Consider the following 42,608-nt stretch of genomic DNA (forward strand, 5'->3'; position numbering starts at 1 on the left):
GGGAGAGGGGCTCACAGCTCGGACACTTGATGGCAGCCGCATCGACGTCGACCGAGGTGCGTTTGGAGCTGCGGCGAGTCAAGACCCAACCCATGCACGCCCGGATGCGCTGCATGGAGCGAATCACCGCGAATGTCTGCGCGATCATGATCGCCCTCGTCAGTAGGTCAGGATCAGGTTGGCCAGCAGCGAGTGCGGGCGTCCCTGGTCGGGGTTCAGGGCGCGGTAGCCGCTGCCGGGCAGCAGGGCCGCGTAGGACAGCCGCAGCACCACGTTCTGGGTCATGAAGGGTCGCCAGATCACGGCCGCCGAGACATCGGTACCGATGCGGCGCGGAATGTCCGGCTGCTGGCGCGCGACTTCCAGCACCTCGGTGGCATCGAACCACAGGCCGTTGGCGTTGAAGGACAGCCGCAGTTCGGGCGTGAGATCCAGATCGACGCCGGCGCCGACCAGATGCAGGCCCGGATTCACGAAGTTGCTCTGGCCCTGCTCCTTGCTGGAGCGCAGCGAGTTCAGCAGGCCGTTGCGGCCGGACAGCGCGACGCGCCCGCCGCCGACCAGAGGCACCGACTGGCGGATCCAGTAGCTGGTGTCGGCGCCGGCGAACAGCGGGTTCTCGAAGATCGCATCGAAGCCTTCGGAGCGGTTGTCGAAGGGATCGGAATCCCCGCTGGCATACAGCAGGGACAGGCGCGGGCGGATCCAGGAGAAATCCATCGACAGCTCGGCCGCAGCAAAGGCCGCGCGGATGTCCGAGGGCGCGCTGCTGAAGGCGCCGTTCTTCTCGCGACCGGCGGCGTAGTAGGCGCTGCCGCTGAGGTTGAGCCGATCGATATGGCCATCGACGCTGTAGCCGAAGTAGCCGACGTCGTAGCGGCGCGGACGCTCATCACCAAAGCTCGCCGGCCGCGCGATGAAGCCATTGCGGTCGAAGTAGAACTCGCCGTCCTCGCGATTGCGGTTGTAGAGAAAGGCGAACTGCGAGGTCAGGCCGAGCTTGCCGAGGTCCTGCCAGTACAGGTTGGCGATGAACACGTCGTCCTTGCGCGGCGACTCGCCGAGGTCGTTCAGGCCGCTGTTGGTGTCCTTCTCCAGGCGCCGGAACAGGCCGAGGTTGTACTGCAGCACGTTGTTCTTGCGGGTGCCGAACAGGCGCACGCCCAGCGGCAGGTCGTTGAACAGGAAGCCGCGGAAATCGGCGGTGATCGGCTGGATGCCGACGCGCACGCTGTCGAAGTCGTAATTCTCCGACACGTCACGCAGGTGGTAGTCGTAGAACGCCGCCTGCAGGCCAAAGTGGCGATCGCTGCGGCGCGTGCCGCGGCGCGGATCGACGTTCAGCGCCAGCGTTTCCTCAAGATCGACGCGGTTGTACTGGAAGGCCGGGGTCAGCCTAAATTCGTAGTCGGGCGGACGGAACACCGTATTGCCCTTCAGGTACACCAGCTCGACCAGCAGGGTCTCGACGAAAACCTCCTGGCGCGACTGCCCGAACACGTCGTTCGAGCCGGGTCGATCGGTGCTCTGGAAGCCGACCGGCGTCGGCGAGCGCTGGGTCTGCAGCACGGTGTCGGAGATCGCGGTGACCGAGAAGAACTCGTCGCCGTTGCGGACCGGCTTGTCGCCCTTCAGCACGTTGCGGTTGTAGGGGTCCCACAGGTTCTCGCCGTAGAGCGCATCGACGATGCGCCAGCGGTCGGGCACCGGCACGATCTCGGGCGCCTGCGCGCCCAGCGGCGAGGGTAGGCCGTGATCGACGCGCGGCTCGATCTGCGATTCGTCGCGCAGGCGGGCGCGGGTTCGCGGGTCGGCGGCCTCGTCATAGGTCGGCACGCAGTCGAGGCCGGCATCGCCCGGGCGACGACGCGCGCGCACGCGCAGGTCTTCGGCCTTCAGCGGCTCGCAGTCGGGGACGCGGCTGCGGCTGAAGGCGGGCGGCGCGGATTCGATCGTGTCCTGAGCGCTTGGCTCGAAGCCGTCAGCCTTCGGCAGCTCGGCCTGCGCCTGCAGCCGCTGCGCGGCCAGCAGGCCAAGCAGAACGCCGAGTGCGATCAGGGAACGCTTCAGCACGGGATGGGCAGCGGCCATGGCGGTGCTCACAGTCCGGCGCAGACGTTCTGCGCGTTCGAGCCGAGGAAGGGCGCATAGGGGCACTGCACGTAACGAAGACGCGCGCCCTGCGGCGCCAGCTGGTCCGCACGTCGTGCAGGCGGCGCGTTGCCAAGGCTTGAACCTGAACGCGCGCTCGCGCGCTGCACCGACAGGAAGGCGATCATGTCGTCCTGGTCGATGCCGTCGCCGGACACGCCGACCGCGCCGACCAGACGATCACCGCGGTAGACCGGAACGCCGCCGGGGAAGATCTGCAGGCCGTTGGCGAGCTGACGCGATGCGACGGTGGATGCGCCGCTGCCCAGGGCGACGCCCGCGCAGTTGTCCGGCGTGTCGTTGGCGAAGCCCGGCAGGCCGGCGGTGTGGGCGACGTGCTGGACGATGCCGTTCAGCACGAGATCGAGCTGGAAGCCGGTGGCGAAGGGGCTCCACTGGCCGCGCGGCGCCGACAGCGGACCGGGCGCGGCGCTGAGGATGCCGTCCGGGTAGAAGGGCCGCGCCAGGTTGCCGATCGCCCGCGCCGAGAAGGCGATGCTGCCATCCAGCGCGGCGCGGCCAAGGAAAGCCTCGAAAGCTGAGGCGCTGGACCGCAGATCGATCGTGCGGCGCAGCGTGAGATCCGGATTCAGCAGCACGGTGGGCTCGGCCAGCGCGCGAATGAAGTCGCCCGCATCCGCTGCGCTGAAGAAGGCCGCCGAGCGCGCCTTCTGCAGCGAGACGTCGGCGCCGAACACGGGCGCGTCGCGCGAACGCACCATGCCGAGGATCTCGCCGCGGCTGTCGACCACGGCGATCGAGACCCGCGCGTTCGAGCCCAGCGGCCGGCGGATCTGGGCGCGGCTGGCGTCCGCGACCGCCAGGGCTTCGGACAGCAGCGCGCGCACGTCCGCCTCGCTCAGCGCTGCCGTCGCTTCGCTGCCGGCACGCGGAGGGTGACGCGGTGCATCCATTGCATCGACCCAGACGAAGGCCTCGCGGCCGTCGAAGTCCGCGGCGGGCGCCGCGCGCAGGCCGGACTCGGTCAGCCCGAAAGCGGTGCCGGGTCGCAGCAGGCCGCCGCCGTAGCCGGGCACGTCGAGCAGCACGCCGGCCCCCGCGCCGAGGCTGGCGAAACTGGCCGAACCCACGCCGCCGGCGAGCTCCGAGGCCTGCGTATCGCTGTAGCGCAGCACCTTGCCTTCGACCGTGATGCGACCGGCCTGGATGTCGCGCGGCGCCTCGAAGCCCAGCGTGGCGGCGAGTGCGATCCGCTCGTCCAGGTCCTGGTCGAAGTCGGCGACGCTGGCGTCCAGCGTGTAGGCCCCATCGGCACTCACACCGACGCCGCCGACCAGAACGCCCTGCTTGTAGAGAGGAAAGCCGCCCGGATCGGCCGACAGGCCCAGCGGCGAACGCTTCGGCCCGGTCATGCCCTGCATCAGGCTCGCGCGGCGCATGAAATCCGAGCAGGCCAGCTGGCTGAACTGCACGCCAAACAGCGGGCCGCCGGGCTGGTTGACCTCGCCCGGATTGAAATGCTGCTGCACGATCTGGCTGGCGGTACGGGTGCTGAACGCGTTGCCGCCGCTGGACAGATAGGCACCGGTCACGGCCTTGGCGATCGCCGCCAGCGCGGGGCCGCCCACGGCGGCGGGCAGGACAATGCCCTCAAGCCCACCATCGATCGTTGGCGCCCCGGCAGGCGTGCTTGCCACCCGCACATCCCGCGCAGAGCCGGACATCGCGTAGACGCCCAGCACATTGCCGACGCGGTCGACCACCGCAATGGTGGCAACGGCATTGCCGGCACGCGCCTGCGCCACGGCCTGGGCGATGACCTGACCCACGTCGGCGGCGCTCAGCGCCTGCGAGGCTTCGACGCCGGCGGTCTGCAGGCAGCTGGCGCAGCCCGGCGAGACAGGGGCGGCGCGCAGCTGCGGGGCGTCGCTCGCGAATCCCACGCCCTGTCCGCGCAGACGGCCCTCGCGTTCGGGCAAGGGGTCGGATGCGCAGGCGAGGCCGGCAAATCCAGCGAGCAGAGCGAACAGCCAAAGGCGCACATCGGGTGGGCGCTGGCCTACCGAGGTTTCGCGATACCCGGCGTTGTTCGGCAACGACCACATCGATGGCCGGGCGCAGCCGCCTGCAACCGAGTCCGCAGCCCGGGAAACACCGGATCGTGCGGGCGCGCCATCGAAGGCGGGGACCGCGGCGAGCGTCGAGCTGCGGTGGGCCAGGGCCCACCCTATGCGTCGCTTGAGTCGGGTCATCGAGGCGAGCATTGAGGTACTCGGCGCCGAGGCGTGGGCCACGCATTTGGTTGAAGCCATCGGCGCTGCGCATGCGTTGGGCTTGATGCCGTCATAGGGTGGGCCCTGGCCCACCGTGGCCTGCGCACTGACGCAGGCTGGATCCTGCCGATCGAAGTCCCGCGCACTGACGAGCGCTTGATGCTGCGGCTCGAAGAACCTTGGCGACGCGAAGCGCTTCATTCCCCACCTCCTGCCGCCGCGGGCGCGGTCGGGTGTGAATCGGGCAGCGCGGCCTGCATCGGCGTCGCTCCCGGCAAATGGAAGCCGTGGCAGCCGGTGCAGGCCAGCTGCACGTTCTGCTTGCCGCGCTCTTCGCTGTGGCAGTCGAGGCAGTTCTGCACGCCCGGCATGAGCACGTCGCTGCTGCTGCTGGATACGGCGGCCGCATGGCATCCCAGACAGGTGGCGTCGTCCTGCGCCAGGGTGTCGCGCCGGGTCAGGTGCGCGACGTGGTCGAAGCGCGCCATCGGATGGAAATCGGCAACCAGGCGCACCGGCAGGATCTGCCAGCGTTCGTAGACGCTGCGCTCGGGATGCACCGCGACTTCGTGGCAGGTGACGCAGCCGGAGCGGGTGAACTGGTTGTGCGCTTCTAGCTCGGCGCGCTCGCGCCCGCAGGCGAGGATGCCCTCGGGGCAGGGATCGCGCTCGGCCTGCGCGGGGCGCCGCCGATTGCGTTGGCCGACTTCGATGGTCTTGGCGGTATCCGCGAACTGGCGGATGTAGTGCTCCTCCAGCGCGAGCACGGCCGCGCGTACCGCCGCATGCGGCAGCTGGCGCTCGGGCTCGTCTTCGTCGAAGCCGAGGCCATGGCAGCTGCGGCAGCTGTTCTCCATGGTGATCGGCTCGAAATGCTCGCCGTCGACGTTCAGGGTGTGGCAGTCGACGCAGCCCAGCGCGCGGTCGCCCTCGCCGCGCACGTAGACGCGTTTGGCGTCGAGATGAACGTCGTGCGGGAACTTCAGGTTCGAGCTCTCGCGCGGCGGCGGAGCGGGCTCAGGGCGGATGCGCTCGGTCGACCAGAGCGACGAGCTCGCATCGAAACGCAGCAGGCTGAGGCGGAATGGCGGATGCGCATCGGCGGTGAAGCCGGTCACCGCCAGTGCGAAGGCTTGCTCCGCGCGGGCCATGCCGCGATGGGTGGCGACTTCGGGAAGCGCCCGATGGCAGTCGACGCACAGGGCCGTGTCCTCGCGCACCAGCATGGCCGGCTCGTTGTGCTCCTTGTGGCACCCGGCGCAATGCGCGTCCTCCAGCCTCGGCACCGTCAGCGCAGCCAGATCGACATGGCCGGGAAGGCCTTCGTGGCAGTCCAGGCAGCCGCGGTCGGGCGTGGTCTCGAACAGGCGCAGATGGCAGGCATTGCAGTCGACGTCGATCTCCAGCGTGTGGTGGGCATTGGCCAGCGGCCCGCTCGACCACACCGCATCCGACAGCAGCGGCGTGTGCGCACGCAGCCAGCCGCCGAGCGCAGGATTGAAGTAACCGGCCAGCGGCAGCGCCAGCAGCAGCAGCGCGAGCACCGCGCTGGCCCAAGCCAGCCGGCGCATTGGCAGGCGGGTCTGCTTCAGCTCGATCTGGAAATGCGTGGCCGGCCCGAAGGCCTGGTCCTGCTCGACCTGGGTGAGCTGCAGGGCGCCATTGAAGCCGGCGGGCGGCTCGATCACGCGCAGCTGCTGGGCACCGATGTCGATCGACTCGCCGGGACTGAGCACCACCCGCTGCAGGCTCTCACCCTCGCGCTGCAGCCGAGCGGCGCCCACGCAGCGCAGCGAGAAGCGGCCGCTGCCCAGCGGCTTGATCGTCAGGTGGCGGGCGGCGATCGAGGGGTCGTGCAGGGGCAGGGTCTGGTCGTTGCGGTGGCCGAGCGTGATCAGCCCGCCCTCATGGCTGGCCTCGACGAGGGTCTCGGCGCCCTTGCGATCGCGGTACACCCGGCGCAGCAGGATCAGCACGGCGGCCTACCAGTACAGGAACACGGTGAGGATGTGCACCAGCAGCGCTGCGATCAGGCCGATGGTGAGCGGGATATGCAGGTACAGCCACAGCTGCAGACGCGCCTGCAGAGACACACTGGCGCGCAGCACCGCGAGCGCGCGCGCGCGCTGCGCGGCGAGGCCCAGCAGGCCCTGCAGCGCTGCCGCCTCGTCGCGCTTGCGCGCCTGCGGCACGCGCGCGGCAAGGTAGTCCAGCAGCGGCTGCTGGAAGCGGTTGGAACAGGTGCGCGAGCCCGCCGGCTGGGCGGCTGGATCGAGCATGCGCGAGTGGTCGCGGCCCAGCACCTGGGCCAGCACGCCGCCACCGAGCGTGGTGCGGTCGATCGCGCTTTCAACCACGGCCAGCGTGGTGGCATCGGCCTGCTGGGCAGCGCGGCGCATCTCGTCGTCGATGCGGTTGAGCGCCGTCAGCCAGTCCTCGCGGCGACGGCCCGCATGCACGGCCGCCAAGCGACGCGGCAGGCGCAGGTAGACGTAGAGGCCGTAGACGCCGCTGGCGATCACGATGCACATCAACACATAGGCCAGGCTGTGAACATTCCAGCCGAGCTGGAACGCGCTGTGCAGCGTCGCCACCACCAGCAGGGCGAGGCCGAACATCACGTGCGCGGCGACCCAGCCCTGCACGGTGCCGAGCGTGCTGCGGTAGCGCCGCTTGCGCAGGCCGAGCAGGGCCAGCCACAGGATCAGCAGCGCGCCCAGCGTGCCCAGCACATAGCCCTGCCAGCTGCCACCGTTGGGCGGCAAGCTGGCCGGCTGTGAGACATACAGCGCGATCGAGGCGACGCACAGAACGCTCGCCCAGGCCGCGTAGCGCCACGCTTGAGGCCCAAGAAAGCTGGCGCCGGACTCAGCCATGCAGGCGCTTCTCGACCAGTGCGGCGAAACCCGCGGGTGAGGTGCGCACCGCGGCACCGGTCGGGCACGCCCGCACGCAGGCGGGGCCACCATCGATGCCCTGGCAGGCGTCGCATTTGACCGCCTTCTTGCCGGCCGCCTTCGCCGCCTTGTCGGGTAAGGCACTGGCGTCTTCGCCGGGCCCGTGGCCGGTCGCGAACAGCAGCCAGCTGAGCAGGCTGGGCTTCTTCGGCGCGGCGTACTCCATGCGGATCACGCCGTAGGGGCAGTGGGTCTGGCAGTTGCCGCAGCCGATGCAGCGGTCGTCGATGAACACCTCGCCGCCGATTGCGCGATGGATCGAATCGGTCGGGCAGTCCTTCATGCAGTGCGGGTGCTCGCAGTGCCGGCAGGAGATCGGCACCTGCACCGCCGCATGCGAGCGGCCACGGTGCCGGTCCAGTCGCGACAGTCCGCCGTGGGTGTCAGCGCAGGCCTTCTCGCAATTGTCGCAGCCCACGCACAGGGACTCGTCGATCAGCAGCGCGTTGGTCGCCTCACCCAGACCCTCGGCCATCAGGAAGGAGACCAGCTCGCCGCCCTCGGGCAGAGCTTCCAGCACCGAGAAGTTGCGCAGCTGCTGGCTGGTCGCCGACTGCAGGGCGCCGACCCGCTGCGGATCCTTCTTCAGCAGCTCCAGGAACTCGGCGCGGCCAAGCTGGATGGTCTCGGTACGCACCGCCGCGCGCGCGGTCTCGCGGCGCAGCGGATCGCCCATCAGCGCCATCTGCCCGCACAGCTGGCCGCTCTGCGCATGCCCGACCAGGGCACCGCCGCGGGTCAGGGCGATGGTGCCGCTGCGCACCAGGTGCAGGCAGTCGCCGCTCTCGCCTTCGCTGTAGAGCAGCTCGCCGGCGGCGAAGCTGCGCACCTTGGCGGCCTGCGCGATGCTCCTCAGATCAGCCACCGGCAGCGCGGGCGCGAACTGGCCCTGCAGGGCGCGCACGATGAAAATCCAGTCGACGCCGGCGCGGACTTCATCATTGGAGTTGAGCAGCTTCACCATCGTCCGCCGCGGCGTCTCGATCAGGATGGTGTCGGCGCCGATGAAGGCGTCGCCGCTGCGCGGCCGCCCCGAGATCAGGCTCATCTCGCCGAAGAACTGCCCGGGCTTCAGGACCAGCTCGCTGCTGCTGCCGCCGTGGCGCAGGCGCACCTCGCCTTCCAGCACGGTGTAGAAGCCGTTGCTGTAGTCACCCGTGCGGAACAGGACGCTGCCGGCCTCCAGCACCTCGGTGGCGCGCGGCTCGGGCGGCTCGGCGAGATCACTTTCGCTGGGCGTCTCGCCGGCACGGCGCATCTGCTCCAGCTGGGCCTCGCGCCGGGCGCGCTGCTCAGCGCGGCGCGCAGCGACGCCCTTGTCCACCTGAGCGCGCGCTGATTGCACGCTGTCGGCATCGCCGAAGCTGACGATCAGCCGGCTCTCGATCAGCAGCTCGCGGAAGGCCAGCGCATTCATGCGCCGGAACATCGGCACGCGCTGCTGGTACAGGGCGAGGATCTCCTCGACCTCGGCCACATAGGGCAGGCCCGCGAACTGCAGGGCCAGCAGCACATGGTCGACTGGACGCACAGCGCGGCCGAGGATGCTGTCGACCACATCCTGGCCCTGGTTCATGGCCTGCTTGATCAGCGGAAAGCCGGCCAGCGATCCGATCACGTACAGGCCCGGCACGCTGCTCTGGTACTGCGGGTCCAGCGTCGGCAGGGCGTCCGGGCGATCGCTGGGGAAGGCGATGCCGCAGGCTTCCAGGAACTTGCGTGGCGGCGTGCCGCCCAGCCGCGCCAGCACCTTGTGGCAGGCGATGCGGCGCTGGCCCTCGGGCGTGTTCAGCACGATCGCACCCAGGCCATCGCTGCCGGCCGGCTCGATGCGCTCGACGGTGGCGCGGTAGTGGCAGTGGAAATCCAGACCGCGGTCGTTGATCGCGCGCAGCACCGCGTTGAGGTTGCCCTCCTTGGCGCGCGAGAACTCCTCGCGGCGATTGACGATGTGCACGGCGTTGTGGCGCGACAGGCCCAGCGCGTTCTCGATCGCCGAATCGCCGGCGCCGACCACGACAATGGTCTCGCCGCGCCAGGCCTCGGGATCGTCGAGCTGGTAGTGGACCAGGCCACAGTCCTCGCCCGGCGCCCCGATACGGTTGGGCTGTCCTTCGAGGCCGATCGCCAGCACCACATGCTCCGCGCCGACCGTGCTGCCATCCTTCAAGCGGATCTCAAAGGCGCCGCGCTGGCCGCGAATGGACGCTGCTTCAGCGCGATAGCGGATGTTGACGCCGAGACTCTCGATGCCCTGCGCCCAGGCCGCCAGCACGGCTTCGCGCGTGCCGGCGCGAAAGCGCAGCGGGCTGCGCAGGTCGAGAAAGCCGGGCTCGGCCATCACGAACTTGCCCTTCTGGTAGCGCTGGATGGTGCGCGCGTGGGCGTCCGAGGCTTCGAGCAGGACGTGACTGGGCGGCTGCCCGGGCCGTTCGGCGGCGTCGATTTCAGCCGCGCGCGCGGCCGCGCTCAGGCCGGCGGGGCCGGAACCGATGATGGCGATGCGATAGCTGGCGTGCGGGTGGCCCGGTCCGGGTTCACCGTTCATCCGACACCCCCGTGACGGACGCGGCTTGCGTGAAGGCAAAGTAGGCGCGGCGTGGAATCCATGTCAACGAGTTCCGCGCCGCGGTCGGCTGCTCCACGTCTGCGCAGGAAGCTGACAGCGCAGGACAGGCCCTGCGCTCGCTACCATGCCGGCCATGACACGCTTTCCCGAACGCCCTGCTCCCGTACCCTCCGGTACCCATCTCGTCGGCGGCGCTGTCCGCGACCAGCTGCTCGACCTGCCCGTCGGCGAGTGCGACTGGGTCGTCGTCGGCAGCACCCAGGCAGCGATGGAGGATCTGGGCTTCCGCGCGGTCGGCACCGACTTCCCGGTGTTCCTGCATCCGGCCACCGGCGAGGAGTACGCGCTGGCACGCACCGAGCGCAAGTCCGGGCGCGGCTACCGCGGCTTCGTCGTTGACGCCGACCCTTCGGTGACGCTGGACGAGGACCTGCAGCGCCGCGATCTCACGATCAATGCCATCGCGCTGGCGCCCGATGGCCGCCTGATCGACCCCTGGGGCGGCCGCGCCGACCTCGAAGCGCGCCTGCTTCGACATGTGTCACCGGCGTTCGCGGAAGACCCGGTGCGGATCCTGCGCGTGGCGCGCTTCGCCGCGCGCTTCGCGCCACTGGGCTTCCGCGTCGCCGACGAAACGCTGGCGCTGATGCGGCAAATGGTGGCGGACGGCGAGGTCGACCATCTGGTGCCCGAGCGGGTGTGGAAGGAGCTGTCGCGCGGTCTGGCAGAACCCGCCCCGCAGGCCCTGCTGCGCGTGCTGCGCGAGTGCGGTGCGCTGGCCCGACTGCTGCCCGAAGTCGATGCGCTCTACGGCGTACCGCAGCGGCCGGAATACCACCCCGAGGTCGACACCGGCCTGCATATCGAGCTGTGCCTTGAACAATCCGCGCGGCTGCAGCCCGCCGATGCGCAGATCGCCTTCGCGGCGCTGGTGCACGACCTCGGCAAGGCGCTGACGCCCACAGATGAGCTGCCCAAACACATCGCCCACGAGCAGCGCGGGCTGGAGCCGATCCGCGCCGTCTGCGAGCGGCTGCGTGTGCCCGTCGACGCCCGCGATCTGGCCCTGCACGCTTGCCGCGAACATCTCAACGTTCATCGCCTGCACGAGATGCGCGCGACCAGCATCGAGTCACTCATCCAGCGCTGTGACGGCTACCGCCGGCCCGAGCGCATCGCCCAGATCGGCTGGGTCTGCGAGATCGACAAGCGCGGCCGCGCCGGCCTTGCCGATGCGCCCTACCCCAACCGCACCCTGCTCGACCGCTGCCACCGCGCCGCGCTGGCCGTGCAGGCCCGTGACCTCGACCTGACGGGGCTCAAGGGTCCGGCGGTGGGCGAGGCGCTGAAGCGCGCGCGGATCGCTGCGGTGAAGCGGGAGTTGGGGATTGGGGACTAGGGATTGGGGAAGAGCCCAGCAACCCTGATCTCCCGCGACACCGTTCGCACAACGTAGACAGCCTCAACCCGACGCGACGCCCACGATGGGTGGGCCGCCCTGAACCTCGCCTCGGGCAGCTTTTGCGAATCCCGATTCCTGGCCCTCGCGCACGGCGCTCGGGCGCTCATCAGCGCGCGGACCCGTGGTCCGCAAGCGCGCCTCTTCGCTCCCCAATCCCGGCTCTACCCAGGCATCCACAGCTTCTCCAGCTGCGGAAAGTTCCAGACCTCCGGTGATTCGATGCCGGCGATGCGGTCGGCGCAGCTGGGCGCGGCGAGGTCGATCTCGCGCATGAACACCGGCTCGCGCTTTCTGGCGTTGTAGAAGATCCGCACCCTGGGCGTGAGCAGCGAACTCTCGTTCTGCTCGGTGACCACGGCCAGGTGTTCCGACTGCAGGCGCACCAGCGCACCGACCGGATAGATGCCGATCGACTTGACGAAGGCGTTGAACACCTGCGGATCGAAGTGGCCCTTCCAGGCGGCCATGCGGCGCACCGATTCGGCCGGGCTCCAGGCCTTCTTGTACGGGCGGTTCGAGCTGATCGCGTCGTAGACATCGCAGACCGCACCCATGCGCGAGAGCAGGTCGATGTCCTCGCCGGCCAACCCGTGCGGATAGCCGGAGCCATCGAACTTCTCGTGGTGATGCAGGGCGATCTCCAGCGCTGCCGCCGAAGCCCCGCCGCCCTCCTTCAGCATCTCGTAGCCGCGCACCGGGTGGGCCTTCATGATCCGGTACTCGTCGTCGGTCAGCGCGCCCGGCTTGTTCAGCACCTGCAGCGGCATCGCCGCCTTGCCGATGTCGTGCAGCATGCCGCCGATGCCGGCCTCGCGGACCTGCGCGTCCGGCAGCCGCAGCTGCCGCGCCAGCGCGATCATCAGCGCACACACCGCAACCGAATGCAGATAGGTGTAGTCGTCATGGCGCTTCAGGCGCGCCACGCTGATCAGGGCGTCCGGGTGACGGATGACCGAGGCGCTGATTTCCTCGACGAGGGGCTCGACCGCCGAAGGACTCACCGCCCTGCCCATGCGGGCCTCGCCGAACAGCTCGACCATCTTTTCCTTGGCGGCGAAGCAGAGCTTCTGCGCGGAGCGCAGCTCGGCTTCGATGGTGCGCTGGCTGCGTCGGGCGGCGGGTGTTTGCATGCCAGAAGCCTGGTCCGCGCCATCCGCAATTGACTCGGTCGGCGCGGCGGCGGCCGCGAAGTCCTCACCGGCCGCGGGCTCGGGAGCGGCGTCGCTCGGCGCATTGGCTCCCGGAGCATCGCTCGCTGGCGCGGCCGGCGGCTGGTTGAAGTCGTCCGATGCGTCCTGCGCGTCGATCGCGTGCGCATCCGCTGGGGAGTCCGGCGGCGGCCAGTCCGGGCAGTCCAGTCCGCGCGCGGTGTCGATCAGGATGTCCTCGACGCCGCCACGCCGCAGCACGTCGACTTCCTGCGCGGTGAGCAGGAAGGAATGGCGCACGAACACCGGATGCGTGCCATCGCCGCCGAGGCGGTGAAACCACATGCCGGGGCGAACCAGGCGGATGGGGATGGCCTTGATCATGGCCGGGGGAGTGCGCTCGCGGGCAGAGGGTGCAGCCTGACGATGCAAGCGCCGCGCCGCCATCGGGGCGTCTCCGACCTGCCCTGTGCTTACTCCGGCCCTGGCGTATCGCGCTGCTGCAGGCAGCCGCGCCAGGGCGTCAACGCCGCAAGCAGGCCGATCGCCACGCCCGAGCCGTTGGCCAGGGCATCCAGCCAGTCGCCGCTGCGCGCCGCGGTCTGCGCCTGCAGCAGCTCCAGCAGCAGGCCGTAGCCCAGCAGTGCGAGGCCAGCCAGCAGCAGGGCGCGCGCGCTGCGCCACAGCGGCACGCAGAGCAGCGCGGCCAGCGCATAGCCCGCCGCATGCCAGAGCTTGTCGTAGCGCCCCGGGTCCATCGGCAGCTCGGGCGGGGGCAGCAGCGAGGCCAGCGCGATCACGCCGAGATAGGCGACCAGTCCGAACACCCACAGCCGGCGCAGCGGCAACCGATGCCGCTCGAACCAGTCGCGCAGGTTCACAGGCGGTGGCTCAGGTCGCCGAAGGCGAACTGCGCCTCGCAATCGACGTCGCGCACCAGCCCCATCACCTGGAAGCGCTCGCCCATCTCGGCGGGCAGGATCAGGCGCTTGGACTCCAGCGCCAGACGGTGCTGGCTCAGGGTGTCGCCGGCACCGGCTTCGACGTGCTGCTGCAGGCCGTTGTTGAGCAGGAAGGCGGCCTGGCTGCAGTAGCCGGCCAGCTCGAAGCCAGCGTGCTGACCAGCCTCGGCCAGCGCGGTGAAGTCGACCGAGGCGGTGATGTCGGTCAGCCCCGGCAGATGGAAGGGATCGGCATGCACGCGATGGCGGTAGTGGCAGAGCAGCGTGCCGTCCGCGCGCTCGGGCAGGTAGAACTCGGCGCGCGGGTAGCCGTAGTCGACGAACAGGGCCAGGCCCTCGGCCAGCGAGGCGCAGACCGCATCCAGCCAGTACGGCAGCTGCGGCAGCAGCTCACTGGTGTAGCCCTCGCCGAAGCCACGGCCGAGGCTGCGTTCGAGATGGCGCACCGCGCCGCCGACCAGCATGTCGGCGGCGCGCTCGCAGAATGCCAGGCGACCTTGCGCGGTCTCGACGTGCTGCTCCATCACCTCGCCGGCGCGCATCACGAAGCGCGAAGCCGGCAGCGCGTCCAGCACCTCGTTGGCGAACAGCACGCCGACCCAGTCGTCCTCGGGCAGGCGGTCCAGCCAGCGCAGGCGGGCAAACAATTCGGGCGGCAGCTCGGCCTCGAGCCGCTGGCGCTGGCGCTGGCGCAGGTCGGCGCTGGGCTCGAGGATGCGGTATTCGGCCGGCAGCGCGCCGCGCGCGGCCAGCGCCGGCAGCGCCTTCAATGCGAACGCACCGCTGCCGCCACCCAGCTCGAAGAAGCAGGCCGCGCCCTGGTAGCGGCGCAGCACCGGCGCCGTCGCCTCGGCCACGCAGGCGGCGAACAGGCCGCCCAGCTCGGGCGCGGTGATGAAATCGCCGGCCGCACCGAATTTGGTGGCGCCGGCGCTGTAGTAGCCCAGGCCGGGCGCGTACAGGGCCAGCTCCATGTAGCGCGAGAACGCGATCGAACCGCCGCTGCGCGCGATCTCGGCGTGGATCAGCGCGCGCAGATGCTCGCTGTGGGCCTGCGCCTCGGGCGCGGGCGCCGGCAGGTCGAGAGGGATCATGGAGGGTCTCGTGATGGAATCTTCAGCGGCCAGCATCGACACTGCGGCCAGACCGCTCGAAGGATACCCCGATGTCCGCATCTCTCCCTGGCGCGCCGGTGGCGCTGATCACCGGCGCCGCGCGCCGCGTTGGCGCCGTGATCGCCCGCCGCCTGCATGCCGAGGGCTATGACCTCGCCCTGCACTACCGCAGCTCGACCGACGAAATGCGGGCGCTGGAAGAAGCGCTGGAAGCCGTGCGACCCGGCAGCGTGCTCGCGCTGCAGGCGGAACTGGGCGACCCCGGCATGGAAGAGCGGCTCGTGACTTCCACGCTGGCACGATTCGGCCGCCTCGATGCGCTGGTCAACAACGCATCGAGTTTTCATCCGACGCCGATCGGCAGCGCGACGCAGGCGGACTGGGACGGCCTGTTCGCCAGCAACGCGCGTGCGCCCTTCTTCCTCAGCCAGGCCGCAGCCCCGCACCTGCGCGCCGCGCGTGGCGCCATCGTCAACCTCGTGGACGTCTATGCCGAACGTCCGCTGGCCGAACACACGGTCTACTGCATGGCCAAAGCGGCCCTGCTGATGATGACCCTGTCGCTGGCCAGGGAGCTGGGCCCCGAGGTCCGCGTCAACGCCGTCGCGCCCGGCGCGGTGCTGTGGCCCGAGGGTGGCAAGCCCAGCGCCGAGCAGCAGATCCTGCTCGACAAGACCACGCTGAAGCGTCCCGGCAGACCCGAGGACGTCGCCGAGGCCGTCGCCTACCTGCTGCGCGCGCAGTACACCAGTGGACAGGTACTGCGGGTGGATGGGGGGCGGGCGGTGAATATGTGAGAGCTGGGATTCGGGATTCGGGATTCGGGATTCGGAAAAGCATGCGGCATAGGGTGGGCCCTGGCCCACCATGAGCTCCACGCTCGCCTCGGGTTCGCTTGTTCGCTGCGTTGCTTGAAGCGAAGAGCAAGAGCTTTCGGTCCGTCCTTCGGCCGGCCCGACCTGCCGGCTGTCATAGGGTGGGCCCTGGCCCACCATGAGCTGCACACTCGCCCCGGTCTTGCTTCGTCACTCCGTCGCTCGGAGCGAAGAGCAAGAGCTTTCGGTCCGTCCTTCGGCCGGCCCGACCTACCTTTCTTTGCGTGGCCAAAGAAAGGTAGGCCAAAGAAAGGCCACCCCTCGTCCGCGCCCTCTGCGCATCCCTGCGCAGAGGGTCCGCGAGTCTCGGCTGGTGTTCGTGGACAGTGCATCCCTGCACTGTCACGAACATCGCCGGCCTCCCTGCCGGCGCCCCTGCGGGCTGATCGGCCGAGTCTCGCCGCTCCCCAGGGGCCCCGTGAAGAGCGCGGGCTCCTGCTCGCAGAAGCCTGAGCAAGAGCGGAAAGCGGAAAGCGGAAAGCGGAAAGCGGGGGATGCTCATAGGGTGGGCCCTGGCCCACCATGAGCTCCACCCTCGCCCCGGTTGCGCGTCGGCGATACGACAGCTGCCGCTTTGCTACCACGGCTTCCGTTTCAACAAGGCCCCGGGGAACCAACACTGGGTCGATTCCCCATTCCCGATTCCCTATTCCCGGCCCTCAAGAATCTCGTCCGCCAGGTGATCCGCGTCGTACACCTTGCGCAGCGCCTCGATCATCACCGCGCTGTGCACGCTCACCGAACGGTTGATGCGGGCGTCGTACCAGAAGGCACCGCCGAGGCTGTGGATGTTGCCGTCGAACACCAGGCCCACCACCTCGGCCTTGGCATTGATCACCGGGCTGCCGGAGTTGCCGCCGATGATGTCGTTGGTGCTGACGAAGTTCATCGGCAGATCAAGATTGAGCTTCTCGCGCGAGGACTCCCAGCTTGGCGCCAGCTTGTAGGGGTCGGAGCCGGTGGCGCGCTCGTACAGGCCGCGGATCTGCGTCATCGCCGGCACGGTCTCGCCGGCCCACTCCCAGCCCTGCACGGCGCCATAGGAGAGGCGCAGGCTGAAGGTCGCATCCGGATAGACGCCCGTGCCGAGCTGGGCAAAGCGGGCGCGGGCGATCTTTTCGGCAGCCTGCTGGGTCACCGCCTGCACCTCGCGCTCGTAGCGCGCGCGCAGCTCGCGGGCGGCGGGGTCGACGGCACGCGCCAGCGCGATCATCGGGTCGTCCGACTTGGCGATGGCGTCCACCCCGCCTTCCCACAGGGCGCGGCGCACGGCGACATCGCCAAGCTTCGTGCCGCGGATCACCCGCTCGGCCAGCTGCTGCGGGCTGTCCTTGCCCAGCACCTGACGCACGACCGGGTGATCGGCGCCGAGCTCCTCGCGCAGCTTGGACAGGCTCCAGCCGAGCTTGACGATCTCGAAGTCGGGGTAGAGCGGACGCTCGGCGAACAGGCCCTGCTCGACGCGCGGCAGGCCCGCCTCGCCGAACTCGCGCAGGCGCTCGGCGTTCGGCTTGGCACGCTCATCGGCGCCGCGCACCAGGGTGCGGGCCAGGCCGAAGTAGCCGGTACGGAAGCCGCCCGCACCTTCCAGCATGTTGTAGGCGGTCTCGATCTCGCGCGAGATCCGGGTGGCCTCGGCGATCGCCGACCACGGGTCGCCGATCTCCTCGCTCAGCTTCGGGTCGGCGGCGACGAAGGCCTTCAGCGATTCCTCATCCTTGCGCTTGGCCTCGAACACCGCCGGATCGTTGAGCGTGGTCTGGCGGCCGCGCAGGGCCTTGAAACTGTTCTCGACGCCGAACAGGTCGTTCTGCGCCTGCCGGGCCTGCTCTTCGCCCAGCGCACCGAACTGCAGCAGCAGGCCGCGCATCTCGGCGAGGCTCAGCAGGCGGTCGATCAGCGACTTGTCGCGCAGGGCCTCCAACTGGGACACGGTCAGCAGGCGCTGGGTCGAGCCCGGATGACCGGTGATCATCACCAGCTCGCCTTCAGCGGCACCCTCGGGATTCAGCGGGAAGAAGTCCTCCAGCTCGACCGGCTTGCCGTCTTCATAGACGCGCAGCAGGCCCATGTCGAGGTTGTAGCGCGGGAAGTTGAAGTTGTCGGGGTCGCCGCCGAAGAAGCCGGCCGCGAACTCCGGCGCGAAGGCCAGGCGCACGTCCTGGAAGCGGGTGTAGCGATAGAGGTGCTGCACGCCGCCCTGGTAGAGGTCGACCACATCGCAGCGCACGCGGTTGCGGTCTTCGCCGGCGCACTCGGACTCGATCGCCGACTGCGCGGCGCGCTTGGCGTTGGCGAAGGCCTCGCCGGACAGTCCCTTGGTCGCTTCGCTGATGCGGCCGCTGACGTCGCTGATCGACTCCAGCCGATTGATCTCGAAGTTGGGGCACTGGCGCTCGTCGGCGCGGCTCTTGGCCAGAAAGCCATCGCGCATCAGGTCTTCGTCGGCGCTGGACAGATCGCCGATGCAGCCGACGATGCAGTGGTGGTTGGTCAGCACCAGGCCATCGCCGGAGATGAAGCTGCCCGAGCAGCCGCCGGCGAGGCGCACCGAGGAGCGCATCACCTTCTGCACCCAGGCATCGGTCGGGGTGAAGCCGAACTCGGCCTGCATCTGCGCCTTCGGCAGGTTGTCGAGGGTCCACATGCCTTCGGCGGCAAAGGAGGGCGAGGCGATCGCGAGCGCGATGCTGGCGGCGATAAGGCGCATGGGGGCTCCGCAACGGTGTGGGTGAGCCCGCGATTGTAGGCCGGCGGTGAAGCCGCGGATGTGCCGGAAGATTCCGCCCGCCGTCGCGAGGAACACACACTCGACCGAGATCCGTCATCGCCCCCGCGTGCGCAGGCTTTTTGTAGGAGCGAGCTTGCTCGCGACCCGCAGGACTGGTTCGAAGCGCAGGCTGCGTTCGCCTGCAAGCAGGCTCCTACAAGGAGCGTAGACGCACCAACTCCGGGCGCTCGAAGAACACTTTCACGGCGACGCGGGCTGAGATGCGCTCATTCCGGGCCAGCAGCCCGGCTCAGCGGGACTCAGCGACGCGCTGCGCGGCCTGCTCTTCGGGCAGGGCCTGCTTCTGCAGGCGGATCAGGGACCAGGCTGCGAGGCCGAGGCCCGCCGCCAAGGCGGCGCCGGTGAGGAACACGGCTGTTGAGCCGAGCATGGCCAGCCCTTTGTGCAGCCAAACGAAGACAAGGTCGCCGGCGCGGTAGATCGCCGTGTCGATGACGGCCTTGCCCTTGTAGCGCGACTCGCGGTCGACGCGTGTGTAGACCGTCTCGCGCGCGGGCTTGGCCAGCGAGAACTCACCCGCGCGGGTCGCCACCTGCACGATCGCCACGAACAGCGGCAGCGGACTTGCGGCCAGCAGGCAGTAGCCGAGAAAGATCGCGCCGGCGGGAATCAGCAGCAGCGGACCGATGCCGTAGCGCACAAGCAGGAAACGGGTCAGGAACACCTGCACCAGTACGGTGATCAGGTTGATCGCAAGGTCGAGGCGCGAATAGAAGGCGGTACGCTCGGCGTCCGTGCTGAACAGGGTGCGGGCGATGGCGGCCTGTTCGTTGTACAGCAGGGTGCCGACGCCTACGCCGAAAAACATCAATGCCGCCATTGCGCGCAGCACGGGCCGCTCCCAGACAAGGCGCAGACCGGCGAGTATCGAGCCGCCCATGGCCTCCTCGCCGGAACGCGTGCCGTCCTCGATCTCGCGCCGGCGTGCATAAGGCGCCAGCCGCAGGATGCACAGGACGCAGAGGCTGATGAGCACAGCCGAGATCAGCAGCAGATTCGATACGCCGACGCTGCCGACCAGAGCGGCAGTGATACTCGGACCCGAGATCGCACCTGCCGTGCCGCCGACGCCGATGTAGCCGTATAGCCGACGCGCCTCGATATTGCGGAACACGTCCGCCATGTAGCTCCAGAACACGCTGACGGCGAACAGGTTGAACACCGTCACCCAGATGAAGAACACCGTGTTCTTCCACGCGTACTCGCGGTTGAATATCCACCAGAAGCCGATCAGACAAGCGATCAGGAACAAATAGACCAGCGGCAGGAACACGCGTCGCGCGTAGCGGCTGACGATGGCGCCGTAAACGGGCTGCAGCAGCAGCGTGCAGATGAAAGTGCCGGTGAACAGCAGCTGCAGGTTCTGGGTGCTGCCCATCGCGTCGCGCACCGGCCGCAGGATGTAGTAGCCGGTCAGCAGGAAGAAGAAATACAGCGCGGCCCAGATCAGCGGCGGGAAGTCGCGCAGCGCCCCGCGCAGGCCGGCGAGCTTGCCAAGGCTGGCGCCGGCGTCGTCGCGGGCGGACTGTGCTGCCTTGGAAGTGGGCGCGTAGGGGTTCAAAGGGCTCTCGATGGGCGGACCAGTGCTGCAGCGCGCGGACCATACTGCATCCGGGGTGAGGCCTGCGACCTTGGTCGCGCTGGACGGCTTCCGCGGCGCGGATCGAGTCTTTGCTCTAGGCATGGGGTCTAGGGTCCGGGCAGTCTTCAAAAACCCCGCAAACCCGCGCCGCGCCTCGCTGCAGCGCAACATCAGGCTTCCCCATGTACGACTACATCATCGTCGGCGCCGGCTCCGCGGGCTGCGTGCTGGCGAACCGTCTTTCCGCCGATCGCGACTGCAAGGTGCTGCTGATCGAGGCCGGCCCGCGCGACTGGCACCCCTTCATCCACATGCCGGCCGGCATCGCCAAGCTGGTGGGCAAGAAGAACGCCAACTGGGACTACAGCACCGAGCCCGAGGCCCAGCTCGGCGGCCGTCGCCTGTGGTGGCCGCGCGGGCGCGTGCTGGGCGGCTCCAGCTCGATCAACGCCATGTGCTACACCCGCGGCGATGCGCGCGACTATGACGCATGGGAGCAGCAGGGCGCGCGCGGCTGGAACTGGCAGAACGCCCTGCCCGCCTTCCGCAAGGCTGAAGGCAATTCGCGCGGCGCCAGCGCCTTCCACGGCGCTGAAGGCCCGCTCAGCGTCAGCGACCACATCCACACCAATCCGCTGTCGGAGGTCTTCATCGAGGCCGCGCTGCAAGCGGGCCACGCGCGCACCGATGACTTCAACGGCGCGCAACAGGACGGCTTCGGCTACTACCAGGTCACCCAGAAGAAGGGCGCGCGCTGCTCGACCGCCGTGGCCTATCTGAATCCGGTGCGCGACCGACCGAACCTCACGATCGTCACCGGTGCGCAGGCACAGGGCCTGATCTTCGAGGGCCGCCGCGCGGTCGGCCTGCGCTACCTGCAGGGCGCAAGCCCGCGCGAGGCGCGCGCGCAGCGCGAGGTGATCCTCTGCGGCGGCGCGCTCAACTCGCCGCAGCTGCTGATGCTCTCGGGCATCGGCCCGGCCGCGCAGCTGCGCCGGCACGGCATCGAGGTGCGCGTGGACGCGCCCGGCGTGGGCGCCAACCTGCAGGACCACCTCGACATCTGCACGCTCACCCAGGCCAGCAATGACCTGAGCTACGACACGCTCTCGGACATCGCGGTGGCCTGGCAGTACTACCTGTTCCGCAAGGGGCCGGGCACCAGCAATGTCGCCGAGGCCGGTGGCTTCCTGCGCTCGCGGCTGGCCGAGGACGCGCGGCCCGACATCCAGTTCCACTTCGTGCCGGCGATGCTCGACGACCACGGACGCAACCGGCTCAAGGGCAGCGGCTACACGGTGCATGCCTGCTTCCTGCGGCCGAAGAGCCGCGGCCATCTCGAACTCGCCTCGGCCGATCCGAACGACAAGATCCGCATCCACGCGAACTACTTGAGCGACGCCGAAGGCTTCGACCTCAAGGTGATGGTCGAGTGCGTCAGGCTCTCGCGCGAGATCCTCGCCCAGCCGGCCTTCAAGCCGCACCGCAGTCACGAGCTGCTGCCCGGAGACTCAGTGCAGGACGAGGCCGGCATCATCGACTTCATCCGCCGCAAGGCCGAGACCATCTACCACCCGGTCGGCACCTGCCGGATGGGCGAGGACGAGGCCGCCGTCGTCGACTCCGAACTGCGCGTGCGCGGCGTCGACGCCCTGCGCGTGGTCGACGCCTCGGTGATGCCGACGCTGGTGGGCGGCAATACCAATGCGCCTACGGTGATGATTGCGGAACGCGCGGCGGCCTTCATCGCTGCGCGCTGAAGGTCGCCGCGCGTTGGGATTCGGGATTGGGGATTCGGGATTCGTTGAAGAGCCAGGACCATCGCGTGCTTCCTCGAATCCTGTCGACGCGGCCTTCGCCTATTGCCTCAGTCCCAGATCTGCGCGCTCTTGCGGATCCCGAATCCCTTATCCCGAATCCCAGCTCCAAAGCGAATCCCGAATCCCGAATCCCCAATCCCGGCTCTTAATCAGGCCACCGGCGGCAGCGGGCACCTGAGATACGCGCACACCGCGCGCAGCAGCTCGGCTTCTTCGAGGCTGACGCGCTGGTCGTGGGTGATGGCGACGACCAGGGCTTCGATCAGCAGGCGCTTGCCCGGCGGGTCGACGCGATTGAGCGTGGGCAGGGCCTGGTCGAGGCGGTGCTGCCAGTCCTGCGGGGGCGTGTAGGGCCGCGCCAGCTGCGGCAGCGCCGCGTGCAGGGCCGACAGATAGGCGCGCCGCGCATCGGCTTCGCTGTCGTGACCGTACCAGGCCAGCACCGCCAGCAGGTCGGCTGCAGCATCGCCGGCCTCACTCAGCTTGATCAGGCGCTGGCGGGCACGCGCGCGCGGATCGATGCTGTCCTCGATCTGCCGGGTCAGCAGCAGGCCGGTGACGTATTCGAACAGCTCCAGCTCGCCGTCGGCGTGGATCAGCGCGTCGGCGGCATCCACCAGGCGCTGCTGGCCGACCCGACCAAGATGACGCACCGTGCCCAGCGCCAGCAGCAGCACCGGCAGACGCAGCGCCGGGTGCAGGCCGATCAGCAGGGCTGACTCGACCTGCACTTCCTCGGCCGCGCCGGCGCCGAGCAGCTCGCGCACCGCATGCAGCTGCTGCGCGCGCAGGCGCTCCTCGCGATCCAGCAGCAGGCCGAGCAGCAGGGCCTGAGCCCGCTCGGGCTGCTGCAGGGCCAGCTCGATGGCCGGCGGAATCGCCGCGCGCAGATCACCGGCACGCAGGAAGTCCTGCGCGTCGGGCGCGCCGATCTGTTCGACCACGCGCTCGCCCTGCAGCCCGATCGCCGCCTCGCGCGCCGGCAGCTCGCCGCGCTGGCGCTGGGCCAGTCCGAGCGCGACGTCCTCGTCCATGCCGCTCGGCGGATTCGCCAGCCACTGCGTCTGCAGGCGCTTCAGCTCGGCCGGGTTGAAGCCCGGCTCCAGCGCCTTGATGCGCTCGTGCAGCGGCGGGTGCGTCGCGAACAGGCCGGCGAAGCCCATGCCCTCGCCGAACAGCATGTGCGCAACCTCCTCGGTCTCGGCCGAGGCCAGTTTCGAGCCTGCGGGCAGGCCGCCGATCTTCTTCAGGGCGCCGGCGATGCCGTGCGTCTGGCGGGTGAACTGCACGGCCGAGGCGTCGGCCAGGAACTCGCGCTGACGCGACACCGCGGCCTTGATGAGACGGCCGAAGAACAGGCCGACATAGCCGACGATCATCAGCACCAGGCCAACGGCGACAATCGGACCGGCGTCGCGGCTGCGGCTGCCGCGGGTGAGCTCCAGCACGCGGCCGCCGATCACGCCCAGCGCCAACACGCCGAACAGCACGCCCATCAGGCGGATGTTGAGCCGCATGTCGCCGTTCAATACATGACTGAACTCATGCGCGATCACGCCCTGCAGCTCGTCGCGGTTCAAGTGCATCAGCGCGCCGCGGCTGACCGCCACCGCCGCGTCGCCGGGCGCATAGCCGGCGGCGAAGGCGTTGATGCCGGGCTCGTCCTCCAGCACGAAGATCGCCGGCACCGGCAGCGAAGACGCGATCGCGATCTCCTCGACCACGTTGCGCAGGCGGCGCAGCTCGGGGTCGCGGGTGTCCTCCGAGATCTCCCGTCCGCCCATCGCCCGCGCCACCGTCGCACCGCCACCGCGCAGGCTGGCGATGCGATACAGCGAGGCCGCCGCGATCACCAGGGCGGTGACCGCGGCGGTAAACAGCAGCAGGCCGCTGAACTCGCGCAGCACGCCCAGCGCGCCGCCCATCCGCTCCAACTCGCGGGCATCGGCACCCATCAGCAGAAGCAGGAAGATGCCGCCGCAGACCGCCGTGACAATGGCCAACACGGCGCCGATGAACAGCAGCAGAAGCCGCTTCGACTGGCTGCGGGCCTGGGCCTGGCGTTCGAAGAAGTTCATGGGCGTGCGCTCGTTCGATGCCTCAGAACTGCACCTTCGGCACCTCGCGCTTGTGCGCCTCCTCCTCGCCGATGCCGAGCAACGCCGCCTGCTGGAAGTTGAAGGTGCCGGCGAGGATGTTGGCGGGAAAAACCTCGCGCTGGTTGTTGTAGGCCATCACCGCATCGTTGAAGGCCTGGCGGGCGAAGGCGACGCGGTTCTCGGTCGAGGCCAGCTCTTCGGTCAGCTGCGCCATGTTGGCGCTGGACTTCAGTTCGGGATAGGCCTCGGACAGCGCGAACAGGCGACCCAGCGCGCCACCGAGCGCGCCTTCGGCCTGGGCCAGCTGCTGCATCGCTGCCGGATCGCCGGGATTGCCCTTGGCTGCGTTCAAGCCGCCGATCGCACTGTTGCGCGCGCGGATCACCGCCTCCAGCGTGTCGCGCTCGTGCTGCATATAGGCCTTCACCGTTTCGACCAGGTTCGGTATCAGGTCGTGACGACGGGTCAGCTGCACATCGATCTGGGCGAAGGCGTTGCGGTAGCCGTTGCGGCGGGTGACGAGGCCGTTGTAGATGCCGACCGCCCACAGCAGCAGTGCAATGCCGACGCCGAACACCACCAGCAGGAACAGGAACGCGATGGACATGGCTTCTCCTTGGACGTGAACACGGGATCCGGGTCGCGGGTGTGCGGCCGGGCGCGCGGGCTAGAATGCGTGTGCTTTGACCGCCGCGCCAGCCTGGACCCGCCGTGCCGACTCGACCCCGCCGCAAGCCCCATGTGACATCGCGACTCGCCCTCGGCCTGGGTCTCGCCTTCGCCAGCCTGTCGCCGCTGGTGTCCGCCGAAGTGAGCAGTGCGCCGGTGCGCCAGCCCACGGTCGAGATCACCGCCCAGGCGACCCGCGCCGAGGACACCGCCCGCGACATCGAGCGGCTGGCCGAGCGACTGGTGCGCGAGTACGGCGTGGTCGGCATGGCGGTGAGCGTTGTCCACGGTGATCGCGTCCTGCTGGAGCGCGGCTTCGGCCACACCCAGGCGGGGCGCAGCGAAACGGTGGAGGCCGACACGGCCTTTCGACTGGCTTCGCTCTCCAAGGCCTTTGCCGGCACGCTTGCGGCGCTGCTGGTCGAAGAGGGCGCACTGAGCTGGGATACCCGCGTCGCCGACCACCTGCCCGCCTTCGCGCTGGCGCGCGCCGACACCGCGATGGGCACCACTGCCGCCGACCTGTTGAGCCACACGGTCGGCCTCGGCTTCCACACCTTCGATCGCGAGCTGGAGGACGACCAGCCCTATCCACTGCTCGCGCAGCGGCTGGGTGAAGCACCGATGCTGTGCCCGGACGGGCGCTGCTACGCTTACCAGAACATCGCCTTCAGCCTGATCGGCGATCTCGCCTTCGCGGTGACCGGCGACTTCTTCACCCACCTGGTCGAGAAGAAGATCTTCCATCCGCTCGGCATGTACGGCGCCACCTACGGCCGCGAAGGACTCGAAGGCAGCCCGAGCTGGGCGCGCCCGCACGTGATGGCCGGTGGACGCTTCGTCGCCCTGCGTCCGAAGGAGAACTACTACCGCGTACCGCCGGCGGCCGGCGTCAACGCCAGCGCGCGCGACATGTCGCAGTGGCTGATGGCGCAGATGGGGCGGCAGCCCGAGGTGCTCTCGCCGGCGCTGCTGGAGGAGATCCAGAAGGCGCGCGTGGCCACTCCCAGCGAACTGCGCTCGGTCCCGTGGCGGCGCGAACGGCTGCGCGCCGCGCACTATGGACTCGGCTGGCGCGTCTTCGACTACGCCGACGAGACCCTGGTCTTCCACGGCGGTGCGGTGCAGGGCTACCGCGGCCTGATCGGCTTCCTGCCCGAGCACGGGTTCGGCATCGCCATCCTGGTCAACTGCGAATGCCGCCTGCAGAGCGGCCTGCTGCCCACCGCGCTGGACAGCTTCCTCGGCCTGCCGCGCAAGGACTGGATGGAGCTCGACAAACAGCCGCGCCGGCGCCGTCGCTGAAGCGCTCGCGCACCTCCAGCTCTGGCCATGCTGGCATTCCGCTCGCTCGCTGAGTCAGCGCCCAGCAGTCGGATGGCGTGGCTTTGCACGGTCGGACGGCGAGGCGAAGGCGACGCGCCGCGATCCGACACCGCAGAAGAAACCCCGGCGCGCAGGACGCACCGGGGTTGATGTTCTGCCGTGAGGGCGGCGGCGAACGCCGCCTCACCGGCGAGCACGAGGCTCGCGACTTCAGGCAGCAGGTGCAGCCGGCGGCGGCACGAGCGGAGCAGCAGGCTTCTTCTTTGCAGCCGGCTTCTTGGCGGCCGGCTTCTTGGCCGGAGCGGCCTTCTTGGCAGGGGCCTTCTTGGCCGGTGCAGCCTTCTTGGCGGCGACCTTCTTGGCCGGCGCTGCCTTCTTGGCGGCAACCTTCTTGGCCGGAGCCTTCTTCACCGCGGCCTTCTTGACCGGCGCGGCCTTCTTGGCGGCGACCTTCTTGGCCGGAGCCTTCTTCACTGCTGCCTTCTTGGCCGGAGCGGCCTTCTTGGCAACAGCCTTCTTGGCCGGCGCAGCCTTCTTGGCAGCGGCCTTCTTGGCCGGTGCAGCCGCCTTCTTCGCAGCAGCCTTCTTGGCGGGAGCCGCAGCCTTCTTGGCGGCAGCCTTCTTGGCCGGAGCGGCCTTCTTCGCAGCAGGTTTCTTGATAGCCATCGTCGGGTTCCTCGTCAGGGTTGATCGCAACACTTCAAAACACGCGTCCTGCGGCGCGGACATCCGGTTCCGCCACCACTCCACTCCCGGACACCGCGTCCGGTTCCGCGTCTGGACCCACTCCATGGGCGCCCAGCCGATCACGCGCGGCGACATCGAAGCCACCACGCCGGAAACAAAAGGCGAGAGCTGCGGCAGCCGCCGCGAGCTGCGTGATGCGGCCCGGGTTCGGACCGCGGATCCGGCGACGCACCGATGACGGTGACGTTCCGGGCGAGCGTGTTTTCCGAAGAGAACGCGACACCTCCCTTTGCAGGGAATTGCAGAGCACGCTCTGCCGGATGCCGTTTCGATGGCTCGCTATGTTCGATGCCATGTGTTCTGTTCTTGACACGCTGCGCGAAAGCTAATCAGCGCTTTTCGCAGTGTCAACAGAGTGCGCGCATCGAACGCGCTGAAAGCGTTCGCACAGGCGGCTTTGCGGGCTCTCAGGAGGCCTCGTCGGGCGCCCCGAGGCCACCTCTTCCGCTTCGCTAAGTACCAGAACCAAACGCGGGAAGGCTTGGCATTACTCGATTTGCGGGAACGACGCTGGCGAAATCGCGCGAGCGCATGCGCAGCAAGCCAGACGCCTCGGACGTGTGGCGAACGCATGGCTTCGATTCATCCCGCAGACGCGTGGCGATGCCCTGTTTGCGCAAAAGTGCGCAGACTTGCGCGCGGTTCGCGCGCATCGACCTGCGCTTCGAGCTCCACTTCGATGCACGCGCAAGGACATGCCGGAGCGAGATCGAGCGCGCCGCACCTGCGCTCCATGGACGCGGGCTCGATGCATCCCGCCACCCGCAGCCGCCCGCTTTCGCCGCCGAGGGCACGGCCACCCATGTGTCTCCGAACAACAGCATTGATCGCCGCGGGCCACAGCTCCGATCAAGCACTGGCTCCACAAAAGCGAACGGGGCGCAGTGCGCCCCGTTCGTCGATCCCGTCTCCGCTGGCGCGGAGCGATGGACCATCACTCCTGGATCAGCTCTTCGTACTCGTCCGGCCCCAGCAGCTCGCCCAGCTCGGCGATATCGGTGGGCTGCAGCACGAACAGCCAGCCCTTGCCGTAGGCGTCGCCGTTGATGGTCTCGGGTGCGTCGGCCAGCTCTTCGTTGATCGCGACCACGGTGCCGGACACCGGCGCATAGACATCACTGGCCGCCTTGACCGACTCGACCACCGCCACGCCCTTGCCGGCCTCGACCTCGTCGCCGACGCCGGGCAGCTCGACATAGACCAGATCACCCAGCGCAGCCTGCGCATGGTCGGAGATGCCGACGGTGATGCGACCGTCGTCCTCCAGTCGCGCCCACTCGTGGGACTTCAGGAACTTCAGGTCGCCGGGAATCTCGCTCATGGGTCTGCTCCTTGGCAGGCGTGGTTCGGTGTGGGGGCGATGCGCTGCGGCGTCGCGGGCGGCGCGAGTTTAGCAGTGGAGTCCGTTGCTTCAGATGCCCTCGCGCGGCTTGCCTTCGCGCACGAAGGGCGGCGTCACCTGGCGCACCGGCACGTCGCGACCGCGGATGTCGACCGCGATGGCGCCGGGTTCGCCGGACGGAACGCGGGCGAACGCGATCGCCTTGCCCAGCGTCGGCGAGAAGGTGCCCGAGAGAATCTCGCCGTCGCCGTTGGCGGTGCGCACGGTCTGGCCGTGGCGCAGCACGCCCTTCTCGTCGAGGACAAGACCGATCAGCTGGCGCGGCGCGCCGGCGGCCTTCTGCGCTTCCAGCGCGGCGCGGCCGATGAAGTCGCGGCCTTCGTCGAGGGCAATGGTCCAGGCCAGCGCGGCTTCCCAGGGCGTGGTGTCCTCGTCCATGTCCTGGCCATAGAGATTCATGCCGGCTTCGAGACGCAGGGTGTCGCGCGCGCCGAGCCCGCAGGGCTTCACGCCGACCTCCAGCAGGCGATTCCACAGCGCCACTGCCTCGCCTTCCGGCACGATGATCTCGAAGCCGTCTTCGCCGGTGTAGCCGGTGCGGGCGATGAACAGGCCATCAGCCTCGGCGGCGGCGAACTTGCCGACCGGTTCGAGCGCCGCGCGACCTTCCGCGCTCAACAGACCCAGCACGCGCTCGCGCGCCTGCGGGCCCTGCACCGCGATCATCGCCAGCTCCGGGCGCTCGCGCACCTCGATACCGAACGGCGCCGCCTTGGCGGTGATCCACGCCATGTCCTTGTCGCGGGTGGCGGCATTGACCACCAGGCGGAAGAAGTCCTCGGCGAGGAAATAGACGATGAGGTCGTCGACCACGCCGCCGCGCTCGTTGAGCATGCAGGAGTACAGGGCCTTGCCCGGCTTCTTCAGCTTGTCGACCGAATTGGCCAGCAGCTGGCGCAGGAACGCGCGCACGTGGGCACCGTGCAGGTCGACCACGGTCATGTGCGAGACGTCGAACATGCCGGCGTCGCGGCGCACCTGGTGGTGCTCCTCGATCTGCGAGCCGTAGGCGATCGGCATGTCCCAGCCGCCGAAGTCGACCATGCGGGCGCCGAGTTCACGGTGGCGGGCGTTCAACACGGTCTGCTGGCTCATCGGTGGCTCCGGTGCGGGGTTGGATTCAAGGAGTCTGTCGGACTTTGGATGGCCGGGCTGCAAATCCGTCTGCGCGGTCCATTCTTCCGCCGATTCTTGACCCATGGCGCTGCCATGGGCCTGCAAATCGCCGGAAACCTGTCCTCATGCAGCCGAACTTTCGCCTCGACCTCCAAAGCCCGACAGGCTCCTGGGAACAGGTGGAAGCGGCCGCGCATTATCGAGCTTCGTACGTGCAGGTAAACCCTTCGGCGCCGTAGGGCATCCGGGCACGTATGCTCAGCACCTCCCTGCCACTGCCTGCGATCACGTCCGTGTCCGCATCCGATCCGAACCCGGCCGCCGCGGACACCAATGCGAGCGCGGGCGTGGCGGGTGACGCGCTTGCACCGCTGGCGCGCCGGGCGGCGGCCGGAGACGTCGGCGCCTTCGAGGCCCTGTACCGCGCCGAGCATCGGCGCCTGTACGCGGCGATCTGGCGGCTGGTCGGCGGCGTCGATGCACGCGCCGAGGAGCTGACCCAGGACGCCTTCGTGCGCGCCTGGAAGGCGCTGCCGGAGTTCCGCTTCGAAGCGCCGGTCGGCGCCTGGCTGCACCGGCTGGCGGTGAACACCGCGCTGATGGACCTGCGCGCTCGCCGCGAAGCCGAGGACCTGGAGACCGACGACGCCCTGCTCGAGCTGCAGGCGGCACCGCGCCAGACCCAGGAACACCGGCTCGATCTGCAGGCCGCCATCCTCAAGCTGCCGCCGCGCGCGCGCGCCGTGCTGCTGCTGCACGACATCGAAGGGCTCACCCACGAGGAGATCGGCGCCGCCCTTTCGATCGCCGCGGGCAGCTGCAAGGCCCATCTGCATCGCGCCCGCCAGCAGCTTCGGCGGGCGCTGGGAGAACACGCATGAATGCCTCACCGACCGAGAATGCCGATCGCCTCGACGACGCCGATCGCGCCTGGCGCGCGCGCCTGCAGGGCACCGCACCGCAGCCCGCGTTCACCCCCGATCTGTGGCCGGCGATCGCCGCGCGCCTGGAGCCGCGTGCATCGTTGCCACACATCGGCAGCGCGCCGCTCGCCGCCATCGCCGACGCCGCGCGCCGCGGCCGTGCGCGGCGGCGCACCCGCCTGCAGTCGCTGTTGGCGGTCGCCTGCCTGCTGATGCTGGTGGTGCTGGCGGCACCGCTGCGGCCGCTGCAGCCCGAGCCCGAAGCCTCGCTGGCGCAGGCCCATCCGCTCGACACCCTGCTGCTGCGCGAGGCCGAGGGGCTGGAACGCGAATACGCCGCCGCCTTCGCCCAGTTCGAAGGCGCACCGCTGCCCGCGGCCTACGCCGCCGGCCTGCAGGCGCTGGACATCGAGGGCCGCCGCATCCATGACGCGCTTCTGCACAGCCCCGACCAAGCGCAGCTGCTCGACCAGCTGCGCCGCGTGCACGAGCGTCGCCTGCAGCTGCTGCGGCGCAGCCTCGAAGCCACGGCATGAGCCGACCCCAGCACGTCGCGCGCGCAACCACCGCGCGCAGCTACCCCCTCACCTCTGGAGAACCCGACGCCATGAACCGATCCCTTCATCACCTGCCGCTGCGCGCCCTGCTGCTGGTGCCGCTGCTGGGCAGCCTGCCGCTGGCGCAGGCGCAGACCGCACTCGACGAAACCCGCACCCTGGCGGCCGACGCCCGCGTCGCCGTCAGCAACGTCAAGGGCAGCATCCGCATCGTCGGTGGCGACGGCGACACCCTGCGCCTGCGCGGTGAACTGGGCGCGGACGCGAAGCTCAAGCCGCTGGGCGACGATCCGCGCAGCCTGCGCATCGAAGTGGAATACCCCAGCAGTTCCGGCTGGGGCTGGGGCGCCTCGCGCGGTGGCGATACCCATCTGGAGGTCGAACTGCCGCGCGGCGTCTCGCTCGACGTGGAGTCGGTCAGTGCGGAGATCGAGATCCGCGGCGTCAGCGGCGAGCGGATCAAGGCGTCCTCGGTCAGCGGATCGATCGAACTGCGCGAGAGCACGCCGCAGCGCCTCGACCTCGAAACCGTGAGCGGTGGCCAGCGCATCGACAGCGCGGCGCCGGAGATCAGCCTGGAGTCGGTCAGCGGCGCCATCGAGATCGACGCCCGCGGCGCCCAGACGCTGCGCGCCGAAGCGGTGTCCGGTGCGGTCGATGTGCGCCTCTCGCAGCCGATCCGCGAGCTGCGCGCCGAAACCGTGTCCGGCCGGGTGCGGGTGCTCGGCGGGCCAAGCGCGGACGGCAGCCTGCGCATCGAGACCCTGAGCGGCGCGCTGCGGCTGGAGCTGCCCGCCGAGACCTCGGCGCGCATCGAAGCGGAGAGCTTCAGCGGCCGCATCCGCAGCCCGGTCGGCGAAGTCGAGCGGCCGGAGTTCGGGCCGGGCTCCAGCCTGGATGCGCGACTCGGCGACGGCAGCGCGCGCATCCAGCTGGAGACTTTTTCCGGCGCGCTCGACATCAGCCTGCAGGGCGATCGCTGATACACCCGCGGACTGCGAGGCCCGCGCGTCGCGGGCGACTCGGATCAAGTCCATTGGGGCCTTGATCCGGGGTCACGCCCATGATGGCGCGCGGCCACGCTGTATTCCTCTGCCTAGCCTTGGTTCAGCGGCGGACGGCGCGACTGCGTTGACACAGCTGCAGCAGCAGCATCGAGCTCGCCGGCCACAGCAGCAGCCAGAACGGCCACCAGCCGATCAGTGGATCGGCGCCGCGCAGGCCAGGAAACAGGGCCAGACCGATCGCGCCGCAGCACAGCCAGAAATAGAGGAAGGGCGCGAGCAGATCGCAGAGCGCCGACGGGGCCTGAACCCTGCGGCGCTCCAGAGGCAGGGCCGCAAGCGCGGTGGGCAGCAGGGTGCGATCACGCAGCAGGGACATGGCGGACTCCGGACGGTGGGTGTCAGGCAGCCTCGCCGCGGTCGATCTCAGCAGCTGAGAACCCACGGCGCCCCTGCTCGCGGACGCTTCGTGTTCGCCGACGGACGGCACCCGCCGGAACTCAGCGCTCGCGCTGCCCGGCCTCGAAGGCCTCGATGGCGTTGACGGTGCACTGCCGGCCCAGCTCGATCAGCTCGGCGGCGCGCCAGAACTCGTAGAAGGCGCAGCGGTCGCGCGGCATGCGGATCAGCAGATCCGGCGGATCCAGCGCCAGCTGCATGCGCGCGATCTGTGCCTGCATGGTGTCGAGCGCGCGCCCCATCAGATCAACCAGGCCGGGCTGCGCGTGGCTGACCTCGGCCTCGGGCTTGCGCGCATCGCTGAAGCTGGCGCTCAGGCCTTCGATGAAATTGGCGATCCGCGCGCGGTAGCCGAGATCGGCTTCGGCCTGAGGGTCGGGCGCGGGGTCCTTGGTCGCGACCGTCGCGCGCGGCAGCCGAGCGGCCGGCGGCCCGTTGACGTCGATCGCGATGACCAGGTCGGCGCGCATCAGCCGGGTGGCGGCGATCGGCACCGGCGCCAGCAGGCCGCCGTCCACCAAATCGCGGCCGTCGATGCGATGTGGCGTGAACACCATCGGGATCGCAATCGACGCGCGGATGGCGTCGAACAGCGGGCCCCGGTGCAGCCAGACCTCGCGCTGGGTCTGCAGGTCGGTGGCCACCGCCGTGTAGGGAATCGGCAGGGACTCGATCGCATGCTCGCCGACCAGATCGCGCAGCGCGCCAATCACCCGCTCGCCGCGGATCAGGCCGGGAATGCCGAAGGTGAAGTCGAGCAGGCGCAGCACGTTCGAGCGCTCCAGCGCGCAGGCCCATTCCTTGTACTCGGCGAGACGCCCGGCGGCATGGATGCCGCCGACCAGGGCGCCCATCGAAGAGCCGACGATGCCGACGATCTCGTAGCCGCGCTCCAGCAGCACTTCGACCGCACCGATATGGCCGAGCCCGCGCGCGCCGCCGGCGCCCAGCACCAGCGAGACGCGCCTGCGCCGGGCCGGCTTCGCCACCTCAGTCGCCATAGGCGGCCGCCGCCAGCTTCAGCAGGATGCGCGCTTCCTGGCGCAGCGGCGGCGGCGCCATCACTTCGGCATCGGGGCCGTACTTGAGGATGTCCATCAGCAGCTCCTTGGGATTGCTGTAGGGCAGCTTCAGCTCGTAGCTGCCGTCCTCCAGGAAACGGCCCTCCTGCTTGGAGTGCCAGTGCTCCTCGGCGACCCAGCGCGCGGCATGCGGCGAGAAGCGGATCGTCGCCACCGCCTTGGGCGTGCCGGAGAAAATGCCGTAGCTGGACGAGAGCTGCTGGTCGAGCTCGGCCTCGGCCATGTCGATGGCGGTCTCGTCCTGCACCCGCGGTGCGCGGATGCGATCGAGCGCGAAGCTGCGCAGACCTTCGCGCTCGTGGTCGAAGGCATCGAGGTACCAGTGGTTGCGGTAGTGCGTCAGCCGCTGCGGCGACACCTGCCGGCGGGTCGGCGTGTCGGTCGAGCGTGCGCGGTAGTCGAAGCTCAGGCGCCTGCGCTCGAGCACAGCGCTGGCAACCGCGCGGAAGCTCTGCTGGTCCAGCGGGCGGGTGCCGTGACCGACCACCCGCACCCGCTGCAGCGGCCAGCGCTTGCCGCCGCTCTGTTCCGCCAGCAGCGCGTCGATGCGCCCGCGCAGCGGCTCGATCGCCTCGCTGAGCACGCCGGCACCGGTGCGCTCCAGCAGCTGCTGTGCCGCCAGCAGGGCGTGCAGTTCATCGGAGGTGAGCCACAGCCCCGGCAGCTCGAAGCGCTCGCCCTCGTCGTCGGCGTAGCGGAAGCCCGAAGGATCTTCGCTGGACTCGATCGGCGCGCCGAGGCTGTCGCGCAGGAAGGCGATGTCGCGGTAGAGGGTGGCGCGCGAGCACTGCAGCTCGTCCATCAGGCGCTGCGCCGATACCGGATAGCGCGCGACCTTGAGGATGCGGTGGAGGGTGAGGGTGCGTTCGTGGCGGTCCATGGGCGGCTATTGTGCCGCAGCGGCCCGCTGCGGCGATGCAGCGCGCACCCCGCCCGCGGCCTCGGTATGCTGCGCGCCCCGCACTTCGTCACGAGCCGGAACAAGCATGCGCATCGCCTCCACGCCCCGACTCCTCGCCGCGATCGTCCTGGGCCTGGGTCTCGCCCAGACGGCACCCGCCGCCACCTTCATCGTCGACTCGGCCGAAGACAGCGGTGAAGGCAGCCTGCGCGAGGCGATCGGCCTCGCCAATGCGGCGCCGGGGCCGCACAGCATCGTGATCCAGCTGCCGGGCAGCAATGTCACCCTGAGCCTCGCCTCCGCCCTGCCGGTGATCACGACCTCGGCGCTCAGCGTCAGCGCCACCAACAGCCCGGGCTTCCGCATCGATGGCCAGACCTTCCACCGGATGTTCGAGACCGGTGCCGGCAACCAGAGCCTGGAGCTGATCGACCTGCACCTGCGCCGCGGCAAGGCCACGCGCGGCGGCTGCGTGCTCGGCCACGCCAGCGCGCAGGCCAGCCTGCGCATCGAGCGGGTCCGCTTCGAGGCCTGTACCGCCGAGGGCAGCGCGGGCGAGATCGTCGGCGGCGCGGTGTTCCAGCCGCAGGTCGCGAGCCTGGAAGTAGTCGCCAGCGTCTTCGTCGACAACCTCGCCATGGGCCCCAGCGCCGGCGGCGGCGCGATCGCCACCCAGGCCGCCTCGGTCGACATCCGCGACAGCCGCTTCGAGCGCAATGCCGCGCTCGGCAATGCCGGCAGCCTGAGCGCCGGCGGCGCCCTCGCCCTGAGCGTGCCCGAATTCGGCAATGCCTTCCTCAAGGGCAACCGCTTCATCGACAACAGCGTCGATGGCGTGCAGGCGGCGATCGGCGGTGCGGTCGCGGGCAGCTGTCCGCAGTGCGTGATCCGCATCGAGCAGGGCTACTTCGGCGGCAACAACGCCCGCAGCGGCGGCGCGCTGTCGATCCTCTCGCTGGTGGCGCAGCCCTTCCCGCCCGCACTGGGCCTGGAGAACCTGACCTTCGAGCGCAACATCGCCAGCGTGCGCGGCGGTGCGATCGAGGTCGGCGGCTTCTCGCTGGATGCGCGCAACCTCAGCCTGCAGCGCAATCGCGCGCCCGGCGGCGGCCACCTGGCAGCCACCGGCGCACTGGTGATCGATCGCTTCACCGGCTCCGTGCTGGCGGCGACCGACGCCAGCGCCGGCGGCAGCGCGTCGAGCTGCGACTTCAGCGGCGCGTCCGTGGTGGGCGGCGGACTCCTCAACGGCAACCTGTTCGCCGAATCCGCCAGCTGCGGCGCGCTGACGGCGAGCGGCAGCCAGCCCATCGCCAGCAACCAGTTGGGCAGCCTGGATACCAGCGGCGGCCTGATGCCGGTGCTGGTGTTCGGCCCGAGCAGCGGCGTGATCGACAGCCTGGCGAGCTGCCCCGCCGAAGACGCGCGCGCCAACGAGCGCCCCATCGACGGCAACGGCGACGGCGACCCGCAGTGCGACGTCGGCGCCTACGAGCACCCGGGCTCGCCGGAGATCTTCCGCAACGGATTCGAGGCCGCGCCCTGATCCCTTGCTCGAAGGCGCTGCAGCGCGGCTGCGGATAACGACGGCTTGCCGGATCCCTAACCCGCCTTTAATGCGCGGATCACCAGCATGCGCGCTCCTTCACATCCGGCCGCCGCATGCCCCGCCTCGCCGACGCCCTGCATCGTGCGCCGAACCCACCGCCCCGCTCGCGTCTGCAGCGGCCGCTGCCGGACTGGCTGCAGCGGCCGATCGGCGCCGGCGCGCTCACCCTGGGCGTGCATGCCTTGATGCTGCTGTGGCTGCTGGCGGGCGATCGCCAGAGCCTGCCGCCTGCGGCAGAAGAAGCGCTGCAGATCGAATGGATCGTGCGCACACCGGCGGTGTCGACGATTCCACCGATGCCGGTGGCGCCCGTGCGCCCTGCCGACTCGCGGGTGCGCTCGGCGGCAGTGACGCCCGCACGCAGTCCGCAGCCCCTGCTTGAGGTCGAGGAAGCGCCAGCACTCGACGCGCCGCCACCGCCCCGACCGGCGCGGCCGCTGTCCGCGCAGATCGGCGCCTTCGTGCGCGAGGGCGCGCCCGCTGCGCAGTACGAACGCGGTCCGCTGGACCGGCCCTCGCAGGTGCTGCCGGGTCGCGGCGAGGCCTTCGTCGACGGCTTCCATGTGCGCGAGGAGCTGAGCCCCTCCGATCGCGCGCAGAGGGTGCTGAGCCTGGTCGGTCTCGGCGGCGGCGGCGGCGCCACTTGCGCCGATCTGCGCCGCAAGATGGTCTCCGACATCAGCGATGAAGAGCGCCGCAAGCTCATCGATGACGAGCGACGGATCTGCCGGCGCGGACAGGCCGGCACCTTCCGCTGAACTGCGGCCTCAACGCTCCAGGCGGTAGTTCACCGAGCCGCGGGTTTCGCGCTGGCTGGCCTCGACCTGCAGGTCCCACTGCTCGGTCAGCAGGTACTTGATGCTGAACACCTGGCCGTCGCCGAATAGAGCGACGCCATAGGCCACGTACAGGCGCGGCGACAGGAACTTGCCGAGCATCAGCGCCGAGCCGCCGAGCGCAGCGGAGTCCTCGACGCTGGCCTGGTCGAAGCCCAGACGTGCGCCCAGGCGCTCGGCGATGAAGTTGCCGCCCGCGCCCAGCGCCGCAGCGGCGGCATTCAGCTGCTGGCCCTCACCGCTGCGCACCGCGCGCACCGGCCGGCCGAGCATCAGGTAGCTGAGCACGTCGGCCTGGTCGAGGCTGGGCTGCGACCACAGCCCGAGCACCGGCGCCGCCGCCGTGCCGGTCACGCGGATGCCGACCGTGACCTCGTCGATGCGTCGTTCGGCGCGGATGTCGAGCCCGGGGTTGTCCAGCGGCGACTGCGCGAAGGACAGCCGGCCGCGGGTGATGTCGAGGTCCTGGCCGTAGGCCTTGTAGCGACCGCTGACGTTGAGGCTGCCGCTGGCATTCGTGGTGCGGCCGGGGCGGTCGCGCACGCGCAGCTCGCCGCTGACCCGACCGTTCAGGCCAAAGCCTTCGAGCTCGACGTCTTCGCCGAGCGCGAGCCGCACGTCGGCATCGATGCGCTGCGCGGCGGCCACCGCGCGCTCGGGCTGGGCCGGGTCCAGCACCACCACGTCGCTGCTGACCTGCTGGCTGCCCTCGAAGCGGTCAAGCCGCACTTCGGCGCGCGGCACCTGCACGCGCCCGCGCAGACGCAGCAGCTCGCCGCGCTGCTCCAGCTGCAGTTCCGGTGAAGCCACCAGGCGCACCTGCGCGGTGTCCGAGAGCAGCACCTCGCTGCCCTCGATCTCGATCCGCAGCGGCTGCTCGGCCGCGTCCGACCAGTCGAGCCGGCCGCGCCCGCGCAGTTCACCTTCGGAACGGAAGGCGAACTCCAGATCCGCCGCACTGGCCCCATCCAGCCGCAGCTCGACGCGCCCCTCGCTGGGGCGGATGCCCAGCGCCGGCAGCTCGGCAGCGAAGCCGCTGAGCCGGGCCCCGCCCTGCAGCGCGGGCGCCGCCAGCGGGCCGTCTATGGTGAGCTCAGCGCTGAGCCGGCCGACCGGGGCGATCACCGCTTCCTCGCTGAGCAGTTCCAGCACGCCGAGCTGGTCCAGCAGCAGCGAGAGCTGGCCCTCAAGGCGCGCGTTCTCCGCGCCGACCTCCAGCGCCCGCAATTCGCCCTGCAGCCGACCCTCATCGCCGAAGCGCGCGCCGACCTGCAGCCGCAGCTCGGCCGGATCGCCCTCGACCGCGAGCTCCAGCGCGCTCCACGACAGCAGCGCGCGGCCCTCGCCCTGGCCCATGCGCAGCTCGCCCTGCGGCGAGCCGACGCGGCCGTCGATGCGCCAGCCGCTCGCGTTCGAGCTCAGCTCCAGTGCGCCGTCCAACTCGCCCTGCCAGCGCGGACGGCTCGACCCCACACGTTCGATGACCAGGCCCATCGGCAAGGCCAGCGGCACCTGGTCCAGCTGCAGGCGCGCGCGCAGATCCTCGGCGCTGGAACCCTCGGCGGACAGACACAGGCTGCCCAATGCCCGGCCGTTGCCACCGCCAGTGCCGACAGGTGCAGCGCTGGCCTGATCTGCTGCCGACGCATCCGACGCAGCCGTGTCGCCGGTGCCCGCCATTGAACGCTGCCAGCCGCGCTGCCGCCCTTCCAGGCAGAAATCGTCGACGCGGATCCGCCGCGCGCCGAGCTCGATCGCCACCGCCTCGGCCAGGCTCCAGTCGCCGCCGCTGCCACGACGATCCGGCGCGCGCCATTCGAATTGCTGCAGACGACCCAGCCAGCGCTGCTCGTCCTCGCGCCAGCCGCCGGAGAACTCGAGACTGAGGCCGCCGCCATCGACCTGCTGGCGCAGTGCCAGCGCATGCGCGCCGACTTCGCCGCGCAGCTGCAGGGCGAGTGCGCCGAGCTCGCGACCGTCGAGGCGGGTCCGCGCGGAGTCCAGCTGCAGCTGCAGCGGCGCCTCGGGCTGCAGGCCAGCTTCGCCCTGCAGACGAACCTCGCCGAGCTCCGCACCTGCGGCGGCGAGCTCAGCCGCACTGAGATCGATGCCGAGGCGCGGGGCCTGCGGCGTACCCGACAGCTGCAGCCGACCGCTGAGCGCGCCAGCCAGGCCCTCGGCGAGACCGTCCAGCTGCAGGGGCTGCAGGTCGAGCTGCGCGCTCAGGCGCTCTCCCAGCGTGGCGTTGCCGCGCAGTGCGCTCTCGCCCCAGCGCAGGTCGAGCTCGGCCTCACCGGCGGCGACCGGCAGGGCGGCATCGGCAGCGGACGGTGCGCCGCTCCAGCGCGCTGCGATGCGCCCCCCCAGGCTGCGACCGCGCAGTTCGCCAGCGAGCGCATCGAGCCTGAGCTCGCCCTCGCGCAGCGCCGCCGACTCGGTGCCCGCGCTGGCAAGGCGCGCCGACAGGCGGCTGGGCCAGTCCGGCGCCAGCAGGCCGGCATCGAGCTCGGCCAGTTCGGCTTCGATCTTCCAGCGCAGGCCATCGGACCAGTCGAGCTCGCCGTCCGCGCGCAGGCGACCGTCGTCGGTGCGCAGCTCAAGCGCCTGCAGCAGGGCCTGCTCGCCGCGCAGGCGCAGGCCGCCGCGCAGCGCGCCGGCCAGCTCACCGCGGGCGAGCTCCACGGCCAGGTCGAGCTCGGCATCGTCGAAGGCACCCTGTCCACTCAGCCCGCCGTCCAATCGCAGCGGCGGCGCTTCGGAAAGCGGCAGGTCGAAACGCGTGAATTCGAGCCTCGCCTCGAAGCTCGCCGGCAGCTCCGTCGGCGGCAGCTGCAGCCAGCCCTGCAGTTCGGCGCGACCATCGCCCTGCTGCAGGCGCAGGGCGTCGATGTGCAGGGTCGAGGCCTCGGCGCGCAGCGTGGCGGCATCGAGCACGTAGGCGCGACCGTCGACGCTGAAGCCACCCGCGAGTTCGGCGCGGTCCAGCGCGCCCTCGCCCTGCAGCTGCAGATCGGCAAGTCCGACAGGCCACAGCGCACGCAGGGCTGGCGGTGCGGCGGGAACGCGCAGATCCAGACGCCACTGCGGATTCGGCAGGCCCTCGCGCAGGTCGGCATCGAGCGCGACGTCCGGCGCATCCGGCAGGCGCAGCTGCAGGCGCAGCGCCTGCAGCGCGCCCTCGATGCCGGCCTCGAAGGCCTGCGGCGCCTCCAGGCCGGCGCGCCATTCACCGGCCAACTGCAGGTCGCTCTGCCAGTCGCGCAGGCTGTCGACCTCGCCCTGCGCGCGCAGCTGCAGCAGCGGCGAGTCCAATTGCAGTTCGCCCAGACGCAGCTGACCGCCCTGCAGCTGCAGGGCCGATACGGCGATGCGTTCGGCTTCGAACAAAAGAGCGGGGTCCGCCGCGGGCGCCGACTCTGGCCCAGGCGCACTGCCCGCATCGGTCGCGGGCTCGGAGGCGCGCTCGATGCGCAGCGCGCTCAGCGCGGCGGACGCGATCTCGATATCGAGCGGCAGCACCAGGCTGGGCAGCGACTCCGGCAGGCGGATCTCGAAGGTCGGCGCCGGCTCTGTCTCCGCTTGATCGGACGGCAGCAGGACGCGGATGCCCTCGGCCTCCAGCCGCTCGACGCGCAGCCGGGCGGCCAGCGCCTGACCAAGAACGGCGCGCACGCGCAGTCGATCGACATCGATGCTCAGGCCGTCCTGCGCATAGCGCAGGCCCTCGAACTCCAGCCCCTGCGCAAGGCTGCCGCGCTGGGCGCGCCATTCCAGGCTGCCGGCCGGCAGCAGGGCCTGGGTGCGTGCGAGCGCAAAGCGCGCGCCCGACTCGCTGGCGAGCAGCCAGACGCCCAGCAGCACCAGCGCGAGCACCAGCCCGCCCAGCGCCAGCGCCGCCCACAGCAGCCAGCGCCGCGCCCGGCTCACAGCTCCGGCCCCAGGCTGAGGTGGATCTGCAGCGATTCGCGCGGGTCATCGAGCCCACGCGCCAGATCCAGCGCCACCTGGCCCACCGGCGAGCGCCAGCGCAGGCCGAGGCCGGCGCCACGCCGCGCGTCGACGCGACCATCGTTGAAGGCGCTGCCGGCGTCCATGAAGACGGCCGCGCCCCAGGTCTCGGTGAACATGCGTTCGTATTCGAGGTTCGCCACCACAAGGTTGCGCCCGCCGATCGGATTGCCGCTCGCGCCCAGCGGGCTGATCTCCTGGTAGCCGTAGCCGCGCACGCTGCGGTCGCCGCCGGCGAAGAAGCGCAGCGAGGACGGCAGGCGCAGGAAGTCGCTGGAGAAGGTGCGCCCCAGCTGGCCGCGCAGCAGCACCCGGTTGCGCTCGCCGAAGCCGCGGATGTAGCGGGTTTCCAGCAGCAGCTGGGTGAAGTCGGCGTCCGAACCCAGGGCGCTCAGCCCCTGCTTCAACTCGCCGGTGAAGCTGAAGCCACGCGTCGAGTAGTTGGGATCGTTGTAGCGCTGCCAGCGCGCGCGCAGGGCCGGGTAGACGAGGGTCGAGATTCCGCTGGTCTCGAGGTTGCGCTCGACGCCGATGGCATAGCGTTCGCGCAGAGCGTGCAGACCCAGGGCCAGGCTCCAGTCGCCGATGCGGCCGATGCGCGCGGCCGAGAGCTCCGCGATTTCGCTGTCGACCAGTTCGCTCTCGTCCTCACGGTAGCTGGCGCCGAGCTGGTACCAGCCGTGGATCGGCGCGAAGGCGGGGATGCGGTACAGCGTGTTGAGCGCGCTGCGGCGCTGGGCGAGATCCAGGCTGGAGCTGAACTTGTGGCCGCGGGTGTTGACCCAGCGCCGGTCCAGGCCGAGCTTGAGACCGGCCCCGGAGTCGGTGCCGAAGCTCACGCCGGCGGTGTAGATGTTGCGCCTGGCCGGCGCCAACTCGACCTGTACCGGCACATCGAGGGTGTCGGGCTCGGGTTCGGGGCGGATGTCGATGAAGCCGAAATAGTCGAGATCGCCCAGCCGCTGGTGCAGCTTGAGCAGGGCATCCTGGTCGAAGGGCTGACCCGGCTCGACATCGACCCAGCGCTCGACCAGGCCCGGATCGAGATGGCTGCCGTCGATCGCCAGCGTGCCGAAGCGGTAGCGGGCGCCACTTTCCCAGCGCAGGCGGATCTCGGCGCGACTGTCGGCGCGGGTGACTTCGACGCGGTTCTCCGCAAGCCGCGCATCGAAGTAGCCGCGCGCCGCCAGCTCGCGGGCAATGGCCGCCTTGCCGCCCTCGTAGCGTCCGTGGTTCATCAGGTCGCCCAGGCGCGGGCGGAAACCTTCGATGGCAGCGACCACGCGCGGGTCGGTGCCGGCCTCGCCCTCCACCTGCACGTCGAGCGCACGCACCCGCACCGGCGGGCCGCGCTGCACGTTCAGGCTGACCACAAGGCCTGCGCTGGTCTCGTCGACCTGCACATCGACATCGACGGCGTAGTAGCCGAAGGGCTCCAGCGCACGCCGCACCTCGGCCGGCGCCCGCCGCAGCAGCAGCGCCATGCGGCCGCGGCCGACGTCCTCGCGGTCGGCCTCGTCGAGCTGGAACAGGCCCACCTGGGCACGCACGTTGTCGGCCTGGCTGGCGCTCAAACCGCGCACGCGCACGCTGGCAAGTCGAACCGGCTGACGCTCGCGGCGCAGCTCGGCAGCGGCGGCCGGCTGCTCCGCTGTCGCGGCTGCAGGTCTTCGTGCGCCCTGTGCGGGCGCATCCACGGCGACTGCCCACAGCGGCAGGCAGAGCAGCAGCAGGGGAAGACTGGAACGAGCCAAAGGGCCGGGGACTCCGGTGGCGACAGGCCGGCAGGATAACCAGTCCGGGCCGCGCGCAAGTCAAATCCGCATTCAGGCAGGCGAGGCAGCGGCCCAGCGCAAGCGCAAGCACTTGGGATGCACGCCCGGCTCGCGGACAATGGCGGCCCCGCGCCCTGCGCCGCCCCCAGAACCCCGCCCATGAGCCTGAACCAGCGCCTTGCCTCCGAACTCGACGAGATCCGCGCGGCCGGACTGTTCAAGTCCGAACGCATCATCGTCTCCCCGCAGTCGGCCGAGATCGAGCTGGCCGACGGCCGCCGGGTGCTGAACTTCTGCGCCAACAACTATCTCGGCCTGGCCGACGACGCCGGCGTGATCGAAGCCGCCAAGCACGCGCTCGACACCCACGGCCACGGCATGGCCAGCGTGCGCTTCATCTGCGGCACCCAGGACCTGCACAAGCAGCTG

General features: G+C 70.1%; 30 protein-coding genes and 1 pseudogene. 11 read left to right on the forward strand and 20 right to left on the reverse strand.

What is annotated here, in order from left to right; genetic code table 11:
• Positions 1 to 159 precede the first annotated feature (159 nt).
• From Q0654_RS04075 to Q0654_RS04095, 5 genes are all read right to left on the reverse strand, one after another.
• Positions 160 to 2,091, reverse strand: coding sequence for a hypothetical protein (locus Q0654_RS04075; RefSeq protein ID WP_298850738.1), 1,932 nt, complete (start codon positions 2,089 to 2,091; stop codon positions 160 to 162).
• Positions 2,092 to 2,099: 8 nt separating this feature from the next.
• Positions 2,100 to 4,208: a heme-binding protein gene (locus tag Q0654_RS04080; RefSeq protein WP_298850741.1), complete on the reverse strand. Its 2,109-nt coding sequence runs from the start codon at positions 4,206 to 4,208 to the stop codon at positions 2,100 to 2,102.
• 374 nt (positions 4,209 to 4,582) lie between these two features.
• Positions 4,583 to 6,361, reverse strand: coding sequence for a cytochrome c3 family protein (locus Q0654_RS04085; protein ID WP_298850742.1), 1,779 nt, complete (start codon positions 6,359 to 6,361; stop codon positions 4,583 to 4,585).
• 6 nt (positions 6,362 to 6,367) lie between these two features.
• Complete coding sequence (locus Q0654_RS04090; RefSeq protein ID WP_298850743.1) at positions 6,368 to 7,261, reverse strand: hypothetical protein; 894 nt, start codon at positions 7,259 to 7,261, stop codon at positions 6,368 to 6,370.
• Positions 7,254 to 9,890 (reverse strand): cyclic nucleotide-binding domain-containing protein, encoded by a 2,637-nt coding sequence (locus Q0654_RS04095; RefSeq protein ID WP_298850745.1) that lies wholly within the window; start codon positions 9,888 to 9,890, stop codon positions 7,254 to 7,256. The genes Q0654_RS04090 and Q0654_RS04095 overlap by 8 nt, the downstream gene beginning before the upstream one ends.
• Positions 9,891 to 10,044: 154 nt before the next feature.
• Here Q0654_RS04095 and Q0654_RS04100 point away from each other — a divergent pair, with 154 nt between their 5' ends.
• The gene (locus Q0654_RS04100) at positions 10,045 to 11,310 is read left to right on the forward strand and encodes a multifunctional CCA addition/repair protein (protein WP_298850747.1); all 1,266 of its coding nucleotides are present in this window, start codon (positions 10,045 to 10,047) and stop codon (positions 11,308 to 11,310) included.
• 224 nt (positions 11,311 to 11,534) lie between these two features.
• Here Q0654_RS04100 and Q0654_RS04105 read toward each other — a convergent pair whose 3' ends face one another.
• The 3 genes from Q0654_RS04105 to Q0654_RS04115 form a co-directional block, all read right to left on the reverse strand.
• Positions 11,535 to 12,905 (reverse strand): HD-GYP domain-containing protein, encoded by a 1,371-nt coding sequence (locus Q0654_RS04105; protein WP_298850748.1) that lies wholly within the window; start codon positions 12,903 to 12,905, stop codon positions 11,535 to 11,537.
• Between the two features lie 89 nt (positions 12,906 to 12,994).
• Positions 12,995 to 13,402 (reverse strand): VanZ family protein, encoded by a 408-nt coding sequence (locus Q0654_RS04110; protein WP_298850750.1) that lies wholly within the window; start codon positions 13,400 to 13,402, stop codon positions 12,995 to 12,997.
• Entirely contained in the window at positions 13,399 to 14,577 is a 1,179-nt protein-coding gene (locus Q0654_RS04115; RefSeq protein WP_298850752.1) for an SAM-dependent methyltransferase, read from the reverse strand. Before Q0654_RS04115 ends, Q0654_RS04110 begins: the two co-directional genes overlap by 4 nt.
• Positions 14,578 to 14,648: 71 nt before the next feature.
• On the opposite strand from Q0654_RS04115, the gene Q0654_RS04120 reads away from it, so the two are divergent.
• Positions 14,649 to 15,395 carry a pteridine reductase gene (locus Q0654_RS04120; protein ID WP_298850754.1) on the forward strand — a complete coding sequence of 249 codons (747 nt, stop codon included), beginning with the start codon at positions 14,649 to 14,651 and terminating at the stop codon, positions 15,393 to 15,395.
• A gap of 724 nt (positions 15,396 to 16,119) precedes the next feature.
• Here the strand turns inward: Q0654_RS04120 and Q0654_RS04125 are convergent.
• Both Q0654_RS04125 and Q0654_RS04130 read right to left on the reverse strand, forming a co-directional pair.
• Entirely contained in the window at positions 16,120 to 18,183 is a 2,064-nt protein-coding gene (locus Q0654_RS04125; RefSeq protein ID WP_298850756.1) for a S46 family peptidase, read from the reverse strand.
• Between the two features lie 310 nt (positions 18,184 to 18,493).
• A complete protein-coding gene (locus Q0654_RS04130) occupies positions 18,494 to 19,825 on the reverse strand; it encodes an MFS transporter (RefSeq protein WP_298850758.1) in 1,332 nt (443 codons plus the stop codon).
• A gap of 203 nt (positions 19,826 to 20,028) precedes the next feature.
• Here Q0654_RS04130 and Q0654_RS04135 point away from each other — a divergent pair, with 203 nt between their 5' ends.
• On the forward strand, positions 20,029 to 21,606 hold the full coding sequence (locus Q0654_RS04135; protein WP_298850761.1) for a choline dehydrogenase: 1,578 nt from the start codon (positions 20,029 to 20,031) through the stop codon (positions 21,604 to 21,606).
• Between the two features lie 209 nt (positions 21,607 to 21,815).
• Here Q0654_RS04135 and Q0654_RS04140 read toward each other — a convergent pair whose 3' ends face one another.
• Both Q0654_RS04140 and Q0654_RS04145 read right to left on the reverse strand, forming a co-directional pair.
• Positions 21,816 to 23,744 (reverse strand): M48 family metallopeptidase, encoded by a 1,929-nt coding sequence (locus Q0654_RS04140; RefSeq protein ID WP_298850763.1) that lies wholly within the window; start codon positions 23,742 to 23,744, stop codon positions 21,816 to 21,818.
• 22 nt (positions 23,745 to 23,766) lie between these two features.
• On the reverse strand, positions 23,767 to 24,372 hold the full coding sequence (locus tag Q0654_RS04145) for a LemA family protein (RefSeq protein ID WP_298850765.1): 606 nt from the start codon (positions 24,370 to 24,372) through the stop codon (positions 23,767 to 23,769).
• Positions 24,373 to 24,506: 134 nt separating this feature from the next.
• Here Q0654_RS04145 and Q0654_RS04150 point away from each other — a divergent pair, with 134 nt between their 5' ends.
• Complete coding sequence (locus Q0654_RS04150) at positions 24,507 to 25,739, forward strand: serine hydrolase domain-containing protein (protein ID WP_298850767.1); 1,233 nt, start codon at positions 24,507 to 24,509, stop codon at positions 25,737 to 25,739.
• Positions 25,740 to 25,970: 231 nt separating this feature from the next.
• On the opposite strand, the gene Q0654_RS04155 is transcribed toward Q0654_RS04150, so the two are convergent.
• Positions 25,971 to 26,489 (reverse strand): histone H1-like repetitive region-containing protein, encoded by a 519-nt coding sequence (locus Q0654_RS04155; RefSeq protein WP_298850771.1) that lies wholly within the window; start codon positions 26,487 to 26,489, stop codon positions 25,971 to 25,973.
• A gap of 61 nt (positions 26,490 to 26,550) precedes the next feature.
• On the opposite strand from Q0654_RS04155, the gene Q0654_RS04160 reads away from it, so the two are divergent.
• On the forward strand, positions 26,551 to 26,685 hold the full coding sequence (locus Q0654_RS04160; RefSeq protein ID WP_298850772.1) for a hypothetical protein: 135 nt from the start codon (positions 26,551 to 26,553) through the stop codon (positions 26,683 to 26,685).
• 756 nt (positions 26,686 to 27,441) lie between these two features.
• On the opposite strand, the gene gcvH is transcribed toward Q0654_RS04160, so the two are convergent.
• Both gcvH and gcvT read right to left on the reverse strand, forming a co-directional pair.
• Entirely contained in the window at positions 27,442 to 27,828 is a 387-nt protein-coding gene (gene gcvH / locus Q0654_RS04165) for a glycine cleavage system protein GcvH (RefSeq protein ID WP_298850774.1), read from the reverse strand.
• Between the two features lie 90 nt (positions 27,829 to 27,918).
• Positions 27,919 to 29,004: a glycine cleavage system aminomethyltransferase GcvT gene (gcvT, locus tag Q0654_RS04170; protein ID WP_298850776.1), complete on the reverse strand. Its 1,086-nt coding sequence runs from the start codon at positions 29,002 to 29,004 to the stop codon at positions 27,919 to 27,921.
• Between the two features lie 314 nt (positions 29,005 to 29,318).
• Between gcvT and Q0654_RS04175 the strand changes: the two genes are divergently transcribed.
• From Q0654_RS04175 to Q0654_RS04185, 3 genes are all read left to right on the forward strand, one after another.
• Positions 29,319 to 29,906, forward strand: a complete 588-nt coding sequence (locus tag Q0654_RS04175; protein WP_298850778.1) for an RNA polymerase sigma factor — start codon at positions 29,319 to 29,321, stop codon at positions 29,904 to 29,906.
• Positions 29,903 to 30,484, forward strand: coding sequence for a hypothetical protein (locus Q0654_RS04180; protein WP_298850780.1), 582 nt, complete (start codon positions 29,903 to 29,905; stop codon positions 30,482 to 30,484). The genes Q0654_RS04175 and Q0654_RS04180 overlap by 4 nt, the downstream gene beginning before the upstream one ends.
• A gap of 71 nt (positions 30,485 to 30,555) precedes the next feature.
• Positions 30,556 to 31,488: a DUF4097 family beta strand repeat-containing protein gene (locus Q0654_RS04185; protein WP_298850782.1), complete on the forward strand. Its 933-nt coding sequence runs from the start codon at positions 30,556 to 30,558 to the stop codon at positions 31,486 to 31,488.
• Between the two features lie 124 nt (positions 31,489 to 31,612).
• Here Q0654_RS04185 and Q0654_RS04190 read toward each other — a convergent pair whose 3' ends face one another.
• From Q0654_RS04190 to Q0654_RS04200, 3 genes are all read right to left on the reverse strand, one after another.
• Positions 31,613 to 31,888, reverse strand: a complete 276-nt coding sequence (locus tag Q0654_RS04190; protein WP_298850784.1) for a hypothetical protein — start codon at positions 31,886 to 31,888, stop codon at positions 31,613 to 31,615.
• A gap of 121 nt (positions 31,889 to 32,009) precedes the next feature.
• On the reverse strand, positions 32,010 to 32,957 hold the full coding sequence (locus Q0654_RS04195; RefSeq protein WP_298850786.1) for a patatin-like phospholipase family protein: 948 nt from the start codon (positions 32,955 to 32,957) through the stop codon (positions 32,010 to 32,012).
• Position 32,958: 1 nt separating this feature from the next.
• The gene (locus Q0654_RS04200; protein ID WP_298850789.1) at positions 32,959 to 33,930 is read right to left on the reverse strand and encodes a YafY family protein; all 972 of its coding nucleotides are present in this window, start codon (positions 33,928 to 33,930) and stop codon (positions 32,959 to 32,961) included.
• A 106-nt stretch (positions 33,931 to 34,036) separates the two neighbouring features.
• On the opposite strand from Q0654_RS04200, the gene Q0654_RS04205 reads away from it, so the two are divergent.
• Both Q0654_RS04205 and Q0654_RS04210 read left to right on the forward strand, forming a co-directional pair.
• Positions 34,037 to 35,497, forward strand: a complete 1,461-nt coding sequence (locus Q0654_RS04205; protein ID WP_298850792.1) for a choice-of-anchor Q domain-containing protein — start codon at positions 34,037 to 34,039, stop codon at positions 35,495 to 35,497.
• A gap of 116 nt (positions 35,498 to 35,613) precedes the next feature.
• Positions 35,614 to 36,318 carry a hypothetical protein gene (locus Q0654_RS04210; protein WP_298850795.1) on the forward strand — a complete coding sequence of 235 codons (705 nt, stop codon included), beginning with the start codon at positions 35,614 to 35,616 and terminating at the stop codon, positions 36,316 to 36,318.
• Positions 36,319 to 36,327: 9 nt separating this feature from the next.
• Here Q0654_RS04210 and Q0654_RS04215 read toward each other — a convergent pair whose 3' ends face one another.
• Both Q0654_RS04215 and Q0654_RS04220 read right to left on the reverse strand, forming a co-directional pair.
• Positions 36,328 to 40,323 (reverse strand): translocation/assembly module TamB domain-containing protein, encoded by a 3,996-nt coding sequence (locus Q0654_RS04215; protein ID WP_298850797.1) that lies wholly within the window; start codon positions 40,321 to 40,323, stop codon positions 36,328 to 36,330.
• Positions 40,320 to 42,158 carry an autotransporter assembly complex family protein gene (locus Q0654_RS04220; RefSeq protein WP_298850799.1) on the reverse strand — a complete coding sequence of 613 codons (1,839 nt, stop codon included), beginning with the start codon at positions 42,156 to 42,158 and terminating at the stop codon, positions 40,320 to 40,322. Before Q0654_RS04220 ends, Q0654_RS04215 begins: the two co-directional genes overlap by 4 nt.
• Positions 42,159 to 42,338: 180 nt before the next feature.
• On the opposite strand from Q0654_RS04220, the pseudogene Q0654_RS04225 reads away from it, so the two are divergent.
• A pseudogene (locus Q0654_RS04225) lies at positions 42,339 to 42,608 on the forward strand (glycine C-acetyltransferase); the annotation flags it as partial.

The sequence above is a fragment of the uncultured Aquimonas sp. genome, from assembly GCF_937888285.1.
Taxonomy (GTDB): Bacteria; Pseudomonadota; Gammaproteobacteria; order Xanthomonadales; family Xanthomonadaceae; genus Aquimonas.

Excerpts from the sequence above, each read along its gene's own strand:
- Q0654_RS04075 (WP_298850738.1), bottom strand. The coding sequence starts at position 2,091 with ATGGCCGCTGCCCATCCCGTGCTGAAGCGTTCCCTGATCGCACTCGGC.
- Q0654_RS04090 (WP_298850743.1), bottom strand. The coding sequence starts at position 7,261 with ATGGCTGAGTCCGGCGCCAGCTTTCTTGGGCCTCAAGCGTGGCGCTAC.
- Q0654_RS04095 (WP_298850745.1), bottom strand. The coding sequence starts at position 9,890 with ATGAACGGTGAACCCGGACCGGGCCACCCGCACGCCAGCTATCGCATC.
- Q0654_RS04100 (WP_298850747.1), top strand. The coding sequence starts at position 10,045 with ATGACACGCTTTCCCGAACGCCCTGCTCCCGTACCCTCCGGTACCCAT.
- Q0654_RS04105 (WP_298850748.1), bottom strand. The coding sequence starts at position 12,905 with ATGATCAAGGCCATCCCCATCCGCCTGGTTCGCCCCGGCATGTGGTTT.
- Q0654_RS04115 (WP_298850752.1), bottom strand. The coding sequence starts at position 14,577 with ATGATCCCTCTCGACCTGCCGGCGCCCGCGCCCGAGGCGCAGGCCCAC.
- Q0654_RS04120 (WP_298850754.1), top strand. The coding sequence starts at position 14,649 with ATGTCCGCATCTCTCCCTGGCGCGCCGGTGGCGCTGATCACCGGCGCC.
- Q0654_RS04125 (WP_298850756.1), bottom strand. The coding sequence starts at position 18,183 with ATGCGCCTTATCGCCGCCAGCATCGCGCTCGCGATCGCCTCGCCCTCC.
- Q0654_RS04135 (WP_298850761.1), top strand. The coding sequence starts at position 20,029 with ATGTACGACTACATCATCGTCGGCGCCGGCTCCGCGGGCTGCGTGCTG.
- Q0654_RS04140 (WP_298850763.1), bottom strand. The coding sequence starts at position 23,744 with ATGAACTTCTTCGAACGCCAGGCCCAGGCCCGCAGCCAGTCGAAGCGG.
- Q0654_RS04145 (WP_298850765.1), bottom strand. The coding sequence starts at position 24,372 with ATGTCCATCGCGTTCCTGTTCCTGCTGGTGGTGTTCGGCGTCGGCATT.
- Q0654_RS04155 (WP_298850771.1), bottom strand. The coding sequence starts at position 26,489 with ATGTCCGCGCCGCAGGACGCGTGTTTTGAAGTGTTGCGATCAACCCTG.
- Q0654_RS04160 (WP_298850772.1), top strand. The coding sequence starts at position 26,551 with ATGGGCGCCCAGCCGATCACGCGCGGCGACATCGAAGCCACCACGCCG.
- gcvH (WP_298850774.1), bottom strand. The coding sequence starts at position 27,828 with ATGAGCGAGATTCCCGGCGACCTGAAGTTCCTGAAGTCCCACGAGTGG.
- gcvT (WP_298850776.1), bottom strand. The coding sequence starts at position 29,004 with ATGAGCCAGCAGACCGTGTTGAACGCCCGCCACCGTGAACTCGGCGCC.
- Q0654_RS04180 (WP_298850780.1), top strand. The coding sequence starts at position 29,903 with ATGAATGCCTCACCGACCGAGAATGCCGATCGCCTCGACGACGCCGAT.
- Q0654_RS04185 (WP_298850782.1), top strand. The coding sequence starts at position 30,556 with ATGAACCGATCCCTTCATCACCTGCCGCTGCGCGCCCTGCTGCTGGTG.
- Q0654_RS04190 (WP_298850784.1), bottom strand. The coding sequence starts at position 31,888 with ATGTCCCTGCTGCGTGATCGCACCCTGCTGCCCACCGCGCTTGCGGCC.
- Q0654_RS04200 (WP_298850789.1), bottom strand. The coding sequence starts at position 33,930 with ATGGACCGCCACGAACGCACCCTCACCCTCCACCGCATCCTCAAGGTC.
- Q0654_RS04205 (WP_298850792.1), top strand. The coding sequence starts at position 34,037 with ATGCGCATCGCCTCCACGCCCCGACTCCTCGCCGCGATCGTCCTGGGC.
- Q0654_RS04210 (WP_298850795.1), top strand. The coding sequence starts at position 35,614 with ATGCCCCGCCTCGCCGACGCCCTGCATCGTGCGCCGAACCCACCGCCC.